The organism is Photobacterium sp. S4TG1 (assembly GCF_036040035.1).
GTDB lineage: Bacteria > Pseudomonadota > Gammaproteobacteria > Enterobacterales > Vibrionaceae > Photobacterium.
On record NZ_JAYXUH010000003.1, the window covers coordinates 173014 to 230684 of the forward strand.

Genomic DNA, 57671 nt, shown 5'->3' on the forward strand with positions numbered 1-57671 from the left:
TTGATATCAATTGATGTTAGTGCTTCTGTTGGGTCAATAACAACTGAGCCACCTGAAGGTAAACGAACTTCACGCTGGAACGCAGAGTCAATTTGGCTTTCAATTTGGTAGTGGCTAAATAGTGGAACTTCACCTTCATAACGCTTAATACGCGATAAGAAATCAGGGCGAATTAATTTAATATGATCACGCGCTCGTTCAAAAATCTGTGGGCTATCGATAAGAATTTCACCGATATCACGACGAAGATAATCACGAATAGCACGAGCAATGACATTACTTTCTTGGTGAATCAAGAATGGAGCAGCTTGAGACTCAGCGGCTTCTTTCACTGCATTCCAGTGATTAAGAAGAACATTTAAATCCCACTCAAGCTCTTCACCTGATTTACCTACACCAGCAGTACGTACAATTAGACCCATACCGTGAGGCAGTTCTAAAGTGCTTAATGCGGCTTTAAGTTGTGTACGCTCTTCACCTTCGATACGACGAGAAATACCGCCAGCTCGAGGGTTATTAGGCATTAATACTAAGTAGCTACCCGCTAGTGAGATAAAGGTTGTAAGTGCAGCACCTTTGTTGCCACGCTCTTCTTTATCAACTTGAACGATAACTTCTTGGCCTTCTTTCAAGACTTCCTTAATGTTAGGACGACCTTGGTAAGAATAGTTTGACGGGAAGTAATCTTTAGCGACTTCTTTTAAAGGGAGGAAGCCATGGCGTTCTGCACCGTAATCAACGAACGCAGCTTCCAGGCTTGGTTCGATACGTGTGATGCGGCCTTTGTAGATATTTGCTTTTTTAGATTCGTGACCTGGGCTTTCGATATCAAGATCAAATAGCTTTTGGCCATCAACTAATGCGACGCGCAACTCTTCCTTCTGAGTTGCGTTAATCAACATTCTTTTCATTATATTGTACTCATTATTGTCGTTGTATTAGCGCCGCTAATTACATCAATTTTTTGATGGTGCCTGACTCCAAGTCTGATGTACGGGTGCAACCTCACGGTTGGAATGCAGGAGTGCTCTATGGCCACACGTATTAGCCAACTGTGTAGAGATGGTTAGATCTGAAACACACAGCTGGTATCACCACATCGAGGTGTGGTTGTATCTGTTACATCAAAAAAATCTGTAATCTGACGCGCTAAAAAAAACTCCGGTAACCATAACGTCTTACGCCACGTGCTGCGTTTATCACCTGAGTTGTATATAAAATAGCCGAAATGGTGAGAGTGTGCTCACCTTGTCAGTAAAATAAGCAAAAAAACTTATTCTAGAATGCAATCATAGCAGGCTCACTTTTTTGCGGCAATCTGCTTTATTTGCATGGTACAATCAAACTTATGACAGAAGATAAACCTAAAGTGCAATTCATCGATATTACTGATGATTTTGCTGGCCAACGGATCGATAACTTTCTCCGTGCTAGGCTTAAAAATGTACCAAAAAGTATGATTTACCGTATTTTGCGTAAAGGCGAGGTGCGAGTAAACAAAAAACGTATTAAACCTGAATATAAATTGCAGGATGGTGATCTCGTACGCGTCCCACCGGTTTTTGTTCCAGAAAAAGATGAACAAGCACCGATCAGTACCAAATTGAATAAAGTGGCTGAACTTGAATCATGCATTATCTATGAAGATGATCATGTATTGATTTTGAATAAGCCATCAGGCACTGCTGTTCATGGCGGCAGTGGCTTAAAGTTTGGCGCGATTGAAGCGTTACGTGCATTACGACCTGATGCTCGATACCTTGAGTTAGTACACCGTATTGACCGAGATACCTCTGGCATTTTGTTGGTAGCGAAGAAACGCTCAGCGTTACGTAAGCTACAAGAGCAATTTAGAGAAAAAACGGTTCAGAAATATTATTTTGCCTTAGTGATGGGGGAATGGAAGGCAAACTGTAAGAGAGTAAATGCACCGTTATTGAAAAATGAAGTTAACAGCATTGTACGTGTTAACCCACAAGGTAAAGCTTCAGATACTCGTTTTAAAGTATTAGAGCGTTTTTCTCAAGCGACACTGGTACAAGCAAGTCCTGTTACAGGGCGTACTCACCAAATTCGTGTACATTGCCAATATGAAGGCCATCCTATTGCTTGGGATGATCGTTATGGTGATCCACGTTTTGATGCTTACACTAAAAAAGCAGGCTTAGGACGATTGTTCTTGCATGCGGCGAACATTAAATTTACCCATCCACATACAGATGAGTTAATGGATATTAGTGCGCCAATGGAACCTGTGTTAGAACGCTGTTTAGCCAAGCTTCGTACATTTTAATGATGTTAAACAAAATAAGGCGAGCACTGTGCTCGCCTTTTTTATGATTTTTTATCTTTGTAATACCGAGTCAATTAATCAAGCTCATTAAATTAGAACTGGCACTTATTGTAATGGGCATAATACCGATTGCTGGTTTATAAAACGGCCAAATGTTCATTGGCAAGCATTTCTCGTAAAGCTATCAGCGGTAATCCAACCAATGTATTGGGATCCCGTCCTTCTAGTCGATCAAATAAGGCAATGCCTAACCCTTCACTTTTAAAACTACCAGCACAATAAAGTGGTTGTTCTTGAGCAACATAATGTGCAATTTCATTATCGGTTAATGTTCTAAAGTGAACATGGAATGGTTCGCAAATAACTTGTGACGATTGTGTACGTGAATTATATAAGCATAAGCCAGTATAGAAGGTGATGACTTTACCACTGGCAGCACGTAGTTGAGCACAAGCATTTGCTTCAGTATGAGGCTTTCCTAAAATTTCCCCATCAATGACACACACTTGGTCTGAACCTATAATAAGGTGACTGGGGTAAGATTCTGCGCAAGCGATAGCTTTTGCTTGTGCTAATCGCATCACTAAAGCTGTAGCTGACTCATTGTCTAGCATGGCTTCATTTACATTTGGATTTGCTGTTGTAAAAGGAAGCTGTAGTTTTTCAAGCAAGCTTTTACGAAATGGTGAAGTGGATGCAAGAACAAGTGACTGGTTCATAAGTTATTTTAGTTATCGAAATCAAGTGATGTCATGAGTGTACTCATCGCTGAGATTCAAAGCCAGTAAGCTTTATTTATTGATTGTTTTGATTTCAGTGCAGACAGACGATGTTATCGTTACAGCACAATGCTATTATAAGGCGCAATTATTGATTTAAATTTTACTAAAGCCAGTATTGGCTAGCATTTAAACAATGATTGAGTGATCTTTCGTCATTTTATCAGCAATCGTCAAGTGATTGAGTGATGAAGAAATAAAAACTTTTTAATGAGGAAGGGGAATGAATGTTGAATGAATTTTCATGGCAGCACGAGAATTGTTCAAAAGCTGTTAATTCCGGCACATTTCCTTTGACTCAACCAGACTATAAGGCTAATATTCGCGCCCTATGCAAAAGGTAAAATTGCCGATAAAGGTAGATCCAGTACGCACTGCACAGAAAAGACTCGACTATGATGGCATCATCAAAGCTGATCTTCTGTCTCGTTTAGCTGGCTCAACCCAGAGCGTAATAAGTGATGCAAACGTCAACTTGTCTTTTGACCTTGACCAACGTCGTATTCCTTTCATGCGCGGAAACGCAAGTGTAGATGTGATGTTGACCTGTCAGAGATGTCAGGAAGAATTTCCACACACAATTAGTGTTGAATTCTGTTATAGTCCGGTTCGTGATGAAGAGGCTATTGATAAGTTACCGGAAGCCTATGAGCCGACAATTGTCGATGAAAATGGCGAGATTAATCTAATTGAAATCATCGAAGATGAATTGATGTTAGAATTACCACAAGTTGCAAGACATGATGATGACGATTGTAAGATCGGCACACATAACTTGTCTTTTGGTGAGATCCCCGTTGCTGATGAGCGTCCGAATCCGTTTGCAGTATTGAAAAATCTTAAAAGTTAAATTTAACAGGAGTAGGGTTAATGGCCGTACAAAAGAGCAAAAAATCACGTGCAGCACGTGGTATGCGTCGTTCACATGATGCGCTAACTACAGCAGCAGTATCTGTAGATTCAGCATCTGGTGAAACTCACCTACGTCACCACGTGACAGCTGACGGTTTCTACCGTGGCCGTAAGGTTATCAACAAGTAAGGTTGAACCTTGATGGGTCTTACCGTTGCACTTGATGCAATGGGCGGGGATTTCGGTCCTCAAGTAACAGTGCCTGCCGCCGTGCAGGCACTGTTGCATTCGCCTGAGCTCAAACTCATTCTATTTGGTGATATAAGTGCTATCACTACCCAGCTAACTCTTCTTAATAAGCTCAATCATCCTCGATTGTCTATCGTTCATTGCGATAACGTTATAGCTAATGAAACACGCCCATCACAAGCATTACGCCATAGTAAAGGCTCTTCGATGCGGATGGCATTAGATGCTGTTGCCGCTGGCGATGCAGATGCCTGTGTGAGTGCTGGCAACACCGGTGCATTAATGGCTTTATCCCGTTATGTGCTTAAACAGCTTCCTGGTGTTGAACGTCCCGCTTTAATTTCAGAAATTCCTAATCGTCACGCTAACCATACTTGGTTATTAGATCTCGGTGCCAATGTTTCCTGCGATGCAGATACTTTGTTCCAATTTGCCGTTATGGGATCTGTCGTTGCTGAACAAACATTAGGTTCACCGCCTCGCGTGGCATTACTTAATATTGGCGAAGAAGCCATTAAAGGGAATGATCTGGTTAAACGCTGTGCTGAAATGTTGAGTCAATCTTCCGATATTAATTACATTGGCTATATTGAAGGTCATCAATTGTATTCCGATAAAGCGGATGTAATTGTGTGTGATGGCTTTGTCGGGAATGTGAGTTTAAAAACCAGTGAAGGGGTAGCAAACCTATTCATTGATTGTATTAAGCGTAATATTGGTCGTAATCCATTTAAGCGATTGATTGCTAAATGGCTATTTCGTGAACTGTTTGATAGCTTACAGCAATTGAACCCCGACCAGTATAATGGCGCAAGTCTGTTAGGATTACGCGGTATTGTCGTTAAAAGCCATGGAAGTGCCGACACCACAGCTTTGGAGAATGCCATAAGCCAAGCGGTTTATGAGATTAAACGCCAAATACCGATGAAAATCAGTGACCGTCTAGAAGAGGTCTTATTAGAGAGGCATTATTAGTCTTCATGTATAGCAAAATTTTAGGAACTGGCAGCTATTTGCCAGAACAAATTCGCACTAATGCGGATTTAGAAAAAACGATAGACACCAGCGATGAATGGATCGTTGCTCGTACTGGTATTCGTGAGCGTCGTATTGCATCGACTGACGAAACAGTGGCAGTGATGGGCTACCATGCTTCTTTAAACGCGATTGAAATGGCAGGCATTGATAAAGAAGACATCGATCTTATTATTGTTGCGACATCTAGTGCGAGTCACTCATTTCCATCAGCGGCTTGCCAAGTCCAAGGCATGTTAGATATTAAAGGCTGTCCTGCTTTTGATTTATCTGCGGCATGTACTGGCTTTGTTTACGCGTTAAGCGTTGCTGATCAGCATATTAAAACAGGCATGGCGAAAAATGTATTAGTGATTGGATCTGATGCACTTTCTCACCACTGTGATCCAGAAGATCGTTCAACTATTATCTTGTTTGGTGATGCAGCTGGTGCGGTTGTTCTTGGCGCAAGTGAAGAGCAAGGTATCATTTCAACGCATTTATATGCTGATGGTCATTTTGGTGGTTTGCTAAGCCTTGCTGTACCAGAACATGATAAAGACTTTGATGCAAATACTTGGCTTTACATGGCAGGTAACGAAGTATTTAAAGTTGCTGTAACGCAACTGTCTAATTTGGTTAAAAATACGCTTATTGCTAATAATATGGATAAATCCGAACTTGATTGGTTAGTACCGCATCAAGCGAATATGCGTATTATTTCAGCAACAGCGAAAAAATTATCAATGTCGATGGATCAAGTGGTAGTTACACTGGATCGACATGGTAATACTTCGGCGGCAACGGTACCGACAGCATTAGATGAAGCGGTACGTGATGGCCGTATTCAACGTGGTCAAACGTTATTACTAGAAGCGTTTGGTGGCGGTTTTACTTGGGGCTCTGCACTAGTGAAATTTTAAACTAAATCAAGAATCGATTTAGTTGTACGCGTTAAAAGAATTTTGCGATAAGGCAGAAGGTTGAATATAGTTAACGCTGTCTTATTAGCCTATTAATTTACTGAACGATCAGTATATAAAGAATAAGGATTCTCAAATGTCTAAGTTCGCGATTGTTTTCCCTGGACAGGGTTCTCAAACTGTTGGCATGCTTGCTGATTTAGCAGAGCAATTTGATGTGGTTAAGCAGACGTTTGCTGAAGCCTCTGATGCGTTAGGTTACGATCTATGGGCATTAGTTCAAGATGGTCCTGTTGAAGATCTTAACCAAACTCAGCGTACACAGCCTGCGTTATTAACCGCGTCTGTGGCAATTTGGCGTGTATGGCAGCAACAAGGTGGTGAGCAACCTGTTGTTTTAGCTGGCCATAGCCTAGGTGAATATTCTGCACTTGTTTGTGCGGGTGTGATTGATTTTCAAGCAGCCGTTAAATTAGTTGAGCTACGCGGTAAACTAATGCAAGAAGCTGTACCTGCTGGTGTGGGCGCTATGTCTGCAATTATCGGTCTAGATAACGACGCTATTGCCGCTGCTTGTGCGCAAGCTGCAGAAGAGCAAGTCTGTTCTCCAGTTAACTTTAACTCGCCAGGCCAAGTGGTTATTGCGGGTAACAAAGAAGCAGTAGAACGTGCCAATGTATTGTGTAAAGAAGCCGGTGCTAAGCGTGCATTACCATTGCCAGTTTCTGTTCCTTCACACTGTGCGTTAATGAAACCAGCTGCTGACAAATTAGCTATCGCATTGGAAGGTATCGCATTTAGTGCCCCTACAATTCCAGTGATTAACAATGCTGATGTGGCGACTGAGACTGATCCTGTTGCGATTAAACTGGCACTTGTTAAGCAACTATATAATCCAGTACGTTGGACAGAGTCTGTTGAACGTATGGCGTCTGAAGGCGTTGAGGAATTGCTAGAAATGGGACCGGGTAAAGTATTAACCGGTCTGACTAAACGTATTGATCGTGCACTTGGCGGCGCAGCAGTAAATGATGTTGCATCATTAACCGCTGCACTAGCGAAGTAATTAAGCTTAAAAGAGGATTTACAATGAGTCTGGAAGGTAAAATTGCACTAGTAACAGGTGCGAGTCGTGGTATTGGCCGTGCTATTGCTGAAATCTTAGTTGAGCGTGGCGCGACAGTGATCGGTACAGCAACGTCTGAGAGCGGTGCTGATGCGATTAGTGCGTATCTTGGCGATCACGGTAAAGGTTTTGCGTTAAACGTAACCTCACCAGAGTCAATTGAAGTAACATTAAAGCAAATTAAAGAACAATATGGCGATATTGACATTTTAGTGAATAATGCCGGTATTACTCGTGATAATCTGCTCATGCGTATGAAAGATGACGAATGGCAAGATATCATGGATACCAACCTAACGTCGGTTTTCCGTCTGTCTAAAGCCGTGCTACGTGCTATGATGAAAAAACGTAATGGCCGTATCATTAGCATTGGTTCTGTTGTTGGCACTATGGGCAACGCAGGTCAGACAAACTACGCAGCTGCTAAAGCAGGTTTGCTAGGTTTTACTAAATCGATGGCACGCGAAGTTGCTTCTCGTGGAATCACCGTTAACGCAGTTGCACCCGGTTTTATTGAAACCGACATGACAAAAGCGTTAAATGATGATCAACGCGCAGCAACGTTAGCAAATGTTCCTGCTGGTCGTTTAGGCGATCCGCGCGAAATAGCAGCGGCTGTTGCTTTTTTAGCCTCTGATGAAGCTGCTTATATAACAGGCGAAACATTGCACGTTAACGGCGGCATGTATATGATTTAAGCAAATTTGTTGTAATACTTCATGATTCAAGTCAAATTGAACTATTTTTCTGGTTAAATCGTGGTTTGACCAGCATTATGAGTGTTGCAACTTTTGCTGTAATGAATAAACTACAACAAATCGCATTAGCGAATTCTTGTTAAAGGAAATATATTAGTATGAGCAACATCGAAGAACGCGTAAGAAAAATCATCGTTGAGCAACTAGGCGTAGACGAAGCAGAAGTTAAAAACGAAGCATCTTTCGTTGACGATCTAGGTGCTGATTCTCTAGATACAGTTGAACTAGTAATGGCTCTTGAAGAAGAATTCGATACAGAAATCCCTGACGAAGAAGCTGAAAAAATTACTACTGTTCAAGCTGCAATCGACTACGTAAACAGCGCACAGTAATATAAAAATGAATATTCACAGGCGGTCTTTATGACCGCCTGTTTTTTTTCACTTCCTGTTTTATCCTCAATTCCCGGAGAAATTAATCGTGTCTAAGCGTCGTGTAGTTGTAACTGGCATGGGTATGCTTACCCCGGTTGGTAATTCTGTTGAATCTTCTTGGAAAGCTTTACAATCTGGCACTAGTGGTATCAGTACCATTCAACATTTTGATGCAAGCGCATTTGCTACTCAATTTGCCGGAATGATCAAAGACTTCAATTGTGAAGATTACATGTCTAAGAAAGATGCACGCAAAATGGATTTATTTATCCAGTATGGCGTTGCAGCTGGCGTACAAGCATTCAAAGATTCTGGTATTGAAGTTACTGAAGAAAACGCACCGCGTATTGGTGTCGCTATTGGTTCTGGTATTGGTGGTCTAGGTTTAATTGAAGCTGGCCATCAAACATTGATCGACAAAGGACCACGTAAAATCAGTCCGTTCTTTGTACCATCAACAATTGTTAATATGATCGCTGGCCACATGTCTATCATGTACGGTCTACGTGGTCCAAATATCGCGATTTCTACTGCGTGTACGACAGGCCTTCATAACATTGGCCATGCTGCACGTATGATTGCATACGGCGATGCTGACGCAATGCTAGCGGGTGGTGCAGAAAAAGCATCAACGGAGCTAGGCATGGGCGGCTTTGCTGCTGCAAAAGCATTATCAACGCGTAACGATGATCCTCAAGCGGCTTCTCGTCCATGGGACAAAGACCGCGATGGTTTCGTATTAGGCGATGGTGCTGGTGTGATCGTGCTTGAAGAGTACGAACATGCTAAAGCACGTGGCGCGAAAATTTATGCAGAGCTTGTTGGCTTTGGCATGAGCGGTGATGCTTACCACATGACTTCACCAAGTTCAGATGGTTCTGGTGGTGCATTAGCTATGGAAGCATGTATTCGCGATGCGGGTATTAATGCTGATAAGATTGGCTACATTAACGCACACGGCACATCAACGCCTGCGGGTGATATCACTGAAACATTGGGCATCAAGCGCGCGCTAGGTGCTGCTGCTGACAATGTGATGGTTTCATCAACTAAGTCGATGACAGGTCACTTATTAGGTGCTGCTGGCTCGGTTGAATCAATCATTACTATTCTAAGTTTGATTGATCAAGTAGTACCACCAACAATTAACTTGGATAACCCAGGTGAAGGTTGTGATCTTGATTATGTTCCCGGTGAAGCTCGTCAAGCTAACCTAGAATACGCGCTATGTAACTCATTCGGTTTTGGCGGCACTAACGGTTCGTTATTGTTCAAGAAAATTTAATTCACTTATTTGCGTGTTGAGCAATAAGTGCCATAACCTGATATGATTAAATAGCCTGATATTTCGATATCAGGCTATTTTTTTATCTGTACAAAGGAATGATCAATGGCCTCTGTGAATGGTTGTGAACAGCAGCAACTCGCTATTACCGATAGAGCAACACAATATGGTGATGGTTGCTTTACAACAATGTTGGTTGAGCAGCAGCAGGTTCAATTGTGGTCATTACATTTAGCACGTTTAAAAGTAAGCCTAGAGAGACTGGCGATTGCTGCGCCTAATTGGCAACAGGTATATAATGATGTAGCAGCGCTGGCATTAAAATACCCACATCAAGGTGGAATCAAAATTTTAATTAGCCGTGGCAGCGGTGGCCGAGGATACAACCCTATCGGCTGCAATGATACTCAAGTGATCATCACCCATTTTGAATGGCCACGGCATTATCAACACTGGCAACAGCAAGGCATTATATTAGGAGTATGTCAGTTACGAATGGGTAATAGCCCCATGCTCGCAGGAATGAAGCACCTAAATCGGCTTGAGCAAGTATTATTAAAACAAGAAATTGAAAAAGCAGGTTGGGTTGATGCCATTGCATTAGACTGCGATAGTCGCGTTATTGAAACAACGGTAGCGAATCTATTTTGGCGTAAAGGCAATACTGTATATACTCCAGCGCTACAGCGTGCCGGTGTCGCCGGGGTTATGCGTCAACACGTATTTGATATGCTTAATGAATTAAATTACGACTATCAAGTGGGTGACTTTGACCTTGCAGCAGTACTTGCCGCTGATGAAGTTTTTATTACTAATGCATTGATGACGTTAGTACCTATAAATCAAATACAAACAACACAATATAGTGAACGTACAATGTTCAAAATACTATGGAAGAGGTTACATTCGTGCTAAAGAAGTTGATTATTGTGATTTTTATATTGCTATTATTAATAGCAAGCGCGGCTGGTTGGGGATATTTTCAAGTAAAATCAACGCTTGATAAACCAGTACTGACGGAACAACAAACATTTATTACCGTTAAAGCGGGAACTTCTTTCCGCGGACTATTAACACAATTAAGTAATGACAAGCTGATAACGATATCACCATGGTTACGCTGGGTTGGATATTTAGAACCTGTACTAACAGACATTAAAGCGGGTACGTATGCTATCAAACCGCAAGTGTCTTTGTATTCCGTCTTAACCATGATCACAGAAGGTAAAGAATACCAATATGCGATCACGCTGGTGGATGGTGAACGTTTTAGTGAATGGCGTGAGTTGTTACAAGCGGATCCTCATTTATCTCATACCACCGATGATATGACTCAAGCACAAATTAGCACTGCGGTTGGTATAGATAATGATAAAATTGAAGGGTATTTTTTGCCAAATACATATCACTTTACTGCGGGCACGAGTGATATCAGTATTTTAAAACGCGCTCATAATGCAATGATGAAAGAGCTTGATCTTGCATGGCAGCAACGCGCGTCAGATTTACCCTTAAAAACGCCATACCAAGCATTGATCATGGCATCCATTATTGAAAAAGAAACAGCTGTAGCCAGTGAGCGTGGTTTAGTGGCGTCTGTCTTTATGAATCGTTTACGGGCCAACATGCCATTACAAACCGATCCAACGGTTATTTATGGTATGGGCGACAAGTATCATGGCAACATTACGAAAAAAGACCTACGGACACCAACGGCTTACAACACCTACACCATGCGTGGCTTACCGCCAACGCCGATAGCAATGCCAAGTAAGGCTTCTATTATGGCTGCGGTTGATCCTGATAATAGTGACTTTTATTATTTTGTCGCTGATGGTAAAGGGGGTCACAAGTTTTCAACTACGTTAGTCGAGCACAACCGCGCGGTTCGTGCCTACCTTAAAATATTAAGAACACAGAAATGATCGGTAAATTTATTGTCATCGAAGGCCTTGAAGGGGCTGGTAAAAGTACAGCCATTGCACAAGTGATAGCAACATTAGCGCAGCATGGTATTACAAATCCACAATCAACGCGTGAACCTGGTGGTACACCGTTGGCAGAGCAAATGCGCGCGTTAGTTAAACAAGGCCACCCAGATGAGCCTTTAACCGATATGGCTGAGTTATTACTGTTGTACGCAGCGCGTATTCAATTGGTTGATAATGTGATTAAACCAGCCCTAGAAGAAGGGCGTTGGGTAGTCGGTGATCGTCACGATATGTCATCACAGGCTTATCAAGGTGGTGGTCGTGGCTTTGATCAAGCATTGATGGAAAACCTGCGTGATACTGTTTTAGGCGATTTTCGTCCTGATCTGACTATCTATATGGATATTGATCCCGTATTAGGCTTGCAGCGTGCACGTGGCCGTGGAGAGCTTGATCGTATTGAACAAATGGATATCAGTTTCTTTGAACGTGCTCGTGAGCGCTTTTTAGCATTATGTCACAATCAGCCCAATGTGATTATTATAGATGCGAGCCAAACTTTAGAACAGGTTACAGCCGATTTAACCCAAGCATTACAGTCTTGGTTGGAGCAACAATAATAATGATTTATCCATGGCAACAAACTTTGTGGCACAACTGGCAGCAGTTGCTTGAGCAACGACGTTTACACCATGCTATTTTGTTATTAGCGGCAAAGGGCAGCGGGCGTGGTGTATTAACTCGACAATTATCTAAAACCGTACTTTGTCAAAACTCACAAACTGAGCCTTGTGGTGTTTGTCATAGCTGCCAATTATTTGATGCTGAAAATCATCCTGACTTTCATGTAATTAAGCCTGAACAAGAAGGTAAGCAAATTGGTGTTGATGCGGTTCGTCAGTGTAATCGCTGGGCTGTTGAGACCTCACATTTAAATGGACAGCGGGTTATTTTAATTGAAGATGCGGATGCACTGGGTGAAGCGGGTGCGAACGCGATATTAAAAACATTAGAAGAACCGCCAGCTGGATGCCAATTTATTTTGACGGCACAAAGTTTAGATCGGCTATTACCGACAGTGGTGAGTCGTTGCAATAAGTGGCGTTTAAATCCACCTGAAGAAGATAATGTTAAACGTTGGGTTGAAAGTCGCTTACAACAATCTATCTTTTTAGAAAGTGTTCGGCTTAACAATGGTGCGCCATTAGCAACGTTAGCCTTCATTGAAAGTGGATTAGATATTCGTTATGGCCATTTAGTTAAAGCGTTTACTGAATTTGTACAACCACCACATATTGGCATTTATGATGTGGCAGCAATGTGTACCGCTGATGGTATTGTGACATTACAATTGCTCAGTTACTTTCTGGTGGATTGTTTAAAATGGCAACAAGGGGTGACGAAATACCTTGTTCATCAAGAATCGTTACCTGCAGTTGAAGCCGTCGCAGCGACAATATCAACGGCATTATTATTAGAGCAAGTGCGGAATATTAACAACTTACATCGTCAATTAGCTAAACATACAGGGCTAAATATTGAGTTGTTAGTGGTTGAGTGGTTAAGCGGATTTATTGATAAGTAACTTTTATCATTTAGCATCACCGTTATGAATGAAGCATAAGAAATAAACAAGAGGAAAGCCTGTGTTAGTCGATTCACATTGTCATCTTGATAAACTTGACTATGACAAATTACATACAGGGATTGATGATGTATTAAATAAGGCCAAGGAACGTGGCGTTGAATATTTTCTATCAGTAGGGGTGACATTAGCGGCTTTTCCTAAAATGATGGAAATGATCGCACCTTACGATAACGTGTTTGCATCCTGTGGTATTCACCCCTTAGATGTAGAATCAGGGTATGATTCTGAGCAATTTAAAGCCTATGCGCGCCATGAAAAAGTGGTTGCGATTGGTGAAACAGGGCTTGATTATCACTACCAGCCTGAGACCGCAGAACTGCAGCAAAAGCTATTCCGTGAACAAGCACGTGTAGCGGTTGAATTGAATAAGCCGCTAATTATTCATACTCGTATGGCACGTGAAGATACTATGCGTATTTTACGTGAAGAAGGCGCAGAAAAGTGTGGTGGTGTATTACATTGTTTTACTGAAGATTTGGATATGGCATTAGCTGCGATTGAGTTAGGCTTTTATATCTCAATCTCTGGCATTGTGACGTTCAATACTGCGAGCGACTTAAAGAATGTGGTAAGTAAGTTACCGTTAGATCGGTTATTAGTTGAAACCGATTCACCTTTCTTAGCGCCAATTCCATACCGTGGTAAGCAAAACCAACCGGCTTACACATGCGAAGTCGCACAATATATTGCGCTATTAAAAGGCGTATCGGTTGAAGAAGTGGAACAAGCCACTACTAAAAACTTCTTTACGTTGTTTTCATTAGCAAAACAGTAAGACACAGTTTTGATCTGACATTAAAGAGAGGCTTCGGCTTCTCTTTTTTTTAGTTTAAATATCTATATGTATGATTAAGTATAAATATATGGGTAAAAATAAAGCTAGATGTTGAGTTACATAGCTCCCTATATTTTTAATAATGTTAATTGTATATAAAAAATAAATATGAAGACGTTCACAAGTATGAGAACTGTTTATTTTTTATATTTTAAATAAGAGTATTTTAAAGCTTCAAAATATTGAAGATAAAAATTATGAGTGAACAATATATTAATAAAGAAGGTACTGCTGTAATTAATGTTGCTCGGTACCTGATGACTACATACGTAAATGAACGATTAAAAACGATTGATTTTTTATCTGAAGAATTTTGTGTTTCGGTTGGTTTTATTCAAAAAGCATTAACAACATTGGAATCTACGGGAGCGGTTAAATTACGTAAACAAGGTCGAAATGGAACGTTTATCGAGTATTTGAATTATAAGCTACTTGTTAAGTATGCAGGTTTTGGTCATGTGGTGTGTGCAATGCCTTTACCTTATACAAAGCATTATGAAGGAATTGCGAGTGGGCTAAAACAGCAGCTGGGACAGTTACCGTTATATTTTTCTCATATGCGAGGGGCTAATTCGAGGGCCGAATGTTTACAAAAGGGAACTTATGATATCGCAATCATGTCAAAATTAGCTGCAATGACATTGGGCTCAGATATGAAAGTTGTCATGGAATTAGGCCGTCAATCTTATTCTTTTGAGCATCGATTGATTTATCGAAGTGGTGAATTTGACAGTATTCGAAAAGTGGGTGTAGATCCATCTTCACCTGATCAAAAAATATTAACAGAAAAAGTCTTTTCTCATCATGATATTGAAATAGTTGAAATTAATTACAACAACTGCCTTATGTATTTGAAATCAGGTCAAATTGATGCGGTTATTTGGCTGCCTGAAGTATTTGATATGAAAGAAAATGGACTCAGTGAGTATTCATTAGATCATTTTCCTGAATGCCATCTAGCATCAGAAGCGGTGATGGTCGTCAATAAAACATCGCCACATATTACTGTCTTATTAGATCGAATGCTGGATAACACTCAGCTATTAAGGCATCAACAACAAGTCATTATTGGTGAAATAACACCAAGTTATTAATGGATCTTTGCAAGGAAGCTTTACTATGAAAGAACGGTTACAACTACTGCAAGAAGCCGCCGTGATTAGTGCTGAATCAGCGAATCGATGTCATAAGATAAGTGAATTGATTGAGACTCGATTGAAGGTCGATACTGAGAATGAACAGTTTCAAATGCTGATCATTCACCTTGCTCGTGCTTTTGATAGGATAAATGACGGAGTCCCTATTGATCATGGTATGGATGATGAGATGTTTGCTGAAATAATGATGGATCCAATTTTCCCTCAAGTTGATATTCTTAATCGTGAAATTATTCGTGTTATGAATGTTGTTGTACCTAAAGCTGAAAATAGTTTCTTTTTATCTAATATTCTGTCGCTTTATTACTCTGTGTCAGAGGAAGCATAATGACTATTGATATTAGAGGTTATACATATTGCCATGAGCATTTACATATTGATTTATCTAAACAAAAAAATGATATTGATTGTCAATTAAATCAATATGCATTAATTAGTGAAGAGCTTATTGCGTTAAAAATCCGTGGTGTTTTCAATATTATTGAAGTAACGAATCGTTTTATGGGTAGAAATCCTCAATTTATTGAAAATTTAATAAAAGATACGGGAATGAACATCTTATTATCGACTGGTCATTATATTGAAGGCTTTTTCCCCAAAAAAATATATAACCAATCAGCCAAAGATATCAGTGTTGATATGGTTCGAGAGTTAAATATAGGCATTGATGATAGTTATCTTAAAGCGTCGTTAATTGGTGAAATAGGTAGTAGTAATAACCATTTTTCAAAGACAGAAAAAAAAGTATTTGAAGCTGCCGCGATGGCACATTATGAAACGGGTAGGCCAATATCAACACATTTATCATTAAGCACTATGGGGCGCGAACAAATTGCGTTATTAAAGAAATTTAACGTTGATTTATCAGCAGTTACCATTGGTCATTGTGATCTTCGCGATAACCTTGACGATATTTTGTGGCTTATAGATCAAGGGTGCTACATCCAGTTTGATACGATAGGAAAGAACAATTACTACCTTGATAAAAAACGTATTGCCATGTTATGTGCACTTGGTAAGCGTCAATTACTTGATCGAGTAATGTTGTCAATGGACATCACGCGTCGCTCACATTTAAAGGCTAATGGAGGTTTAGGATTTTGTTATCTTATTGATGAATTTATTCCTCAACTTAAAGCTAATGGAATCACTGAACAGAATGTTGACCAAATGCTAAGACTTACCCCCTACACGTTATTTAAATAATAAAAGGAATTGTTATGAAAAAGATTGGAATTGCTGGTTTACAGCGTGAGCAAATAAAAGCTGAAATTGAAAAAAGTGCGCCAGGAATATTTGAGTGTTACATCCTCAATGATATGGAAGCATCTATGAAGGTTAAATCTGGTCAACTTGATTATTACATTGGTTGTTGTAATACAGGAGCGGGTGCAGCGTTGTCGATGGCGATTGCTATTATTGGTTTTGGTCAATGCTGTACTATCGCAAAACCTGCGATTCAAGCAAAACCTGATGAAATAGTGAAATTCATAGGGGAGGGGAAAATTGCATTTGGTTTGTCTGTTGAACATGTTGAGCATGCAATTCCTTTATTAATTATTCAATTGGTGAGCCAGTTGCAACCAGTTAATCAATAAGGATTTTGATCATGGATTATATGCAACTTGGATTGGTGACTCTACTCTGTTCAATGACAGCATTGCTTGCCAATATGAGCGCTTCAGTATTTCACGACGGTATTCGGCCAATTTTGCCACAGCTAGTCGAAGGTCATATGACTCGACGTGATGCTGGATCTGTTGCTTTTGGATTATCAATAGGCTTTGTTGCTTCTGTGGGGATTTCTTTTACGTTATCGACGGGATTACTTAACCCTTGGTTACTTTTTTTACCTACAGATATTTTAGGTGTCATGATTGCTCGGCGTTGGCTTGCAGCAGCAGCCGGCGGGTTATGGGGGTTTTTAGTTGTAACGTCACTTTCTGGCGTTAATGCTGTACTTACTGGATTACCTATTGATGCATTAGGTGCATTAGGTGAGCTAGGAACTCCGGTAATTACTGCTTTTGCTTTATTTCCACTTTTAGCTATTTTTTACCAGTTTGGCTGGAAATCAGGGGCTATGGCTTCGGGGGTGATTTTACTCTCTCGCTTATTAACGATGAAGTTTACTGCTATTTATCCTGAATCTATTCAGATTTTTGTTGGTATGATGATGTTAATAGGTATTGCTATTTATCGAGATATTCAAGATAAGAAAAATGGTATTGAACCACTTGATATGTCTTCTATGCACAGTCTATTTGATGAGCGTACTAAACGGATAATGAAGCATCTTCCATTACTTGCAGCTACCGGATCTTTGATTGCTATAGTGGCTAATGCTGGATTTTTTGCTGGCTCTGAGGTCTCTATATATTCCTTAGCTGAAGCATATAAGATCACTGATCCTACGGCACAGGATGTAGCAATTAAACAGGTCGCATTATCTGAATTTATGCGTGGTTTAGGCTTTATTCCATTAATTGCAACTACGGCGTTAGCGACAGGAGTCTACGGTGTCGTTGGGATGACGTTTGTTTTTGTTATTGGTTATCTTTCTCCAAACATTCCTGTCGCGGCAGTACTTGGAGCATTAACTATTTGTCTTGAGGTTATGTTTCTGCGCCGTATAGGTCATTTCCTTGAGCAATTTCCATCAATTCGTAATGCATCAGATAATATTCGTAACTCAATGAATACATTAATGGAGTTCTCATTATTAATTGGTGGTGTTTTAGCTGTAATGAAAATGGGAAGTACAACCGGACTAACTATTTTTACGGTTCTATTTTTCCTTAATGAAATAATGGGACGTCCAGTGTTAAAAATTGCTGCTCCAGCTGTTGCTGCAATTTTAACTGGTATAGCACTTAATCTTCTGTATGTCTTTGGATTGTTTTCGCTTTAGTGGAATGATAATTCTGTCATAACATCCCGTTAAGCCCGTTCTGATCTCTCTTTGTTATTTACATAAGGACTGGTTTAACTTTTTTGCATAGCAAAAGGAGTTTCTATGTTTTTATCAGCCTTACAGCAACAAAACCCAGCATTAATCGCCAGTGCCGTTCAGTTACTCAATGATGGAGTGGTACTACCTGATACTTATGTTATTGATGTTGACCAATTTAAGCTGAATGCAAAATTAATTAAACAACAAGCGGATGTATTTAATATTCGTTTATATGCTATGACGAAACAGTTTGGTCGTAATCCTGTGTTAGCTAAAATGTTGACTCAAGAACTAGGGTACGATGGTATTGTTTGTGTTGATTTTAAAGAGGCTCGATACTTTCAACAACAGGGAATTACAGTTAGTCATGTTGGGCATCTTGTACAACCACCTAGTCAATTTATTAAAGCATTGGTTGAAACCATTAAGCCAGAAGTGGTTACTCTCTATTCATTAGAAAAGGCTCAAGAGTTATCTGTCGCTGCAAGTAAAGTTAATTATAACCAATCAGTGTTAGTGAAGTTCTTTCAAGAAGGTGATTCACTTTATCCTAATCAAGAAGCTGGATTTCCATTATCCACTTTACCTCAAGTTCTGAAGTCGATTAGTGAATTGCCTAATTTGGCGATTGTAGGAATTACACATTTTCCTTGTTTCCTTTACAACAAAGAAGCTAAAACTACTCAATTAACCGCCAACTTATCAACAGCTGTTTTGGCAATTAAGCAAGCTGAAGCATTGGGTTATACAATGAGTCATTGTAATTTCCCGTCTTCAACAAGTTTTGAGACCATTCCATTAATTAACGAATATGGTGGTACTCATGGTGAACCAGGGCATGCGCTGACAGGTACGATTCCTTCAAATCAAGATGGTAGTCAACCTGAAAAAATCGCCATGCTTTATCTCACAGAAATTTCACATCAATTTGCTGATCGTAGTTATTGCTATGGCGGCGGATATTACAATCGTAGTCAAGTGGAGAGTGCTTTAGTTTTTGAACCTCAGTCTTCACAAAATCGACTAGTGCCTCTTTGCCCTAATGATGGAAGTAATATTGATTATTATTTCCAATTAGAGGGGGTAGCAGTTGTTGGTTCTCCTGTCGTCATGGCTTTTCGTACACAACTTTTTGTTACTAGAAGTGATGTTGCTTTAGTCGAGGGTATTTCAACTTCCCAGCCTAGACTACTGGGATTATTTGACACTCAAGGAAAACAAATACAGAGGTGAATGAAATGGCTAGATTTATTGTTGTTGTATTAGATGGATTTGGTATAGGAGAAATGTCAGATGTAGCACATTTTCGTCCTCAAGATATTGGTGCAAATACTGCGAGTCATTTAATTCAACATTTTTCACATCGACGTTTACCAACGTTAGAGATGTTAGGATTATTAAATACTATACCTTCGATAGATTCAGTTATGGTGCCAAATAAGAAAGCCAATTGGGGACGATCTGAATTATTTCATATTGGATGCGATACCTTTATGGGGCATCAAGAAATTATGGGAACAAAACCTATTGATCCTGTTATTACACCATTTAATGCTTCTATTGAAGCGATTGAATCAGCATTACAACATAATAATTATTATGTTGAACGTTTATATTACCAAGATCTTGCACTATTAGAGGTAAATGGTTGTGTGGTAATTGGAGATAATTTAGAAGCTGATCTCGGTCAAGTCTATAATCTGACAGCTAATCTTAATTTGATTAGTTTTGATGAAGTAAAAAAAATAGCTCAAGTTGTCCGTAAAGCAAATTGTGTTAGTCGCAATATTGCTTTTGGTGGTTGTATTGATGGTATGACTCCAATTTATGAAGCAATTGAAGTCCGTAATAATAAAGATGGGACTCCTTGTTTTATTGGTGTAAATGCACCAGCGTCAGGTACCTATGAGAAAGGTTTTCAAGTTGCACATTTAGGTTATGGTGTTGATGCTACAACACAAGTTCCTTTTTGTTTAAATCAGGTAGGTATTACTAGTTACCTATATGGAAAAGTTGCTGATATTGTACAGAATAATCAAGGTGTTTCTTATACATCAATAGTGGATACTGATCGTGTATTCTCTTTACTCATTGATGATTTGAATATTATTGAGGATGGTTTTTTCTGCGCAAATATACAAGAAACGGATCTTTCTGGTCATCAACAAGATCCTGAACGTTATTGGAATACACTTGAATTAGCTGATAATGGATTAGCAAAAATTATATCCACAATGACGTCTAAAGATATATTAGTTGTAATGGCAGATCATGGTAATGATCCTTTTATTGGTCACTCATGCCATACCCGCGAAATGGTGCCTATTCTTGTTTACCACTCTCCTTGGAAATATAAGCAATTTGGTACACTTTCTACTCTTGCTGATGTTGGTGCCAGTGTTACTGATTTTTTTAAGGCTACACGGCCACAATTTGGTCATTCATTTCTAAATTAATAGTGTTTGTTATATTACTCGGCTAAGAAACATAAATATAAATGTTCTTAGTTATTCTATGTGTATAAGGAGTTACGCAATGAAAAAAAGAACATATTTATCATTATTTATTGGATTAACATTATCTGGTCATGTGATGGCTGGAGATGGTGGCGTTCAGGAATTTCTTGATAGTCTTCGTGATTTTGAATCTGGTATTAATCCAGCATTAAGCGATTTCTATTCGGAGAATTTAGATAATCCTGTTTATACCTATGCTCAAGTGACGCGTCCTGGACGATTAGTTCGTGATTGTTCTACTGGTGTCATGATTTCTGAACCAACAACAGTTAATGAGTTTTTCACAAAGCTAGGTATTAATGAAATTTACAATCCAACAACCCCTCATGATTTAAATATGTTTAAAAATATGCAGTATAACTCTCTTAATGCATGGGGATTTGTTGGCTATCAACTTGGTGAAGCAGTTTTGATCGATGCTGGATATTACAGTCCAAAAACAGTCAAAATTGAAGGGAAAGAATATGATAATTTTTACATGTTTGTTCCTGATTCAACTTGGATTGGCTGTAAAACAGAGGTATTAGCTGAAATTCCTGGTTCTGGGGGTAATCAAGTTTATGTTACTGATATTAACCGCTGGGAAGGGACGTTTGTTGGTAAAAATGGAGTGAATAGCTTTAGTGATCTTGTAAAACCAGAAAAGCAAGAGCTAGTAATTCGTGATGCCATGCATTTCAACTATAAGATAATTTCTAAGTTATTGGCTGATGCGAATATGACATGGGAACAAGCATTGGTTAAAAGTTGGCCTGATGTTGATGATAATGGACAGCCAATTACTGTACAAGCAACGATATCTGGCGTTATGGCTGCAGCTCACTTACGTGGAGCATGGGGAACTGCAGATCTATTAATTAAAGATAAAATTACTTGTGATGAGATAGGTACTTGTATCACAAAGTATGTACATAAATTCGGTGGTTACGATACATTATTTGATGTCCCAGGAAATAGTATTACTCATGGTTCTTTGTTTGATGAGGTTATGAGTGCTGGATGGGGAGATGATACAGTTATTCTTGGTGGGGGTCATAATCAACTGCTTATAAATGAATACAATGGTGGCACCACAACAGTTACTGATTTTGTCGTAGGTACCGATTTGATTATTTTACGAGGTTGGAAAACAGTTAATCCATTAGCAACAATGACAGTATCTGACATTAATGGTAGTGCTGAATTACAATTTTCAGGGCAAACTATTCTCTTAAATAATGTTAGCGCAACTGACGTGCTTGAAAATTTATCTCAAGTTATTGTGGAATCAAAGGTATATACACTTGCTTGGAATTCTGGTAAGCAAGTTGTAGATAATTTTAATCCTGCAGTTGACCGTATTGAAGGAACTGCTGGGATTGGATTTAAGCATATGAAAGCTTATGAAACGATTAATTCTGTGGTTATTGGACCTCAAGCTGATGATGGTGGTATTTATGCATCTTACGAATTAGTTGGATTAACGCTAGCAGACTTACATCCTGATATGTTTATTAATGTTACGGGAAGTTTTGATCGTCTGGGTTATATCGTTCCGTTAGATCACCTTAATTGGGGATGGAATATGACATTAACGGTCAAAACCTTTGATACTAATAAAACAGTTTTAACAGTACCAAGTAATCAACCTGTTCCTTTTTCTGCTGTTAAATTAATGCAGAATGGCCCTAATGTAGAGTTATCATTATTAGAGCCTTTTTCTCAAGGGGATAATAAAACTGTCATTATGTTGAACACTGACGTTAATTCATTATCCGCAGCTAATTTTTCAGGATTTAGTGGTTCTTATGAAGATGTTACTATTGATATACCTGTAATGTTTAATATTACAGCATCTGTTATTGGGATCGGTGGAACAATTTCACCTATGCCAGATAGTAATGGAATAATTATTGGTCAAGGTGGTCGTGACTTTATGATTAATTTCATACCTGATACTGGATATAAAGTAAAAGATATTATTGTGAATAATGTGACTTATCCTTCTGCAAATAGTTATATCTTTTCTAATTTGTCGAGTAATCATCAATTACAGGTAAGTTTTGAACAAGGTAGTGCTTGTCCTACAGTATGGGATAGCACAGCTACTTATACCACAGGAGAGCAAGTAACTTATGGCAGCAATACTTATGAAGCAAAATGGTGGAATACTAACAATCAGCCAGATTTAGGTGGACCTTGGCAGTTATTAGGGATTTGTGAATAAGATCTCTAGTTATATAACTTAAAGCTAAGTTATTTGAATTGATCCCGAATAGTTGGACTCCTAATTATTCGGGGTCTTTTCATGTCAAAATCTAGTAGATAGGTAAAATGTATCTTAGTCAAGTAATGCTTGACAGGTGTATTATCGACGTTGCACGCTAAACAATATTCCATTTCATCGCGTAAAATACGTTATTGGGCTCAAGTTTTTACTATCCGCAATATATATTCATTTATCTTTAGGGTTCAATATTTAACGGTAACGCTAAAAGCGTTTAATTTAATGAGGACGAAAGCTGGTCTGTAACGCATACTAGTGCAGTATTAAACCTTTTCCTCTGGATACTGAGACTGAGGTATCAAAGGGCTTTAACCTTAATGATTAGGCTGGCTATCCATGAAGTATCAACCTCAATGTACACCAAAATCAGAGGACACGTGAGGAGTAGAAAGAAGCACTAGCTTACTGATATGCTGACATCTGCTATTGCAAAATTAAAGGAGGGTGAAAAATCTATTATACATAGCGATCAAGGTTAAATTAAAAGTCCTGAGTCCGATTGAATATTGAAATCAGACCTTACAAGCCGCTTAATCGAAATGTCCAACTTTATGGGATCATTTCATTTTAATTTATTCACAAGAATCACCGATAGGAAGAGACCAAGTTGTTCCATCTAGAGCTTTATTAAATTTAAGATAGGCTAATAGTCGTTTTTTAGTATTGGTCGTTATTGATTCCAGCTCTGAAGCGACACGAGCAGGGTATATTGCATTTTCCTTTGTACTATTGAATTTAGAGAATATGCAATTAATAGCTCTAGAGTTAAGCTTGTTTATTTGTTTGACTTTAAGTTTATTATCAATGTCAGCAATTAATGTTTTCTGAAGTCCTCTCGCTAATTGCTCAGCCGCTTTTTTTTGAGTCACATCTGGATAGTTAAGTTGAATGAAATTATCAATATCATCTCTAATTCCATTGTTATCAGAGTCAATACCGATTAAGTCATCTCCTCGATCTTTTAAATTTGGTATTTCAGCTAACTCTGTAATTTGATCTATTTTAGCATTATTTGTAAATCTTGAAGAAAGACCTAATTTAAGCCAAACGTTATCTAAGTTAGATAATGTAGACGTTGTCTCTATATTAAGTGAAAGCATAAAAATATAAAATAATAGTAGTTGTTTCATAGAATAGAATAATCATTAAATGTGGTGATAATTTTATTTTATAAAGCTGTTGCCATATATATATGGCTTTTCTTTTGTGAGTTATTTCTCAAAGTTATAATATAATCTCAATGTTTTGTATTATATTTTGGAGTTGCGTATAAGTTATTGAATTAAATGTTATTAACTGTAAGCATATTAGTTGTGAATATCTATATAACGACATTTTAATTGAAGTGGTATAGTTGATTAAGTTCACTTTCTATATTTTGGCTAATTTGTATTTAGTTAGAGTCCAATACTCAATAATAAGTTAAGTCTGTTAGCACACATAAAATATGTAACCTTAAGGCCATATTTTAGTGGTCTCTTGTTGTTCGTTCATCAATACGCATTACCCTTGATAAGATTGGCAATTTTTGCAGCCTAGGAGGAGACTTTGGCTAAGTGAGGTTTTTGCCGACACTAACTCCTGTTGACACTCCAGTTTCTTTATAAATGGCTTGACGTAGTGTTTTACATGTTGATTGAGATCGATGTTAATACGTTGCAGGAGGTTAATATCAAAAAATACTTCGTCAACGCTATAGCGCATCGAGCGAGCACTCTGAATGTGTTTTTTAAGAGTTGTCATGAAGCGTCTGAATGGTGCGAAAAAGTGTTGAAGTTAGCTTTGTATACATTACTTTTGGCTAATTATTTTTATGCTTGATTAACAAATAGCGAGAGTAGGATTAGTTTTTAGTGTGTCTAGATAGAAACTTATACTTGTTACCTTTCTAAGGCTTTTTTATCGCTATGGCTATTTTATAAGCATTATTGGTTGCTTATATGCGTCATTCTCAATGATTGCTAATTAATAAGATAAAACGGTATTGCATTTAGCTATGTTGAACATGGCATTGCGATTTTTTTGTATTATTTGAGTTACATTACGTTACTTACGTTTCATTTTTGTAATAAAAGTTTTATTAGAATTACGTTTTTTTGGTTTTATTATCAGTAATTTACAGCTCTTAGTGCGATCAGTGTGATCCATGTTTTATATTTCGCATGTTATTTAAGTATATTCTGGAAATATCGGTCAAAAACGAGCAATATCACCATCTGGGTTATGCTTGTTAAGAATGCTTTAATCAATTTATTATTCTAAAGAGCTAAGCTAAATTTATTAAAGTAGATAAATATTGTATATAACCCTTAATTATACCAATAAAATTAATGAGTTATTACGTACATACCAGTGAAAGATACTTGTGTCATTGGTATTGATTTGGATATATAGGGTAAAAATTATGTCGAATGGCAATAAATCCTCAGCAGAGAGAATCCTGGAAGGGGTTGGTGGTGCTGCTAACATTAAGTTTTTGACGTGCTGTGCAACGCGTTTACGTTTTGAATTAAACGATAACTCAATTGTAGATAAAGCCGCATTAGATGCTATTCCTGATGTAATGGGTTGTGTCCCTCAAAGTGGCGAGCGCTACCAAATTGTTGTTGGTGGTGGTGTTGCGACTATGCATAGCGCACTGCAACAGTTAATGGAAAAGCAAGCGAATAGTGGTAATAGCGCAAGCAATAACGAAGCTAAACCTGCTGCTGCATCTAATGATGATGTAAAAGCATCACTACGCTCTAGCGGTGTTCGCGGTAAAGTTGCTTGGGTTGATGGTTTCTTTGAATACCTTTCAGACTCTTTCCGTCCCATTTTAGGTATTTTACTGGGTGCGTCGTTAATTATTGCACTATGTGCGGTATTAGATGCGCTACACATTGTTGATTTTAGAGGTGACAAGTCTGCAGGTTGGGTCTTTGTCGATTCAATGTGGCATACTGTATTCTATTTCTTGCCAATTATGGTTGCTTACAACGCATCTAAAAAACTTAAGGTTGACCCTTGGTTAGGTGCGGCGATCATGGGGGCGTTAATGACGCCTGATTTCCAAAAGCTAACGTCATTAGCATCAACAACGTCTATTAAAGATGCAACTTTAGGCACTGTCTCTCACGTTGCTCACGTGTTTGGTTTACCAATGCAGCTTAATGATTACTCTGGTAACGTATTTGTGCCGTTGATCATGGTTGCAGTATTAGCGCTTGTTTATCGCTTTTTAAAGAAAATCATTCCTGACAACCTGCACATGGTATTTGTACCATTCCTTTCTTTGATCATCATGATTCCGCTAACTGCGTTTTTGATTGGTCCTCTAGGTGTATGGATTGGTACTTACTTAGGTCTTGGTCTAGCTTGGTTAAATACGCACGCCCCATTTGTGTTCGCGATTCTAATTCCATTACTATACCCATTCCTTGTTCCATTGGGTCTACACTGGCCACTAAATGCACTAATGTTAATGAATATTCAAACATTAGGTTATGACTTCATTCAAGGCCCTATGGGTGTGTGGAACTTCGCATGTTTCGGTGCAACTGCGGGTGTATTGTTGATTTCGCTTCGTGAAAAAGATGCCACTATGCGTCAAACGGCTTCTGGTGCGTTAGCTGCAGGTCTATTTGGTGGTATTTCAGAGCCATCACTATACGGTATCCACTTACGCTTTAAGAAAGTTTACCCACGTTTACTTGCAGGTTGTTTAGCTGGTGGTGTAACACTTGCTGTTCTTAGTTCTATGTATGGCAGTGTTAAAACTCAAGCGTTTGCATTTACGTCACTATTAACTATTCCTGTGTTCCACCCAATGTGGATTTACGCAGTATCAATCGCTGTTGCTTTTGTTGTGCCAATGGTACTGATTTTCATCTTTGATTATCGTACAGCGGAAGAAAAAGCAGAGCATAAAGAATAGGGCTAATTGCTATTAGCTACTCTTTGTACTATTAAATGAACAGAGAGGTATATTAGCTCGCCTCTCTATGAAAATCCCGTGATGAAAGTCGCGGGATTTTTTTATTTGTAAAATAGATAAAAATTAACTGTTAGTGATATTTTTGAATATTATTTTTTCTATATCTGTTAACCAGCATGATGGCGAGATAACTTAATTGAATGTGATGTTTATGTCTTTTATGTAATTTATAAATTAGGCACTGAATTTTGTGTGAATTATTATGCGGCAGTTGAAACGTAGGATATATGACAAACTTTTAACAAATATTACTTATTATTCATGTTACATAGGTTACAAAGGTTACTTATTGGAGAAGATATAAATTGTAAGAAAAGGCGGTTTTTGTGTTTTTTTAATCTTTAAAATCATAGAGTTGTAATTATATGGTGGCATTTGAGTACATTTGTTTCATTGTGATCTGTATTATAGTTTGGAATTATACTTTATTGCTTATTAGTAATTTTGATAGTCATCAAGTTATATTATTCGACGCATTTTATACTAATGCCTGAAATAGTACTGAATAAGTATTAGCAAATGACTACGGGGGTATGTCGCTAGTGCTTAGTGTTATTTCAAAATAAATATACTCAGGAGCAAACAATGTTCACTAACGCAATTACCGATGGTAATTGGAGCTGGCCTCTAACTGCGAAAGTGTTCATCACCTGCTTATTTGTTTTTGAAAATGATTTAGAAAAAGAGACGTAATTAAAGTCTTATATTTATTTCATCGACAAGTGTAGAGTCCATCTCGAGGAGACAAGGTAATGAAAGCCTTTTTCAGTAAGTTATCTCAAGCAGTAATGCTACCGATAGCCTTGCTACCAGCCGCTGGTATTATGCTGGGGCTTGGTGGTAGTTTTACTAACCAAAGTATGATTGAAGCGTATCAAATTGGTATTTTGCAAGACGGAACACTTTTAAATAGTTTCCTACAGGTTATGACCGCAGCTGGCGGTATCGTCTTCGCAAACTTACCATTAATGTTCGCACTAGCTATTGCTATCGGTTTTGCGCGTGCAGAAAAAGGTGCTGCGGCACTGGCTGCTACTATTGCATACCTTGTAATGAATGTTGCGATTGCAAAAACATTGACAGTTGCAGGTATGGTTGATACCACCAATAACACAGTGATATTAATGGGCACTCATTATGCTGGCGTACTTGCTGATGTGCTTGGTATTCACAATACACTAAGTATGGGTGTATTTGGTGGTCTTATTGCTGGTGGTATTACTGTTGTGCTTCACAATAAATACCACGCTATTAAGTTACCTGAATTCTTAGGCTTCTTTGGTGGCGCACGTTTCGTTCCGATTATTAGTGCATTTTCTGCATTATTTTACGGTATCGCGTTAGTGTTTGTTTGGCCTTACATCGGTGCTGCATTTGGTTCTATCGGTGCAACATTAGGTGAAATGACCGCTTCTGGCCATGGCTACATTGCATCGTTTATTTTCGGTATTATCGAGCGTGCATTGATTCCTGTTGGTCTACACCATGTGTTCTATCTTCCATTATGGCAGACAGAAATTGGTGGTACTGCTGAAATCGCAGGTCATGTGTTTAAGGGTACGCAAAACATTTTCTTTGGTTCTTTAGCGAATGGTGATTACTCACAGTTCTCTTCAACTAACTTTATGACGGGTAAATTCCCATTCATGATGTTTGGTTTACCAGCAGCAGCTTACGCAATGTACACTGTTGCAGATAAAGAAAATAAAACTGCGGTTGGTGGTCTACTGTTTTCTGTTGCGCTAACAGCGTTCTTGACAGGTATTACAGAGCCAATCGAATTTACATTCCTATTCTTATCTGCACCACTTTACTATTTCATCCACGTGCCACTAGCCGGCCTATCATTTATGATCATGGACTTGCTACAGGTTAAAGTGGGTATGACATTCAGTGGTGGTTTCATTGACTTCGCTTTGTTTGGTATGTTGCCAGGTCTTACTGGTACTGAAAACCATTGGTACTACATTCCACTGCTTGGTCTAATTTATGGTCCTGTTTACTTCTTCTTGTTCCGTTGGTTCATTCTGAAGTTTGATGTGAAAACACCAGGTCGTAAGGGTAGTGCTGTTGCTGTTGTGCGTAAGAAAGATTACCACGCATCAAAAGCGACGACAGGTAATGAATCTCAAGCTGATGAAATGATTAATGCACTTGGCGGTAAAGATAATATCGTTGATGTTGATGCATGTATTACACGTTTACGTATTACTGTTAAAGACGGTGATTTAGTAAAAGACAATCAATATTGGACTGAGCATTTAGGTGCGAAGGGTCTAGTGAAGATTGGTAATACGGGGATTCAAGCTATCTATGGTGCACAAGCTGCTGGCTTTAAAGCACAGATTAACGCGAAACTAGGTAAGTAAGTACGCTAATGAGCTTTAAATTGAAATACCGACGTATTGGTACCTTCATGATTGATATGGCAATTGTGCAGATGTTTGCGATGGTTGGTCGTGATATCTACCTTGGCATTATTGCTTATCTCTCTAATGGCACTGGCGCGACGCTTTCGTTAAATGATAGCATGGCATTGCCTGCATTATTGCTATTGTTTATGGGACTCATGTTGCTATTTATTGGCGTCTTTATGGGCTATCAATGGATCTGCTACCGTTTATTAGGCACGTCATTATCACGTTACTTATTAAGCGTACAAGCGGTAGCAACGGATGAGCAACCGCTAACGAAGCAACGTTACTTAAAGCGTGAGTTTAATAAAATTTACCTTTGTGTCGCAACGGTGGGATTATATCCACTCTATTGTGGAGCTCAATATTTAGCTTTCTCACATTTACCTTGGCATGATCGTACCAACCATACGACAGTCGCATTGCATTAAGTTATCACCATAAATACGCAAGCCACAGCATTATGCTGTGGCTTTTTTTTATGTATTTTTTATCGATGGTTGCAGGTAAATACAAGGTTGTTGGTTTTTTACGCAATTGCAGGTGCTTTATTTAAACAGTGTTTTATATTATTGTGTTTTCTATGAATAGTTTGTTTTGAATAAATATCATACTTAATCTAAGTGTTTTGCTTGAATTTATAGCGAAAAATTCTGGTTATTTATTAAATTTCATCTATTTTTCATTATTGGAAAGATAGCTTTCACCGCTGAGTGCTATCTTTTAAGAGGTTGGGTCATTACTCTTTTGCTGTATATACAAATAATATTCAATAATAATAAAAGAGTTAATAAAGGAAGAAGAAATGGGTTTACTAGATTTTGCGCGTGATATTGGTCATAAATTATTTTCCAATGAAGATGAAGCTCCTGTGAAAATTACGCAGCACATTGAAGAGAATAATCCGGGGATCAGCGATCTACAGATAAGTGTGGAAGATGGCGTTGCTACCTTATCGGGCGCTGCTGATTCAGCTGCGGCACGCGAAAAAGCTATTTTAATGGCAGGTAACACTCAAGGTATTGCAAGTGTTGTTGATAATATTACAGCACCAGAAGAAACCAGTGCTGTGACTTATTACGTTGTTGAAGAGGGTGATAGCTTATGGAAGATCGCTGAAAAAACACTAGGCAACGGCGCTAAGTATGAGCAAATTTTTGAAGAAAACAAAGAAGTTATTCAAAATCCAGATTTGATTTTTGCTGGACAAAAGTTACGTATTACTCAGGCATAATTTAGGCGTAACTTTTAATCACCCCACATTAATAAAGTAAACGAGGATATGTATGGATATTGCAAAAATACTAGAAATTGGCGCACAGTTATTTAGTCAGTCACAAGCAAATACCGGTGGATTAAGCCAAGGTTCTATTGTCTCAGCACTGTCTCGTTTGCTTGGTGGTGATGATAATGGTCAAGGTGTGAATTTAGAACAACTATTGTCATCTATTGATGGAGCAGGCCTTGCGAATGTTTTGCAAAGCTGGCTTGGTAATGGTGAGAATAACGCGATTTCAGCTGATGATATTGGTAATATTTTTTCAGGCTCGCAGTTGTCTGATTTTGCGAATGAATTAAATATTCCCGAGCAAGAAGCTAAAACTGGCTTAAGTGAAGCACTTCCTGCTATGGTTGATAACGCGAGTCCTGCGGGTGAAATTGCAGGTGAACTATTAAATGCCGTTGGTGGCGTTTCTGGCTTATTTAATATGGCAGCAAACTTATTTGGTAAAAAATAAGTCAAATTAGATCAATTGATTGTGATTTATGACGAGTACCTTGATAAAAAACCTCAGCTTAATTGGCTGAGGTTTTTATTTTTATAAAGATAAGAAAAAGAGAATTAAAATAGGTACTAACATACTTAAAATAAAGCCACTAACAATGGCGATAGGTACACAACGGATACCACCACAGTTCTGAATAACAGGTAAGGTAAAGTCCATTGCTGTTGCACCAGCATAACCAATTGCAGTGTTTGGATAACGGTTAATAAGTAGTGGGATCATTATTAACGCTAACATTTCACGCAGAAGCTCATTTAAGAATGCTGCTCCACCATAAATACTGCCTAAACCGTCACCAATTAATATTCCAGCTAATGAGTACCAACCAAAACCTGATGCCATTGCTAAGCCGTTATTAATGGGAATGCCAAGTAACAGCGCGGCAATAATACCGCCTAATAATGATGTTACGAGAATGACCGCAGCAATGATAACGCCTTTTTTATTGAGGATAATTTGTCGTAGTGTCATGCCGCTATTACGAAGTTGAATACCAACAAAAAATAGCAGTAATAATAAAATATGCTCACTAGCTTGTTCTACCCATGACAAATCAAGGTTTAATAACAATCCAACAATTAAACCAAGCGCCACCACGACAACTAATTTACCTGATTCAAGCATCATTTTTGTTAGCGGTAATTTTCGATGTATATGTGATGTGGGTGTGGGCCATAAACGATCTAGCCATGGTAGTGCGAGTAGATTACATACTGAGATAGAGATAAAAAAAGTAAAAGTATATAACAGAATCTGACCTAAATTCTGACTGAGGTTATCGAGTCCGGCTAAACTTAATCCCATTAATGCGAGAATCACCAATACTAAACGGCTTGTTTGTGTATTAATAAATTCAAGAATATTGGCTTTTTTTATAGGGATTAAGTATCCCAATACCAATGGTAAAAAAATGAGTAAGATCCCCGATAACATATTTATCCTTATATGTATAAAACTGCGTTGAAAATGGCACTGTGAATATCTTAATACAATGTTGCTGTAACAACATCATAATAAGTGATTAAAGATTAAGCGTTAACTTTGTGACGAATATAACATAAAAAAACAGAAAGAGTATATCTATCAACAGGAAAGAACTGAGTGAAATTATCTTAAAGTGTATGCATATATGTCAAAACGTATCGCCTAATGGGGAGATTAGACGAACGTAGAGAGAGGTTAAACATTTAGGCTGTTAAATTAAATACCGCAGCTATGGGTGATTTGTTGCAGTTGTTTCTCAAACTCAAGTTCAGACATATTGGTTAATTCATACATCACTTCTGCACCAGTAAGATCTAATTCAATTTCATGTTCATTGATCGCAGCATCATTTGTTTTGAAGAGCAAAAAGTGATGTGCCATGCGTGCAATCGTTAAATAACTGATCTCGCTATCATGGTGCGTTGTTATTGTATTTGTCGCAACTGCAATATAATCCTCATCAAATCCCCATTGTTTGAGCACCACTTTACTGGTTAATGCGCAGTTATCTTGGAAGATATATTTAGCGATATTAAAATCAAGATAATTGCCTTGTTTAATAAATTGTGAGTATTCATTGATGAGCCCAAATAAACCAATGTCAGCTAATAGACCTGTTAATAATGCTTTCTCTGGCTCAAGTTTAAAGGGTTTATTACTATAAAGGTGCATTTTTTGGCAAATTAACGCCATTGTTGCCGCAAATTGACGTGAATGAAAGGCGCTATTTTTAAGTAATAAGTTACATTCAATGTTTTCAATTGAGGTGTTTTTTAAAGAATAAATTATTTGAGCTGTAATAATATCTCTTATTCTAATAATACCTAAACGCGATACTGCTGTGAAAATATCGTTGCAAATAATATTACGGCGGTTAAAAATTGCCGAGTTTGCAGTTCGAATAATATTGGCTGTTAATACGGGATCATCAATTAATAAAGTAGCAACATCATGTACAGTTGTTTCAGGATCTTCACACAGTATATTTAAGGTTAATAGTGTATCTGGAATGGATGGTAAGGTTAACCTGTTATAGCGTGCTGCCTTTTTTATTGAATGGCAAAGATTCGACTGAATAGCGCGAATATGATGTTGGTTATTAGCTTCTAGCCAAAAAAAAGATAAATGTGACATCAAAATATTACAGTGGTAAGAGGTGTTATGAGTGTACGCATTGTTACGTCATGTACAAAGTGTAAGCTGCTATTTTTTTGACGCAGTTAACGCTTGAGTTACTGAATTACGCCATTATTTTAGATTATTAATTAAGTTATGATCTTGCAGCAGCTGTAATAGGAAGTTAATAGTAATATCTGCAGTGGGTTGGTAGATGAGCGCTTGTTTTTGTTTTATTTCGATAGGTAATATTTCTAACCAACGCTGGCAAACCCAAGTTGCATCTTGATAGTTAGGTTGCGGATAACGTTGGCTTATTTCTGGCATTGATAGAAACAATAATTTGAGTTTGTCTGCTAAAATTTGGTTGGTCATATCTATTTCAATACTGGGCCAATTATAATGATGTTCGTAGGTCGCTGTAAGCAAATTATCATACGCCATACTCAGGGCTGAAATTGAAATTTTATCAATGCCTTCAATGGTTATTTCTAATAATCCACTATTTTTGATATTAAAATCTTTAATTGCCACTATCGTTGCTATCGCTGGAATATTGGTCACTATCTCTGGCGGTGTATTTGAGTCTATCATCCCTAAAGCGAATGATGCACTATCTGCAATCGCCTCTGTTACCATTCGAATATCACAGCTTCTTGAAATAACAACTGTTAGTCGTCCTTGCGGCAATAAATGCTCACCGTGAGGTAATAATGCGATGGTATTCATAGTTTATCCTTGTCGTTATTAACTCGCTTACAAGAAACTTTATTAAGGGTAGCACTATATATTTCATTGAGGATAAGTATCAAAAGTGGCTAATTGTTAATTTGTTTCATAAATTTTCGACTAAAAATATGGGAGCAATCTCATATTCGAATGCTCGCTGTATCATCTGTTGTTGCTATGAGCATAAAATAGCTCGTCAAATGATTGACATTACTAATGGTAAATATTTGGTGTGTTTTTAGTTGTTATGGATAATATCTGGAGCATAAGCTATGACGTCAATAAAAGATGATTACTTGAATTATTTATCTAAATTTGGCCAACAAGAAAAAAGATCTATGTTTGGTGGTACAGGAATTTTTATTAATAGTGCCATGTTTGCCATTGTAACGCCGACCTCAATGTATATTCGTGGAGGGAATGAACTTGATGAGAAATTAATTCGTTCTGGTTGCGAAAAGTTTAGACATATAAAAAAAAGTAAGACTGCAACTGTTAACTATTATGAAATCAATAAACTATTTTTAACGGATCAATCTCAATGTGATTTGTTTGTAGAAGAATCAATAGCCTTTTCTTGTCGTGATAAACATTTTAGATCTTCTGAATCAAATCGTCGTTTACGGGATTTACCTAATATGCGATTAACACTTGAGCGTATGGTGAAAAAAGCTGGCGTTCTAGATGTGGATACTTTTATTAATGTTGGTGCCGTAAATGTGTTTAGACGTGTGTGCGAACATAATGGTCAAGAATTAGATCATAAACTGTTATGGATATTTGCAGGGGCTATTCAAGGTGGACATTGGCAGTTATTAAGTGAAGATCATAAGCAACAGTTACTTGATGAATACCGCCAGCAAACACATTAATAGAGTTAGCTAATTGATAATGTAAGTCTATTTAAGATGATGTAGCTGAGAAGATGCGGTTTTTTTGCTATGCTTGCAACAATTATGTTGTCGTGGCTATAGTATGCAATTATCTAAGTTATCAGGTTCTGTTCTTTCTGGATTACATTGTTTTTTGATTGCAGCAGATCAAATGAGTTTTACTCGAGCTGCTGAAATTTTGTGTTTAACGCAAAGTGCAGTTAGCCATAAGATTAAAAATCTTGAAGATATTTTAGATGTTCAATTATTTATTCGACAACATCGAAAATTAGTATTGACCGATGAAGGTCAACGCTTAAAGCAAGTCTTAGCGTCTAATTTTGGTAATATTATTCATGAAATCCGCGATTTGAAAAGTACGGAGCTATGTGGTGATTTAACCGTTTCAGCTCCTCCGACTTTTGCTCAAACATGGCTTGTTCCTCGTTTAACATCTTTTATAGATAAATACCCTAATTTACGTATTCATCTACGTACGAGGAATGACTTAGTTGATTTTCAAATTGAGAGTTATGACTGTGCAATTTATTTCGGTAATGGTATTTATCCTAATCTCGCGGTAGATAAATTACTTGAAGAAACCATGTTTCCTGTGTGTAGCCATGACTACGCATTAAAGAATAAACTTTATAACCAACCTGAAAATTTGATGCATTGTTTGTTGTTGCATGATGCAGCACCATGGGCGAGAGCGGGCAGAAATGATGAGTGGCAATTTTGGGCTCAATATTTCAATGTCGCATTGCCTGATAATAATTGTACTTTTGATCGGGCAGATTTAGCCATTAAAGCAGCGACGACTGGGATGGGAGTAGCTATGGCAAGACAATCGTTTGTGGCCGAACAACTTGCTACATCCCGTTTAGTCTCACCTTTTGATATGACGATGAACTCAGCCCATAGCTACTATGTTGTTTGCCGCAAAGAGATGCAGACATCACCCAAAATAAAAGCATTTAAAGATTGGTTGTTCAGTGAGATTAATAAGCAATAATCTAAGTAGAATTCTAAAAAAGGCGCATGACACGCCTTTTGAGTGAAATGGTAACGGCTATGATAACGATGCTGTTATTTTTTATTTAATAAGCTCATTACCTGATAGTTCACCTTTTTCAAAGCTAGATAGGCTTTCTAATGTTGTTTGCGCAATACTGCCCAGTGCTTCTTCAGTTAAAAAAGCTTGGTGGCCTGTAAATAGCACATTGTGACACGATGATAAACGACGGAAGACATCATCTTGAATAATGTCATTTGATTTATCTTGGAAGAATAAATCTTTTTCGTTTTCGTAAACATCAACACCTAATGAACTAATAATACCGCTTTTAAGTGCTTCGACAGCATCACTAGAATTGAGTAAACCACCGCGACTAGTGTTAATGATCATCATACCGCGACGCATTTTTGCAAATGCTTTACGGTTTAGCATATGATAGTTTTCTTTGCTCATCGGGCAATGAAGGGTAATCACATTTGCTTGCGCGTAAATTTCATCAAGGGTGCAGTAGGTCACGCCAAGTTCTAGGGCAATAGGATTTGGATAAGGGTCATAAGCAAGTATATTCATGCCTAAACCTTTTAAAATACGAATTGTCGCAATACCAATTCTTCCTGTACCTATAACGCCAACAGTACGACCATGAAAATTGTAACCCGTTAATCCTTCTAATGAGAAATTAGCATCGCGAGTACGTTGATAAGCTCGATGAATGCGACGGTTAAGGCTTAACATTAGTCCTAGAGTATGTTCAGCAATAGATTCTGGGGAATAAGCCGGAACAGTAACGACCTGTAAATTTAATGCCTTGGCGGCTTCAAGATCAACACGATCAAAGCCAGCACAGCGCATTGCGATAATTTTTACCCCTTGCTCGGCCAATATTTTGAGAATTGGCTCGCTAAGGTCGTCATTAACAAATGCACAAATAGCATCAAAACCTTCAGCCATTTTTGCAGTGTGGTGATTGAGTTGAAAATCAAAATAAGTGAGCTGCTGATGGAATTGTTTATTAGTATGCGCAAATGATTTTTGGTCATACCCTTTGGTGCTAAACACAGCTATTTTCATAATATCACTCCAAAAACACAGTCTGTTATTCAGTCATTATTAAGTATAAAACCTTAATATCTGACTAACTTACACGGTTATTATGTGATCAAGATAACAACTTTGTTGCAAATAGCAAACTATTTGTATGACAAAATAAGCACAATAAAATAATGGTTATGGTTATGCTGCTGTGATTAAGTGGTTCATGCTATGATTTAGGCTGTTCGTTGCAACTTACTTTATTTTTAGGATTCAATATGTTGAAAAAAATTCTTGCCAGTGCTGGTGCCGTAGCGATTATTGCATGTGGTCCTCTAGCAACGGGTCAAATAGGGCAGAGTATCTATATGGGGGCGGTTGAAAATTACCATAGCCCTTATCTGTCTATTACTAATAAAAGTTTTGAACGCGGTTATTTATCGTCAAATGCAGTGTCTCGTATTGAGCTTAAAAATCAATTAAAAGCGGAGTTTGCCGAACAAGGTTTACCGACTGTATGGTTAGTTAATCATCATATTGATAATGGATTTTTAGGCGTTAAATCGACCAGTGAATTTGTGATTGATAAGCAGTTAGCACCGTTAGTTCATAAAATTTGGGGTGAGAATGTTGCGCCAATGCAAATCGTTACTGATTCTGGTTTTACAGGAACCACGCATTTTGTTATGACCATAAATCCAATGGATTATACGCATGATGATGGTGTAACAGCGATTAGTAAAACATTGATGGTGAAAGGTGAATTTGATCCTGAAAATGGTAAGAGTCAATTTAATTATAATTTACCAGAATTAACCATTGCGACTCCTGATAAAGAAAGCATGATCGTAAAAGGCATTAATGGTGAAGGTAAAGGCCAAATGCAAGGTAACTTTTGGATTGGACATCAAACCTTTAGTTTAGAGCATGCTAAATTTACAGCAGCAGATCAAAAGCAATTTATTGCCATCGATGGTGTGAATGTCGCGATGAATAATGCGTTAAGTCAGCCTAGCGGTGAAAAAACGCCGACTGAAGATACCCAACAAGTTACCAATACGAATACCATCCAAGTCGCGGCTTTAACCACTCTCGATGGTCAACATTATCAAGATATTGCCTTTAAACTAGCGCTAAAAGATTTAAATTATAAAGCCATTAGCCAATTAGCTGCGATGGAGCAATCACCACAAGCAGCGCAAGATCCTGCTCAGATTAAGCAAGCGATGTTGGCGTTAGATTTATTAATTGCTCATGGTGCAACTATTGATTTGTCCCAACTAAGTGTCAAAACGCCAGAAGGAACGGTTAATGCCCAATTGTTACTCAATATTAAATCAGGACTAGAGCATGCATCGACCAATCTGACGGCTGTGACTGATCAATTGAGCGGTAATATTAATATTGTACTTCCTGAAGCATTGGTTGCTAAAGAGGCGTTATTAGCTGCGAAGTTACCAGTATTAGTGAATCAAAAAATTGTCACTAAGCAAGATGGTAATTATCAGTTACAGGTAAAAATTATTGCTGACCAGTTAGAATTTTCTTCTGGTGCAAAACTACCATTAGCAATGATGGCATTATTCCTGCACTAATTGTATTTGGGTGGGTTAGAGATAATAAAACGCTTACCTTTTGAGTAAGCGTTTTTTTTGATATATAAAAACTTTAATTATCATGGGGTTACCATTTTTTTTGATAAATATGTTTAAAATGGAACATTGATATTTAGTAAATCCAGATATTTAGACTTAACTTAAAGTCATAGGTACAGGTTTATTTTAATTAACATATCAAAGGATTAAATCTGATCCACAGCAGGATACACTATGGTGGGGGAAGGTATGGAATCACTAAAAGTAAAAGACTATATGAATATTCGTCCGGTTACATTTACTGAAGGTATGTCGTTATCCGCAGCATTAGATAAATTGCTAACAGCCAAACAAATTGGTGGGCCAGTTGTTAATGAGCATAAGCAAGTCGTCGGTTTTATATCAGAGCAAGATATGATTCATAAATTGCTTAAAGTTGGCTATCACTGCCAAGATAGTCATACTGTGAGTGAGTGTATGCGTGTTGATGTATTAACCGTCTCAGGGGATGACACAATCATTGTATTAGCTGAAACCATGACTGGGCAAAAGCCTAAAATATACCCTGTTGTTGATGATGGCCAGTTGGTGGGCGTTATTACACGCCGCGATGTGTTAACTGCGATAAGTAATCAGATAGGGGCTTGCTTTAAACATCCATTGTGATCACTATAGATTAATATATTTATAGATTAGTTATAAAAAGGCGCTTTTTGCGCCTTTCTTTTTGATTGTTATGAGCCCGTTATAATGCCGAGTTGGAGACATTGTGAACAAAGAAAACGCAGCAGAAAATAGCCAAGCTAAATTTTTAACCGGTTCTATTATGCGCCACATTGTGGTGATGTCAGGAACAGGTGCGATTGGCTTAATGGCACTGTTTTTGGTCGATTTACTCGATATGTTTTTCATTAGCCTGTTAGGACAGGTAGAACTTGCTGCTGCGATTGGTTTTGCTGGTACCTTGGTCTTTTTTTCTACTTCAATGTCTATCGGTACATCCATTGCCGCTGGCGCATTAGTTTCTCGTGCGCTGGGTAAAAATGATCGTCAACAAGCTCGTATGATGGCCAGTAATGTGATGATTTTTGCTGTCATTATTAGCATTACAATTGTGAGCCTGATGTTATGGCAGTTGCCATTGTTACTTGATTTAATTGGCGCGAAAGGGGCTGTGGCTCATGCTGCTACCCAATATTTAGTGATTTTATTGCCTAGTGCGCCATTGATTGCGGTATCTATGTCTGCAGGGGCGGCGTTACGCGGTGTCGGTGATGCTCGACGTTCAATGATTGCGACATTAATTGGGGGAGGTGTTAATGCGGTATTAGATCCCTTATTTATTTTTGGTTTATCGATGGGTATGCAAGGTGCTGCGATTGCATCAGTATTTGCGCGATTAGCAGTAATGTGTTTCTCCTTGTATGCCGTAGTTTATAAACATCAATTAGTTGCTAAACCAGATCTTACTAGCTTTAAATTGGCGTTACCGACGGTGGCAAAAATCGCGTTACCTGCAATATTAACCAATACGGCGACTCCAATTGGTAATGCAGTGGTGACCAGTAATATTGCCCATTTTGGTGAAAGTTTTGTCGCAGGTTATGCAGTTATTGGGCGTATTATGCCGGTTTGTTTTGCGTTGGTTTTCTCATTATCGGGTGCTGTTGGTCCTATTATTGGTCAAAATTTTGGAGCTGAGCGTTGGGATAGAATTAATCAAATATTACGTGATGCGATGTTCTTTACCGCCATTTATTGTGTTGGCGTTTCGTTGTTACTTTGGTTCGGGCAAGATGTATTAATTGCAATGTTTAGCCTTACTGGTGATGCGGCTGAAATTGTTGGTATATTTTGTAGTTTTATTGCCGTGACCTTTATTTTTAATGGTGCATTATTTGTTGCAAATGCGGCATTTAATAATCTTAATCGGCCAACATGGTCAACAGCATTAAATATGGGCAAAGCGACCTTAGGGACAATACCTTTTGTGTTAATCGGCGGCCATTTGGCAGGGGCGGGTGGTGTCTTAATAGGACAAGCTGTCGGTTCGGTCGTGTTTGGTATTATTGGTTTTGGGTTGGTTATCCACCAGGTTAAGAAGATGGGTCAAACGCATGAGCAACAATTACTGGATGATAATGATATTTTAACGCCATCAGTACCTGTTACAGCGTTTTGTTCTTCACGTACTTACATGGGAACGGAAGATGTGTTGGAAGAAGTACTAGCGGCTGATATCGATCATACTCGAGTGACCACTGAACCCAAAAAGTAAGTATTGAGAGAAATATTTGTTGTGTGAAGTGACTCACATTTAACTATGTTTTTGATAGTGATAGGATATTTTTTTATAAAAATGCGATCGTTATTTTATCTAATTAGTGATTATTTCATCACTTTATTGATCTAACTCGATGAAATAAGGTCGATAGCCAGCGACAATAATAATACTAACAATTATTAGCTTGTAGATGCGTATGTATAGCAACAGTTGTCATTTACCATCCACTGTAATGTTAGTTTAGCCATTACACTTCACCTTTAGGTTAAGGAAAATAAAGGTGATGGCGTTTTTATTGTTTAAGGGAATAATGCTCTATGCGTCAGAATCTTCGCTATATCATACCTATTTTAATTCCATTACTTATCTTATTGTTACCAGCATCTGCCTTTCCTCTTGAAGGGTTAACTGTTATTCAACAACGTGTTATTGCTATTTTCTTACTAGCGGCATTGTGTTGGGTGATGGAGCCCATTCCTATTTATGCAACGTCAGTTGTGATCATTGTGTTGGAATTATTGTTACTGTCAGATAAAAGCCTCTATCTATTTAGGCTTGATCAAGGGCAACCTCATTTTGGTAATTTGATGAGTTATAGCGAAATAATGGCGACCTTTGCGAGTCCTATTATTATGTTGTTCTTAGGTGGTTTCTTTTTAGCCATGGCAGCAACCAAATACCGTTTAGATGTCAACCTAGCTCGAGTGTTATTAAAACCCTTTGGGCACCAACCTAAATATGTCATGTTTGGCTTAATGCTGATCACGGCTATCTTCTCTATGTTTATGTCAAACACCGCAACAACAGCGATGATGCTTTCTATTTTAGCACCAGTTATTACGTTGTTTGGTGCTAAAGATCCAGGCAAAATAGCGTTTGCTTTATGTATTCCTGTTGCGGCTAATATTGGGGGAATCGGCACGCCTATTGGAACCCCGCCAAATGCTATCGCGTTGAAATACCTAACAGGAGAAAATCTGATCACTTTTGGTGAATGGATGTTCTTTGGTGTGCCATTTGTAGCGGTGTTATTGGTATTTGCATGGTGGTTGATCAATGCTCTTTATCCTGCCACTCAGCAATCAATTGAACTGACTATTCAAGGTAAGTTTCTTAAAACACCAAAAGCGATCACTGTTTATGTGACGTTTGCTGTCACTATTATTTTATGGTTAATGGGCTCAATGCACGGTATGAACTCTTATACTGTCGCTTTAATTCCTGTGGCGATTTTTTCGCTAACAGGGATCATTAATAAAGAAGATCTTAAGAAAATATCATGGGATGTTCTATGGCTGGTATCGGGTGGTATTGCGCTTGGTTTAGCCTTAGATAAAACTGGGCTGGCTAAATTAGTGGTGCACAGTATTCCATTTGATCTTTTCTCTCCTTATGTGGTCTTGCTAGGGGCGGCACTTTTATGTTTATTAATGGCTAACTTTATGTCTCATACCGCTACGGCAAACTTACTTATGCCAATTATGGCGGCATTAGGAACCTCAATGGTGTCGTTAGCGCCTTTAGGTGGTGAAGTGACATTGATTTTAGTGGTTACTTTTGCTGCATCGCTTGGTATGTCATTGCCTATAAGTACACCGCCGAATGCGTTAGCGCATGCAACAGGGCATGTTGAAAGTAACCAGATGGCTCGCGTTGGTGTCATTATTGGTGTAGTTGGTGTGTTGTTGAGTTTTGTGATGATTTGGGGACTACAGCTCATCGATCATATTTAAGGATAATGCGATGTAATTCAAGGATGTTGGCATGAATCAACCCAAAGCTCTACGAAGAATAATTGATACCTATTTTCAAGATCCAACCATGACTATGGCCGTTGTCGCGGGCACTGAGGTTTTACGCCAAGATGGGTATAACGATCGCTTATATTGGGTAAAGCAAGGCGAGCTATCGGGGTATTTAAAAAGTGAAGAAAATGATTTAAGTGCTCAAGTGTTTGTTGTGAAAGAAGGGATGTTTTTTGGTGTCCACAGTTTTTTTGCACAAACACTTGTTGCTTCAACGACTGTTGTAGCTGAAAAAGACAGTGAAATTGCTTGGATTGATCTATCTACTCAAGCGATTGAACCTGAGCATTATGGTCCATTGGCAGAACAATTTATGCCTGTGATGGTACATGAATTGGCAATGCGACAAATGCTAACGGGAATTGCGGCGTTAGAAAAAGAAAAAGCACTTCAAAAACTGTATGCCACGGAACAAATGACGACTTTAGGTCAATTAGCCGCAGGTATTGCCCATGAACTCAATAATGCGATTGGTGTTATCAGCAGTAAAACTGAGAATATTCAAACCGCGATCAGTCAGTTTGTTGGCGACAATCAGCCTCAAATGATGCCATTTTTACAATATGGTATCGATCACGGTCAAAGTATAAGCTCGGCAGAAGTTCGTGAGCGTACCAAGGTCTTACAGCTGCAATATCATTTGAGCCGAGAACAAGCACGTACCCTTGCTCGAGCATTACCGAGTGGGGATGTACCAGCTAACTGGCTTGATGATATTAATGCTGCACTTGAGTGTTGGGACAGTGGACGCGATTTGCGTGATATTCGACTGGCAGCGCGCCATGCTGCCAGCATTGTACGCTCGGTAAAGCAACTGGGTGGTGGTGATCACGCTCGTATTCCTGATGTTGATATCAATGATACATTACATAAGTCATTGGCGTTATTACAGAGTAATTTGCGCGCAGTTGATGTGGTACTTCGACCTGCAATTTTACCGCCAGTCACGGCTAGCGTTACTGAGTTGGTGCAGATTTGGGTTAATTTAATCAAGAATGCGTGCGATGCAATGGAACATACTGAAAATCCACAAATTGAAATCGCAACGCGAAGTGTAAAGAATAAGGTGTTAGTTACGATCACAAACAATGGGCCAATTATTGATGAAGCTACACGACGTAAAATATTTAATCCGAATTTTAGTACCAAAAAAGGCGGTTTATCGTTTGGATTAGGATTGGGATTGGCCATTGTTCAACGTATTGTTAATAGCTATGGCGGCACAATAGTTGTTAAAAGTGATCACCAACATACAACATTTAGAATTAAGCTACCGATAACGTAAGGGACGGTTATTATGGAAAAAATCACTATTATTTGCGTTGATGATCAACGTGAAGTACTAAGTGCAGTATTAAAAGATCTCGCTGAATTTGAGCCCTCTTTTTTATTGGAAGATTGTGAATCAGCTGATGAAGCATTAGCGTTAATGGATGAGTTGGATGCTGATGGTCAGTTTATTGGTGTGATTATTTCTGATCATGTTATGCCAGGAAGAAGTGGTGTTGAATTATTGACTGCTGTGGCAAACGATAGTCGCTTTATTCATACTAAAAAAGTGCTATTAACAGGTCAAGCAACTCACCAAGATACCATCGCTGCGATTAATAAAGCACGTATTGAAAGCTATTTTGAAAAGCCATGGGATACTGAGGTACTGATTAACTGTGTACGAACTTTAGTGACTGAATATATTTTTGATATGGGATTAGATTACACACTTTGGGGTGATGTACTTGATAATAATATAGTTTTAAGACGTTTACGTTAGTTTTACTCTAAGGGTGCTACGGTATTTTTACTTATTTATGATAATTATTATCACTTAACTGTGATGAGTTGCTTGACCTTGGTCTTAACTCAAAGGTTTATAATCATTAATAGTAAAACCGAATAGCACCCAAGGAGAACGAAGATGTGTGCTCAATGTCATAATAAAAAAGATCATATTCATACTGTAAAATCAACTGTTGCGAATAAAGCGACCGTTACAATGGTTGCTGCAACAGCGGATTGTTGTTCAAGTTCAAGTGTCAGTACTGATTGTTGCTCTACGAATAAAGATTCTGATGGGTATGGTGATAATGATACTGAAGGTCCCGCGGCTGGTGGTTGTTGTTCAACACCAACACGTGATGCGATCCATTCTGTAGCCAATAAAAGCAGCTTTACCATTATCGGTACGCATATTGCTGGTTGTGATCAGCCTGCGCAAAACAATAACCATTTTGATCACGACGAAGATGGCGTTAGTGCACATCAACACCATGATCATGACCATAGTAAACATGCTAATACTAAGCAATGTTGCTCAACACCTGCAATGAGTAAAGAACAAGAATTAGCGTTAGAAGCGTCTCTAACTAATGATACTCATGGCACCACTTTTAGCTGGAAAGTATTGGGCATGGATTGCCCTAGCTGTGCAGCTAAACTTGAAAAAGCAGTAATGTCATTAGCTTCAGTTGATACAGCTAAAGTGATGTTTGCGACTGAAAAGTTGATTGTTAATATTCACGCTGATCAACAACTTAATATTGAAAGTCTTAAATCTGAGATCGAAAACAAATCACAACAGACAGGTTTTACTCTAGTTTCTACTGCCACAAAAACGGCAGATTTACCGACTCAATCTTTTTTACGCCAACATCTCGCTGTAATAGTTATTGCATTGATGATGGTGGTTGCCTTTATTTTAAATAAAACGGTTTCAGCAGAAGCTGGGTTATTAGCGTTCACATTGACGACTATTGTCGGTTTATTTCCTATTTTAAAAAAAGCGGTTATTTTAACCAAATCAGGTACCCCGTTTTCTATTGAAACATTAATGTCAGTGGCGGCGATTGGTGCGTTATACCTCGGTGAAACTGCAGAAGCGGCAATGGTTATCTTTTTGTTCCTTATCGGCGAACAACTTGAAGGTTATGCCGCTTCTCGTGCGCGCAGTGGTGTGAAGGCATTAATGGATTTAGTGCCAGAAGAAGCAACGGTCATTTTAGCGGACGGTACAAAAACCAAACTTGCAGCCGCTGAGTTAAAACCTGGGGATGTGATTGAAGTTGTACCAGGTGAACGTTTACCTGCTGATGGTCAAGTGTTAGATGTTATCGCCAGTTTTGATGAGAGTGCATTAACCGGGGAGTCTGTACCTGTTGAACGTACACCTGGCGAAAAAGTCATGGCGGGTAGTATGGCATCCGATAAAGTGGTGCGATTAACAATCATTTCAGCGCAAGGTGACAATGCTATCGATCGTATTTTACATATGATTGAAGATGCCGAATCACGCAAAGCACCCTTAGAACGTTTTCTTGATAAATTCAGCCGTTGGTATACACCAAGTATGATTTTATTAGCCGCATTGGTTGTGGTCATTCCGCCATTGGTGTTTGGCCAGTCTTGGGATGAATGGATTTATAAAGGCTTAGCGTTACTATTGATTGCTTGTCCTTGTGCGCTGGTTATTTCAACACCCGCAGCTATTACGTCGGGTTTGGCTGCTGCTGCGCGTCGTGGTGCATTAATTAAAGGTGGTGCTGCGCTAGAACAGTTGGGTCATATCGAAGTGGTTGCGTTTGATAAAACAGGTACCTTAACCGAAGGAAAACCTGTTGTGACGAATATGATTTGTTGGGATAACGATGAAGATAAATTATTACGTCAAGCAGCAGCGATTGAAGCTGGTTCATTGCATCCATTAGCCAAAGCTGTGGTTAATCGAGCGCAACAACAGCAGGTCACTGTTGTTGAAGCAACTGAACGTGAAACTTTGGTTGGTCGTGGTATTCAAGGCATCACTGAAGGCGATAAGTTCTTATTATGTGCAGCTGATCGTTTACCACAAGATATTGTGCTCACTGAAATACAACAACAGCAAGCAACAGCATTAGAAAATGAAGGTAAAACGTTAGTGGTTGCTGTTCGTAATTCATACCCTGTTGGCTTGGTAGCATGGCGAGATAACTTACGTGAAGATGCATTAGTTGCAGTTGAAAAACTTAAACAGCTTGGTATTCAATCGGTCATGTTAACTGGCGATAATACTCGCGCTGCTGCTGCAATTGCGAAAGAGATCAATATTGATTTTCGTGCCAGCTTATTACCAGCAGATAAAGTCACTGAAATTCGTAAACTGAATGACGAACACAGTGTAGCCATGATTGGTGATGGTATTAATGACGCGCCGGCAATGAAAACTGCAACTATCGGCATCGCGATGGGCGGCGGTACTGATGTGGCACTGGAAACTGCTGATGCAGCGATTACGCATAATCGTTTGGCTGAATTGCCTGTAATGATTGAGCTATCACGAGCAACGTTAAACAATATTCGTCAGAACATTGGTCTTGCTCTGGGGCTTAAAGGTATTTTCCTTATTACCACTATTTTAGGTGTAACAGGATTATGGGTCGCGGTATTAGCCGATAGTGGTGCAACAGCATTAGTGACTTTAAATGCATTACGCTTATTACGTTTTAAACCTAAGCAATAATTGGATAAATAAATAATATTATTCGCTGAATAACGAAGAGCAGAATGGCTTTAATACCATTCTGCTTTTTTATTTATGGTTATTATTGAATATTAATAAAAGCGGTAAACGTTATGCTGAAGTTACGATTTTTTTGTGATGGGCTCGATAGGAAAACGTTTTGTTGTGATCTTGATTCAATTATTTTGTAACTAAAAATTATATTGCTTTTGTTTAATGTGATTTAACTCACTAAAAACAGTCTCAGCTTCCGTTATCTTTACATTAGATTTTGACAGACGTTGTTGTTATGTTGCGTATTACGTTTGCTGTCAAAAAACACAATAATTAACGATAATTATCCATCTCTGTTCCTACAATCAGAGCGATTAAATTTAAAGGGTATCATTATGTCTGACAATAAAGTGTTCCACCTAGGTGTTAATAAAGCGGATCTTAACGGTGCTGAATTAGCAATTATTCCAGGTGATCCTGCTCGTGTAGAAAAAATTGCCAACCTAATGGAAAACCCTGAATTCCTAGCAAGTGCACGTGAATACACAGTATACCGCGCGCAGTTAGATGGTAAGCCAGTTGTTGTTTGTTCTACTGGTATTGGTGGTCCATCAACATCTATCGCTGTTGAAGAGTTAGCACAATTGGGTGTTAATACTTTCCTTCGTGTAGGTACAACTGGTGCTATTCAACCAAACATTAATCCTGGTGATATGATTGTAACTACGGGTTCTGTACGTCTTGATGGTGCAAGCCTTCACTTTGCACCAATGGAATTCCCAGCGGTTGCTGATTTCACTGTTGCAACAGCGATGAAGCAAGCATGTGATGATGCTGGTGCGACAGTGCATACTGGTGTTACTGCTTCTAGTGATACTTTCTACCCAGGCCAAGAGCGTTACGACACATTCTCAGGTCGTGTAGTACGTCGTTTCCAAGGATCTATGAAAGAATGGCAGGAAATGGGTGTGCTTAACTTTGAAATGGAATCTGCAACACTATTAACTATGTGTGCAAGTTCTGGTTTACGTGCAGGTTGTGTTGCGGGTGTTATTATTAACCGTACTCAAAAAGAAATTCCTGATCACGCAACATTAAAAGAAACTGAAGCGCGCTCAATTAAGATTGTGGTTGAAGTTGCACGTCAGATGCTAACTAAATAATCCGTTTTCAATAACGCGAGTTATTTAATATGTATGTTAGAAAGCCGATAGATTACTGTCGGCTTTTTTGTGTTAAAAGTATGCTGATATAATACAGACAATACGATGACGTAGTGAGGGAATTTAACCATTAGGTTATTTCTGTTGTAGAATAGTATTTCGTAGAGCTTAGTGAAGTTATAAACATGATTGATTATAAAATTATATTTCCAAATGGACGTCAAGATACCATAGCATTACCAATCTCTCCTGTATTACAGATGAAGATTGTTTATTTAGATGATGTGTTTGTTGTAAGAGATATTATTGCAACAGTAGGGGAAAGCATGACCACAGTAACACTGATTTTAGATGATGGTCAGCACCACACACAGAAGCCACAAGCCGCAGGGATTGTTTTTAATCGTCTTGGGTAAGTTATTCCAAACAGCATTAAGCGATTTTCAAAATTTGATTAAATAAAAAGGCCTTAAGAAGGCCTTTTTTGATCGTTACTCTTTTTTATTCATGATACACAGCTTAGGCTGGGTTATGTGCCTGACCACCTGCACCTTTAAGCCAATCATGTAGGTGAGTGTATAACTCTCCTAGTTGATCTGGACCAATGATCGCTAATCCTAAATCTTGCGCTCGAACGAGATCATGGTGACGCAAAGGACGGAAGCTCACTAGCATTGCACGTGCTTGTAGACCACCTAGTAAGTCACGTAAAGATTCTAGCTTGTACAAGGTATCATCGCCATCATCACGCATACCTTTGGTCTTACATTCAATGATGTGCAGTTTATTGTTAACGATAGTTGCTACATCAAGCTCATTACGTACTTCACGCTCACCAATTTTACGGTAAACCTGCACTCCTAAAGAGTGATCTTGAATCGTTGGTAATTCATTTTGAATTGCACGAACAGTACTGTGCACAAGGCTCTCTAACCATTCGCCATTAGCAAAGCGACGCGCTTCTTCATGTTTAAATGTCAAAATACCATCATGGTATGTTGCAAGACCTGTTTCTTCTAGATCGGTGAGTAGTGTCCCGAGTTCTTTATAGCCCTGCTGCTTTTCACTTAGAGCAACGGTAAGTACTTGCTCTTTACGGCACGTGGTCGCGAGATAGTTTAGCGTTGCTAAGCCTGGACCTAATTCTAATGCAGAACTCGCCCAACGCTGGCCTAATTCCCATAATTGATCGTTAAGAGATTCTGGCATTGGATTATCAGATAGCTCACAACGCGCACCAAAAATAGTTAAATAATCAGAAATTTGAATACGATCTTGTACTTGTTGTTGTTCGCGATCATTAGGGAATAACCAGCACATCTCATCACTGAATGGTTCAATGACATAGATTGGCCAATGAAAAGAACGGAAAACTTCATAAGCAGATAATAGACGGTGACGTAAACCACAGCTTGCATTAAACCAAACATCACGGCTGTCTTGCTTCAACTGATCGGCTAGTTGGTTCAAGCGTTGTCTAATTTGAGTGACATTAATGATGTCGGGAATAATGAAAAATTCAACAATAATATTACGTGAAGTTAAGATAGAAGCGAGTCGCTCATATTGTTCTTGTTGTTTTTCTGTACCAATAAAAACCATTTTATCGGCCGGTACAGCTTCGTCTAATAATGGAGTAATCAGGCGGACGGGATCCTGATCAATAATGCCAACGTGAGTAATCATAATAATCCTTAATGCGCCCAACATACTGGGCGTAATATTGTGATGCGCATTAAATAAAAGAAATGCAAAAGTAAGCGTGCGCACACATCTATAAGGTAAGTATATGAGGTTTTTTAGTGTGAAATTCAAGTCAAAATTTATAGACTAATAATTCACATATAAATCGAGAATATTACTTATTCAGTTATTCTATCTAATAGTCTATTTTTAATCGTTTTTTTTATCTAAATATCGAAATTTTCTAAAACGCCATCATTATTAATGGCGCTTTTTTTGTTGAAAACATAGTTACCAATAATAAATTACATGCTTGGTGGGGTTGGTAATTGTGAGGCTAATAGCCAAATAGCAAGAATGAAGAAGATTAATCCCATAAATTTATGCTGGTTATTACGGAATTTTTCATTTTTGAGTAGTGACTGACCGAATACGCCAATGGTCGTAACGAGGAATAAATTAAATAATAATCCTAGAACATTAAGTAATAATCCAAGGACTAACATTTGTTCACCTGATGATGTGGCAACATGAGTTGAAACAAATTGTGGTAAAAATAAAACGAAGAAAATGAGTGCTTTAGGATTTAATAAATTGGTAAATACAGCTCGACGGTAAAGTGTCGATGCCATTTTATTGGAATGCTCTAATTCTTGAGGTGCATCATCAGGATGGGTGCGCATGCAATCCCAGCCCATTTTTAATAAATATGCGCCGCCAACTAAGCGTAAAACGTGTAAAGCTATCGGGTTCATCGCAATAAGTGCTGAAACACCCAGAGCCGCTAAAATAGTTAATAAAATACCAGAGGTTGCATTACCTAAACTTGCATAAATACCGACTTTGCGACCGTAAGTTAAGCTTGAACTGGCAATAAGTAGCATGTCAGGTCCTGGAATGAGGAGTAGAGCAATCACAGCGGTGAGGTAAAGAGGTAATACATTTAAATCAATCATGGTAAAAACAACGTTATAGTGTAGAAGTCTATATTTTACACAATAAATAGTTCCATTCCATGAGTTACAAGCAATAGGGAGTGTTTTTTACTACTTTGGCTTGATGGTTTATGTTAATCGTCTGTTTTACGTTACTGGTTTGTTAATGGTGATGAGGTTATTTGAACATTCAGCTGAGAGTAAGACTGATCACTCACAATAGAAATACCGTTGATGTGATCAGTAAATCATGGTTTTTGTTGGTCTATTTTGACTAACTATTATTATGCTTTATTGCTGTGGAAATGAAATCGTTCATGAAAGTAAGCTTTTAAATGTTCTTCCATATCGTGAACTTTATTATCAATCGCATCGCACAATACCGCATCGTTATTCATTGCATTTACGCGGTTGATAACCATTTCTTCGATGGCTGATTTTTGTGTTTCTGTTAGTTGTGACTGTTGAGTTGTCATTATTTTTATCCTTAGAGAAGATATGAGCTCATAAAATATAGCGCGCTATGCATAATATCGATAATTATTTAAATAAGGAACATATGTAAAAATTGTTTGCGGATAAAATAGTTATATCTGTGCGCTATAAGCTGTGATTTATCTTCCAAAATTGGACTTAATCGCTCTCGTGAGTAGAATAGCCGTTCACAAAATTGATACGTTTTTTGAAAGGCACGGTTATAAATGGGTAATAACGCGATGAGAAGTAATTTTGAGTTGTTAGCTCCAGGTGGTGATATAGAGTCGATTAAAGCGGCCATCGTTGCTGGCGCGAATGCTATTTATTGTGGATTAGATAATTTTAATGCCCGTAATCGTGCAACGAATATTACTTTTGAAGATTTAAATGGCATTGTCCGTGTTGCACACCAACGTGATTGTAAGATTTTTCTTACGCTAAATATCATGATCTTAGAAAGCGAAATTCCCGCGGTTATTCGATTATTAAATAAATTAGTTAACACTAAAATTGATGGTGTGATCTTACAAGACTTAGGGTTATTTCATCTTATTAAACAGCATTTTCCAACCCTTGATGTGCATGCTTCAACGCAAGTAAATAGTCACAATGAAGGCCAAATATTATTTATGGGGCAGCTTAATGCAAGCCGCGTAAACTTATCTCGTGAACTAAATATCAAAGAAATAAAACACTTAGCACAATTTGGACATCAGCATAATGTGTTAATGGAAGTGTTTGTGCATGGCTCATATTGCATTGGTTTTTCTGGTTTGTGTTATATCAGTTCGGCTAAAAATGGTAATTCAGGTAATCGTGGCCGTTGTAGTCAGCCTTGTCGAGATCAATACCAAACTACCGCCGCTGGTAAAGATTACCCGCTTAATATGAAAGATAATTCTGCTTTTTCAAATTTAGAAGCCTTGGCTGATGCTGGAGTGTATTCCTTAAAAGTAGAAGGGCGTATCAAAAAATCACATTATGTTTATACCGTAGTGGATAATTGGAGTCGTCAATTAGACAATTTTTGTAACCAAAAGCCATTATTGGCAGATACGCGTGAGTTATATACTGTCTTTAATCGTGATTTCTCTAACTCATATTTAATGGGGGATATTAATAAAGCGATGTTTATTGATAACCCTCGAGATAACTCTGTTGATCATTTTGCACAATTGTCTAATGCGACATCAGAAACGGCGATACAAGCGGTTAAACAAAAATTATATGATGATAAAACGAATATAATTCAAACTGTTGAAGAGCGAATTGCTGATTTAGATATTAGTTTATTAGCCTTAGAATTGACTATTATTGGCCAGGTTGGACTGCCACTTATTATTCAAGTAACGACACCGTTACAACAGTTTGAAGTCGCATCAACTTCGTTATTACGTCAGTCTGATAATACAGTGCTTGATAGTGATTGTTTTGAAAAACGCTTCCGTAGCTTAAATAATGGTGAATACCTGTTGTCACCAATGGATTTAACGCAATTAGCAGCGGATGTGGTGGTGCCGTTTAAAGAATTAACGCAAATGCGAGATCAGATTGCATGTGTATTAAATGGTGATCAGCCGCTGGTGGAGCCGTTTGAGTTACCAAAAGTTGTGCGAGCGCCACAACCAACACTAACACCGTCGCTATCTGTATTGATTGCTAACCCTGCCGATATTGACGCGGTTAGTCAGCCAAAAACTGTAGTGTATTATCAGTTGCCTGAAGCGATGGCGATGGAGGGGTTAAAATTAGTTAGCCTGTTTCAAGAACATCCACAGCTTATTCCTTGGTTCCCAGCTATATTGATTGGTGATAACTACCAAGCCGCTGTTACATTCCTTGAGCAAGTTAAACCATCACGTGTTGTGACTAACAATAGTGGTGTCGGTTATGCTGCCCACCAATTAGGCTTAGCGTGGATAGCTGGCCCTCAAATGAACATCAGTAATAGTTTGAGCCTTGAGTGTTTACAGCAAGAATTTGGTTGTGTAGGTGCGTTTATTTCAAATGAGATTAAACGGTCGCAAATTAAACCCATTGCTGCGCCTGCTGGGTTTGAATTGTATTACAGTATTTATCATCCAATGATGCTATTAATGAGCCGTCAGTGTTTATTCCATCAAACAGTCGGCTGTAAGAAAAAGCGTTTTGACGATAAATGCTTACGTAAATGTGATAAGTCAGCATCGATCATTAATCTGACGGAAGCGTCATTTGTGGTTGATAAACAGCGTGGCGATCATAATGCGTTATATAACCCAAATAACTTCTTAAACCTTGATATTGTAGATGAGATTAAGAATAAGTTTTCAGGATTTATGATTGATCTACGCAATATTAAAACCGACACTCAAGTGACAGTAACCAAAGCAGAATTAACGACGTTATTTAGCCAGTATCTTATGGGTGATAGTGCTATTCGTGATGAGATTGAAGCAGTTATTATTGGTAATACTTGTAACCAATACACCAAAGGCTTATAACGGCGAGCAGTAAATAAAATCGACATATTACTATGAATAAAGCCCCGCAGGAGATTAACCTGCGGGGCTTTTTGTTATATAAATAATAATGGACTATTAATTATTTTTTCGCATTTTCTTGTAGGAAATCAAGTACAAGTTTACGGTCTGTTGCATTTAGACCTGCACGTGGGAACATACTGTTAGTAATACCTTTCCACTGTTTGTAAGTGAAGTCACTTGGGTGTGGTGCTGCGTGACAAAGGGTACAGCTACCGTAGAATAATTTCTCACCAGGAGATTGCTCTGGGCCTTGCTCTGCTGCAACGGCTTTTAAGCGTTTACCTAATTGTAATGACCAGATATCAACTTGATAGTCAGTCTTAACAATTTTTGGTGGAGTGTAAGCCTGGTTTGGTGTTTCTACGTCAGTACATTTCTTAAAGTAAGCTAAACAAGTGTTTGCACTGGTTGCTTGTGCTAAACCACTGGTTGGTTGGCTACTTGTCAGCATGTTGATTGAACCTGAGTTACAACGGCCTTTGCTATCAAGTTGTAGCCATGCGCCTTCGTGGATGTAAATAACACCCGGCATTGCTTCATCAGTGATACGAGCACCAGCTAGTAGTACACCACGGTCATTGTAAACTTCAACCACATCGCCATCTTTTACGCCACGTTCTTCAGCGTCTTTCTTATTGATCAGTACGATTTGGCGACCATCAACAGACTCATAGCTATTTACATCCGCATTTGCCATTTGTGAGTGCAAACGCATCCATGGGTGTGGGCTTAATACGTGTACTTGGCCTTTCTTAGCATTACCTAGCCATTCAAATGGTGGAATCCATTGTGGCATTGGTGGACAACTATTGGCTTTAAATCCAGCAATAGTTGAGCTATATAATTCGATTTTACCACTTGGTGTATGCAAGGGGTTCTTAATCGGATCAGCGTAGAAATCACCATGACGTACAAAGCTATTTGCAGCTGCTGGCGTTGATACGTGAGTGATACCATTTTGCCAGAATGTTTTGAAATCATCTGTTGCATCTGATGCTTCATAAGAGGCTTTAACATGTTGGTACATTGTTTTACCTTCGGTAAATTCTTTATGTACGTTAAACATGAAAGCAAGGCGTGAGAAGATTTCGTAATCATCAAGACTTTCACCTACTGGCTCAATAACCTGACGCATTGCGTAGATTTTATTGTTGCTGTAAGTACCGCCAGATGAAATATCATCACGCTCAAGTGTGGTAGTTGTTGGCAGAACGATATCGGAATATTTCGCTGTTGCACACCACCAAGGTTCGTGACAGATAATGGTATCGATATTATCGTTAAGCGCTTTAATTAATTCGTTAGTGTCTTGTTGGTGAGACAGTAAGTTATTACCTGCGTTATAGATAAGTTTTGCTTTTGGTAGGGTTAGGTTTGAGCCATCACGAGTGTATGCTTTACCTGGGTTTTTCAGCATATCTGAAACCATTACCACAGGACATGTCTTAGTGATAGGGTTACGACCTTGTGATAAACCGATAGGCATACGCTTACCAGATGCTGGCATACCACCATTACCATAGTGCCAACTAAAGCCTGCACCTTCACCTGGCTTACCAATTTTACCCGCAATCGCTGCAAAGTTGATAATAGCCCAGTGGATCATCTCACCGTGGTCAGCACGTTGTAGTGCCCAACCTGCAGCAATTTGGGTACGTTTAGTCACACAAAGTTCAGCAAGCTCTTTAATTTTAGCGGCAGGTAAACCTGTGATTTCTTCAGCCCACTCAGGTGTTTTAACTACACCATCTTCGTCACCGATTAAGTAAGCTAGGTATTTATCAAAGCCAACGGTGTATTTATCGATGTAAGCTTTATCGTGTTGACCTGTTTTGTATAAATGATAAGACATTGCAGTAAATAGAGCAGTATCCGTATTAGGACGGATATTGATCATTTCACTACCAACGGCTTTATCTGTTTGGGTTTGTTGAGGGTTTATAGAGACAAACTTAATCCCTTTTTCCTTAAACGCTTCCCAGTGTTTTTGCATAGAGTGATCAGCAACACGGAATTCTACACGGTTGGTTTTCCATGGATCACAACCGATAAAAAGAACAACCTCAGTATTTTTTTCAACAATTTCCCATGCAGTTTGTGGTGAATATACTTCCATATCACCGATAACATGTGGAAGAATAACTTCAGAGGCGCCAGCAGAGTAGTCACCCGCACAAATACTTTGGCCACCAATAAGGTTAAAGAAGCGACCTTGCAATGTTTGAGGACGGTTAACACCACAGTGTGACCAACCACCGTATGACGAGCTAAATACAGCTTCGTTACCGTGTTTTTCAACAGTACGCGCGATGCAGAATGCGGTTAACGCGATAGCTGTGTCCCAGTCAACGCGAACAAAAGGTTCTTTACCACGAAGGTGTGGGTTGTGATCACCTAATGGATCTTCTAGTAGTGATTTACGTACCATTGGATATTTAATACGTGTATCACTATAAGTACGACTTAACACACCTTTGGTTAACATTTCTGTCGGGAAAGGGTCGACGTCATTAATAGGCTGAACACCAATTAATGTACCGCTTTTAACCACTGCTTTAAACGGACCATAGTGAGTAGCTGATGGAATGGTAATTGTATCTGATGCAAATACTTTTCCAGCAGGAAAAAGGGTGAGTCCGTTAGCAGCGATGGCCGTTGCTACTGAACCTTTTAAAAAGTTACGACGTGATAGGGTCATGTTTATATTCCGAAGACAAACCGAATAAGTAAGCATTAAAATGATATAAAAATCATTTTAATATTTATCGGTATAGTGATCTATTATTTGACTTATTTCTTGATAGGCTACACGGAAATATAAAATATATTAGGCTGCTAAATGGAAAATAAGTTACCACAAAAAAGCACTACAATAAGTAATGTTTAATGCTCTATATAAATGGAAAAATACTTAGCACTGCAACTAAAAAGTGATTGATAACTATTCTCGATAGTAATAATGTAAAACCCTATTTACCGTATAGTTGTCGGTATTTAAAATGTCTAATATATTGATTTTATTTGATTTATTCAATATGGGTTTTATAAAGTAGAGCTTGTTGTATTTGCAGAAAAACATTATTTACAGATTAAATATAATTAGAACGCTAATTAAATAATAAGTATTACAAATTGTAACATAAATATATTTTCAATTGTGTTTAGAATATTTATTTATATGAATCAATGGCGTTGCCCTGTTAATATTCAAATGTTAGTTTGTGCGCAACTCTTTTTTTAACGTTGTTTTGACGTTTAATTCATTTTGGACCATCCATGAAGAAACTATGGCGTTTTTTAGTAAAGCCAAGTAGTCGTTATTCAGTATTAGCGATTGCAGTTGTCTGTGTGATCATAACATTGGCAGGCGTGTTTACCTTTCACGAATCAATAAAGTTTAGTTCGACTACTGAGTTTTGTACTTCATGTCACTCAATGAAAGAAAACTACAACGAATATAAAACTAGTATCCACTACAAAAACGCATACGGTGTCCGTGCTGAATGTCGTGATTGCCATATTCCAGAAAATGATCCGATTGCTTTCATGAAAGCAAAACTAGGCGGTGTTGGCGATATCTACAGCGAATTTATTAGCAAAGATATTGATACTCCAGCTAAGTTTGAAGCAAACCGTTTACGTATGGCTCAAAACGTGTGGCGTATGATGGCTGAAACAAATTCAGCGACATGTAAGAGCTGTCACTCATACACTGCAATGGATCATGCGAAGCAATCTCCTGCAGCGGCAGCAGCAATGACCACTGCGGCAGCAAAAAATATGAACTGTATTGAATGTCATAAAGGTATTGCGCACCAGTTACCGCATATC

51 protein-coding genes (2 of these 51 only partly in view) are annotated in these 57671 nt (G+C 38.4%); 40 read left to right on the top strand and 11 right to left on the bottom strand.

Annotated elements, in window-relative coordinates:
- On the bottom strand, window positions 1-911 hold the 5' portion of the coding sequence (gene rne, locus VXS03_RS06390; RefSeq protein ID WP_327762671.1) for a ribonuclease E. 2368 nt of this gene lie to the left of the window's left edge; only the first 911 of its 3279 coding nucleotides appear in the window; its start codon is at window positions 909-911; its stop codon lies beyond the left edge, outside the window.
- Between the two features lie 437 nt (window positions 912-1348).
- On the opposite strand from rne, the gene rluC reads away from it, so the two are divergent.
- Entirely contained in the window at window positions 1349-2293 is a 945-nt protein-coding gene (rluC, locus tag VXS03_RS06395; RefSeq protein WP_327762672.1) for a 23S rRNA pseudouridine(955/2504/2580) synthase RluC, read from the top strand.
- 137 nt (window positions 2294-2430) lie between these two features.
- On the opposite strand, the gene VXS03_RS06400 is transcribed toward rluC, so the two are convergent.
- On the bottom strand, window positions 2431-3012 hold the full coding sequence (locus tag VXS03_RS06400) for a Maf family protein (protein ID WP_327762673.1): 582 nt from the start codon (window positions 3010-3012) through the stop codon (window positions 2431-2433).
- A gap of 391 nt (window positions 3013-3403) precedes the next feature.
- Between VXS03_RS06400 and yceD the strand changes: the two genes are divergently transcribed.
- The 21 genes from yceD (at window position 3404) to VXS03_RS06505 (ending at window position 22899) form a co-directional block, all read left to right on the top strand.
- Window positions 3404-3922 carry a 23S rRNA accumulation protein YceD gene (yceD, locus tag VXS03_RS06405; RefSeq protein ID WP_327762674.1) on the top strand — a complete coding sequence of 173 codons (519 nt, stop codon included), beginning with the start codon at window positions 3404-3406 and terminating at the stop codon, window positions 3920-3922.
- Between the two features lie 20 nt (window positions 3923-3942).
- Entirely contained in the window at window positions 3943-4113 is a 171-nt protein-coding gene (rpmF, locus tag VXS03_RS06410) for a 50S ribosomal protein L32 (protein WP_006231206.1), read from the top strand.
- 9 nt (window positions 4114-4122) lie between these two features.
- Window positions 4123-5148 (top strand): phosphate acyltransferase PlsX, encoded by a 1026-nt coding sequence (plsX, locus tag VXS03_RS06415; protein ID WP_162494756.1) that lies wholly within the window; start codon window positions 4123-4125, stop codon window positions 5146-5148.
- A gap of 5 nt (window positions 5149-5153) precedes the next feature.
- Window positions 5154-6110 carry a beta-ketoacyl-ACP synthase III gene (locus tag VXS03_RS06420; RefSeq protein ID WP_327762676.1) on the top strand — a complete coding sequence of 319 codons (957 nt, stop codon included), beginning with the start codon at window positions 5154-5156 and terminating at the stop codon, window positions 6108-6110.
- 136 nt (window positions 6111-6246) lie between these two features.
- A complete protein-coding gene (fabD, locus tag VXS03_RS06425) occupies window positions 6247-7176 on the top strand; it encodes an ACP S-malonyltransferase (RefSeq protein ID WP_327762677.1) in 930 nt (309 codons plus the stop codon).
- A 23-nt stretch (window positions 7177-7199) separates the two neighbouring features.
- Entirely contained in the window at window positions 7200-7934 is a 735-nt protein-coding gene (gene fabG / locus VXS03_RS06430) for a 3-oxoacyl-ACP reductase FabG (RefSeq protein ID WP_080157865.1), read from the top strand.
- Window positions 7935-8092: 158 nt separating this feature from the next.
- Window positions 8093-8326: an acyl carrier protein gene (gene acpP / locus VXS03_RS06435; RefSeq protein ID WP_027697107.1), complete on the top strand. Its 234-nt coding sequence runs from the start codon at window positions 8093-8095 to the stop codon at window positions 8324-8326.
- Between the two features lie 88 nt (window positions 8327-8414).
- Window positions 8415-9653 carry a beta-ketoacyl-ACP synthase II gene (gene fabF, locus VXS03_RS06440; RefSeq protein WP_327762681.1) on the top strand — a complete coding sequence of 413 codons (1239 nt, stop codon included), beginning with the start codon at window positions 8415-8417 and terminating at the stop codon, window positions 9651-9653.
- Window positions 9654-9758: 105 nt separating this feature from the next.
- On the top strand, window positions 9759-10568 hold the full coding sequence (pabC, locus tag VXS03_RS06445) for an aminodeoxychorismate lyase (protein WP_327762682.1): 810 nt from the start codon (window positions 9759-9761) through the stop codon (window positions 10566-10568).
- Entirely contained in the window at window positions 10562-11578 is a 1017-nt protein-coding gene (gene mltG, locus VXS03_RS06450; protein ID WP_327762683.1) for an endolytic transglycosylase MltG, read from the top strand. Before pabC ends, mltG begins: the two co-directional genes overlap by 7 nt.
- A complete protein-coding gene (gene tmk, locus VXS03_RS06455) occupies window positions 11575-12204 on the top strand; it encodes a dTMP kinase (RefSeq protein WP_327762684.1) in 630 nt (209 codons plus the stop codon). Before mltG ends, tmk begins: the two co-directional genes overlap by 4 nt.
- Window positions 12205-12206: 2 nt before the next feature.
- Complete coding sequence (gene holB, locus VXS03_RS06460) at window positions 12207-13169, top strand: DNA polymerase III subunit delta' (protein ID WP_327762686.1); 963 nt, start codon at window positions 12207-12209, stop codon at window positions 13167-13169.
- A gap of 61 nt (window positions 13170-13230) precedes the next feature.
- Entirely contained in the window at window positions 13231-14007 is a 777-nt protein-coding gene (locus VXS03_RS06465) for a TatD family hydrolase (protein WP_327762688.1), read from the top strand.
- 257 nt (window positions 14008-14264) lie between these two features.
- Window positions 14265-15161: a GntR family transcriptional regulator YhfZ gene (gene yhfZ, locus VXS03_RS06470; RefSeq protein WP_327762690.1), complete on the top strand. Its 897-nt coding sequence runs from the start codon at window positions 14265-14267 to the stop codon at window positions 15159-15161.
- Window positions 15162-15186: 25 nt separating this feature from the next.
- Window positions 15187-15552 carry a PRD domain-containing protein gene (locus VXS03_RS06475; protein ID WP_327762692.1) on the top strand — a complete coding sequence of 122 codons (366 nt, stop codon included), beginning with the start codon at window positions 15187-15189 and terminating at the stop codon, window positions 15550-15552.
- Window positions 15552-16430 carry a phosphotriesterase-related protein gene (locus tag VXS03_RS06480; protein WP_327762693.1) on the top strand — a complete coding sequence of 293 codons (879 nt, stop codon included), beginning with the start codon at window positions 15552-15554 and terminating at the stop codon, window positions 16428-16430. Before VXS03_RS06475 ends, VXS03_RS06480 begins: the two co-directional genes overlap by 1 nt.
- 14 nt (window positions 16431-16444) lie before the next feature.
- Window positions 16445-16822 (top strand): DUF2620 domain-containing protein, encoded by a 378-nt coding sequence (locus VXS03_RS06485; RefSeq protein WP_327762695.1) that lies wholly within the window; start codon window positions 16445-16447, stop codon window positions 16820-16822.
- A gap of 11 nt (window positions 16823-16833) precedes the next feature.
- Window positions 16834-18135, top strand: a complete 1302-nt coding sequence (locus VXS03_RS06490) for a YhfT family protein (protein WP_232610946.1) — start codon at window positions 16834-16836, stop codon at window positions 18133-18135.
- A gap of 105 nt (window positions 18136-18240) precedes the next feature.
- Window positions 18241-19410, top strand: coding sequence for a YhfX family PLP-dependent enzyme (locus VXS03_RS06495; RefSeq protein ID WP_327762700.1), 1170 nt, complete (start codon window positions 18241-18243; stop codon window positions 19408-19410).
- 5 nt (window positions 19411-19415) lie between these two features.
- Complete coding sequence (locus VXS03_RS06500) at window positions 19416-20633, top strand: phosphopentomutase (protein ID WP_327762702.1); 1218 nt, start codon at window positions 19416-19418, stop codon at window positions 20631-20633.
- Window positions 20634-20712: 79 nt separating this feature from the next.
- The gene (locus VXS03_RS06505; RefSeq protein WP_327762704.1) at window positions 20713-22899 is read left to right on the top strand and encodes a carbohydrate-binding protein; all 2187 of its coding nucleotides are present in this window, start codon (window positions 20713-20715) and stop codon (window positions 22897-22899) included.
- A gap of 632 nt (window positions 22900-23531) precedes the next feature.
- Here VXS03_RS06505 and VXS03_RS06510 read toward each other — a convergent pair.
- Window positions 23532-24089: a hypothetical protein gene (locus tag VXS03_RS06510; protein WP_327762706.1), complete on the bottom strand. Its 558-nt coding sequence runs from the start codon at window positions 24087-24089 to the stop codon at window positions 23532-23534.
- Window positions 24090-25363: 1274 nt separating this feature from the next.
- Here VXS03_RS06510 and VXS03_RS06515 point away from each other — a divergent pair.
- From VXS03_RS06515 to VXS03_RS06535, 5 genes are all read left to right on the top strand, one after another.
- Window positions 25364-26875 carry a PTS transporter subunit EIIC gene (locus VXS03_RS06515; RefSeq protein WP_327762707.1) on the top strand — a complete coding sequence of 504 codons (1512 nt, stop codon included), beginning with the start codon at window positions 25364-25366 and terminating at the stop codon, window positions 26873-26875.
- Window positions 26876-27687: 812 nt separating this feature from the next.
- Window positions 27688-29304: a PTS transporter subunit EIIC gene (locus VXS03_RS06520; RefSeq protein WP_327762708.1), complete on the top strand. Its 1617-nt coding sequence runs from the start codon at window positions 27688-27690 to the stop codon at window positions 29302-29304.
- 20 nt (window positions 29305-29324) lie between these two features.
- Window positions 29325-29780, top strand: coding sequence for an RDD family protein (locus tag VXS03_RS06525; protein ID WP_327762709.1), 456 nt, complete (start codon window positions 29325-29327; stop codon window positions 29778-29780).
- Between the two features lie 374 nt (window positions 29781-30154).
- The gene (gene lysM, locus VXS03_RS06530) at window positions 30155-30583 is read left to right on the top strand and encodes a peptidoglycan-binding protein LysM (RefSeq protein ID WP_327762710.1); all 429 of its coding nucleotides are present in this window, start codon (window positions 30155-30157) and stop codon (window positions 30581-30583) included.
- A 52-nt stretch (window positions 30584-30635) separates the two neighbouring features.
- Window positions 30636-31088 (top strand): YidB family protein, encoded by a 453-nt coding sequence (locus VXS03_RS06535; RefSeq protein ID WP_327762712.1) that lies wholly within the window; start codon window positions 30636-30638, stop codon window positions 31086-31088.
- Between the two features lie 81 nt (window positions 31089-31169).
- On the opposite strand, the gene VXS03_RS06540 is transcribed toward VXS03_RS06535, so the two are convergent.
- The 3 genes from VXS03_RS06540 to VXS03_RS06550 form a co-directional block, all read right to left on the bottom strand.
- A complete protein-coding gene (locus tag VXS03_RS06540) occupies window positions 31170-32069 on the bottom strand; it encodes a lysine exporter LysO family protein (protein WP_080157848.1) in 900 nt (299 codons plus the stop codon).
- A gap of 267 nt (window positions 32070-32336) precedes the next feature.
- Window positions 32337-33254: an HDOD domain-containing protein gene (locus VXS03_RS06545; RefSeq protein WP_327762714.1), complete on the bottom strand. Its 918-nt coding sequence runs from the start codon at window positions 33252-33254 to the stop codon at window positions 32337-32339.
- A gap of 114 nt (window positions 33255-33368) precedes the next feature.
- Window positions 33369-33965, bottom strand: a complete 597-nt coding sequence (locus VXS03_RS06550; RefSeq protein ID WP_327762716.1) for an LON peptidase substrate-binding domain-containing protein — start codon at window positions 33963-33965, stop codon at window positions 33369-33371.
- Between the two features lie 272 nt (window positions 33966-34237).
- Here VXS03_RS06550 and VXS03_RS06555 point away from each other — a divergent pair, with 272 nt between their 5' ends.
- Window positions 34238-34837, top strand: coding sequence for a TfoX/Sxy family DNA transformation protein (locus VXS03_RS06555; protein ID WP_327762717.1), 600 nt, complete (start codon window positions 34238-34240; stop codon window positions 34835-34837).
- A gap of 103 nt (window positions 34838-34940) precedes the next feature.
- Window positions 34941-35852 (top strand): DNA-binding transcriptional regulator DsdC, encoded by a 912-nt coding sequence (gene dsdC, locus VXS03_RS06560; protein WP_327762719.1) that lies wholly within the window; start codon window positions 34941-34943, stop codon window positions 35850-35852.
- 81 nt (window positions 35853-35933) lie between these two features.
- Here dsdC and VXS03_RS06565 read toward each other — a convergent pair whose 3' ends face one another.
- Window positions 35934-36926 carry a 2-hydroxyacid dehydrogenase gene (locus VXS03_RS06565; protein ID WP_327762720.1) on the bottom strand — a complete coding sequence of 331 codons (993 nt, stop codon included), beginning with the start codon at window positions 36924-36926 and terminating at the stop codon, window positions 35934-35936.
- A 239-nt stretch (window positions 36927-37165) separates the two neighbouring features.
- Between VXS03_RS06565 and VXS03_RS06570 the strand changes: the two genes are divergently transcribed.
- The 9 genes from VXS03_RS06570 to VXS03_RS06610 all read left to right on the top strand — a co-directional run bounded on the left by VXS03_RS06570 (window position 37166) and on the right by VXS03_RS06610 (window position 48636).
- Window positions 37166-38482 (top strand): DUF945 family protein, encoded by a 1317-nt coding sequence (locus VXS03_RS06570; RefSeq protein ID WP_327762721.1) that lies wholly within the window; start codon window positions 37166-37168, stop codon window positions 38480-38482.
- 249 nt (window positions 38483-38731) lie between these two features.
- A complete protein-coding gene (locus tag VXS03_RS06575) occupies window positions 38732-39148 on the top strand; it encodes a CBS domain-containing protein (RefSeq protein WP_327762722.1) in 417 nt (138 codons plus the stop codon).
- Between the two features lie 160 nt (window positions 39149-39308).
- A complete protein-coding gene (locus VXS03_RS06580) occupies window positions 39309-40760 on the top strand; it encodes an MATE family efflux transporter (protein ID WP_327762805.1) in 1452 nt (483 codons plus the stop codon).
- A gap of 323 nt (window positions 40761-41083) precedes the next feature.
- Entirely contained in the window at window positions 41084-42499 is a 1416-nt protein-coding gene (locus tag VXS03_RS06585; RefSeq protein ID WP_327762723.1) for an SLC13 family permease, read from the top strand.
- Window positions 42500-42530: 31 nt separating this feature from the next.
- A complete protein-coding gene (locus tag VXS03_RS06590) occupies window positions 42531-43856 on the top strand; it encodes an ATP-binding protein (protein WP_327762725.1) in 1326 nt (441 codons plus the stop codon).
- A gap of 12 nt (window positions 43857-43868) precedes the next feature.
- Window positions 43869-44342 carry a response regulator gene (locus VXS03_RS06595; protein WP_327762727.1) on the top strand — a complete coding sequence of 158 codons (474 nt, stop codon included), beginning with the start codon at window positions 43869-43871 and terminating at the stop codon, window positions 44340-44342.
- Between the two features lie 144 nt (window positions 44343-44486).
- Entirely contained in the window at window positions 44487-47063 is a 2577-nt protein-coding gene (locus VXS03_RS06600; protein ID WP_327762729.1) for a zinc/cadmium/mercury/lead-transporting ATPase, read from the top strand.
- A 389-nt stretch (window positions 47064-47452) separates the two neighbouring features.
- Entirely contained in the window at window positions 47453-48220 is a 768-nt protein-coding gene (gene udp, locus VXS03_RS06605; RefSeq protein WP_327762731.1) for a uridine phosphorylase, read from the top strand.
- A gap of 185 nt (window positions 48221-48405) precedes the next feature.
- Complete coding sequence (locus VXS03_RS06610) at window positions 48406-48636, top strand: hypothetical protein (protein ID WP_327762732.1); 231 nt, start codon at window positions 48406-48408, stop codon at window positions 48634-48636.
- 103 nt (window positions 48637-48739) lie between these two features.
- Here the strand turns inward: VXS03_RS06610 and VXS03_RS06615 are convergent, their stop codons facing one another.
- The 3 genes from VXS03_RS06615 to VXS03_RS06625 all read right to left on the bottom strand — a co-directional run bounded on the left by VXS03_RS06615 (window position 48740) and on the right by VXS03_RS06625 (window position 51314).
- On the bottom strand, window positions 48740-49906 hold the full coding sequence (locus tag VXS03_RS06615; protein WP_327762733.1) for a Card1-like endonuclease domain-containing protein: 1167 nt from the start codon (window positions 49904-49906) through the stop codon (window positions 48740-48742).
- Between the two features lie 302 nt (window positions 49907-50208).
- Window positions 50209-50859: a LysE family translocator gene (locus VXS03_RS06620; protein WP_107275746.1), complete on the bottom strand. Its 651-nt coding sequence runs from the start codon at window positions 50857-50859 to the stop codon at window positions 50209-50211.
- Window positions 50860-51122: 263 nt separating this feature from the next.
- Window positions 51123-51314 (bottom strand): hypothetical protein, encoded by a 192-nt coding sequence (locus VXS03_RS06625; RefSeq protein ID WP_327762736.1) that lies wholly within the window; start codon window positions 51312-51314, stop codon window positions 51123-51125.
- A gap of 225 nt (window positions 51315-51539) precedes the next feature.
- Between VXS03_RS06625 and VXS03_RS06630 the strand changes: the two genes are divergently transcribed.
- Entirely contained in the window at window positions 51540-53798 is a 2259-nt protein-coding gene (locus VXS03_RS06630; protein ID WP_327762737.1) for a peptidase U32 family protein, read from the top strand.
- A gap of 100 nt (window positions 53799-53898) precedes the next feature.
- Here the strand turns inward: VXS03_RS06630 and VXS03_RS06635 are convergent, their stop codons facing one another.
- The gene (locus tag VXS03_RS06635; RefSeq protein ID WP_327762739.1) at window positions 53899-56538 is read right to left on the bottom strand and encodes a molybdopterin-dependent oxidoreductase; all 2640 of its coding nucleotides are present in this window, start codon (window positions 56536-56538) and stop codon (window positions 53899-53901) included.
- Window positions 56539-57116: 578 nt separating this feature from the next.
- Here VXS03_RS06635 and torC point away from each other — a divergent pair.
- Window positions 57117-57671, top strand: partial view of a pentaheme c-type cytochrome TorC gene (gene torC / locus VXS03_RS06640; RefSeq protein ID WP_327762741.1) — the start only. It continues 618 nt past the right edge of the window; 555 of the gene's 1173 nt are visible here — the first part of the coding sequence; it begins with the start codon at window positions 57117-57119; its stop codon lies off the right edge, out of view.

Coding starts and splice junctions, on each gene's coding strand:
- rluC (WP_327762672.1), top strand. CDS start 1,349: ATGACAGAAGATAAACCTAAAGTGCAATTCATCGATATTACTGATGAT.
- VXS03_RS06400 (WP_327762673.1), bottom strand. CDS start 3,012: ATGAACCAGTCACTTGTTCTTGCATCCACTTCACCATTTCGTAAAAGC.
- yceD (WP_327762674.1), top strand. CDS start 3,404: ATGCAAAAGGTAAAATTGCCGATAAAGGTAGATCCAGTACGCACTGCA.
- rpmF (WP_006231206.1), top strand. CDS start 3,943: ATGGCCGTACAAAAGAGCAAAAAATCACGTGCAGCACGTGGTATGCGT.
- VXS03_RS06420 (WP_327762676.1), top strand. CDS start 5,154: ATGTATAGCAAAATTTTAGGAACTGGCAGCTATTTGCCAGAACAAATT.
- fabD (WP_327762677.1), top strand. CDS start 6,247: ATGTCTAAGTTCGCGATTGTTTTCCCTGGACAGGGTTCTCAAACTGTT.
- fabG (WP_080157865.1), top strand. CDS start 7,200: ATGAGTCTGGAAGGTAAAATTGCACTAGTAACAGGTGCGAGTCGTGGT.
- acpP (WP_027697107.1), top strand. CDS start 8,093: ATGAGCAACATCGAAGAACGCGTAAGAAAAATCATCGTTGAGCAACTA.
- pabC (WP_327762682.1), top strand. CDS start 9,759: ATGGCCTCTGTGAATGGTTGTGAACAGCAGCAACTCGCTATTACCGAT.
- tmk (WP_327762684.1), top strand. CDS start 11,575: ATGATCGGTAAATTTATTGTCATCGAAGGCCTTGAAGGGGCTGGTAAA.
- holB (WP_327762686.1), top strand. CDS start 12,207: ATGATTTATCCATGGCAACAAACTTTGTGGCACAACTGGCAGCAGTTG.
- yhfZ (WP_327762690.1), top strand. CDS start 14,265: ATGAGTGAACAATATATTAATAAAGAAGGTACTGCTGTAATTAATGTT.
- VXS03_RS06475 (WP_327762692.1), top strand. CDS start 15,187: ATGAAAGAACGGTTACAACTACTGCAAGAAGCCGCCGTGATTAGTGCT.
- VXS03_RS06480 (WP_327762693.1), top strand. CDS start 15,552: ATGACTATTGATATTAGAGGTTATACATATTGCCATGAGCATTTACAT.
- VXS03_RS06485 (WP_327762695.1), top strand. CDS start 16,445: ATGAAAAAGATTGGAATTGCTGGTTTACAGCGTGAGCAAATAAAAGCT.
- VXS03_RS06490 (WP_232610946.1), top strand. CDS start 16,834: ATGGATTATATGCAACTTGGATTGGTGACTCTACTCTGTTCAATGACA.
- VXS03_RS06495 (WP_327762700.1), top strand. CDS start 18,241: ATGTTTTTATCAGCCTTACAGCAACAAAACCCAGCATTAATCGCCAGT.
- VXS03_RS06500 (WP_327762702.1), top strand. CDS start 19,416: ATGGCTAGATTTATTGTTGTTGTATTAGATGGATTTGGTATAGGAGAA.
- VXS03_RS06505 (WP_327762704.1), top strand. CDS start 20,713: ATGAAAAAAAGAACATATTTATCATTATTTATTGGATTAACATTATCT.
- VXS03_RS06510 (WP_327762706.1), bottom strand. CDS start 24,089: ATGAAACAACTACTATTATTTTATATTTTTATGCTTTCACTTAATATA.
- VXS03_RS06515 (WP_327762707.1), top strand. CDS start 25,364: ATGTCGAATGGCAATAAATCCTCAGCAGAGAGAATCCTGGAAGGGGTT.
- VXS03_RS06520 (WP_327762708.1), top strand. CDS start 27,688: ATGAAAGCCTTTTTCAGTAAGTTATCTCAAGCAGTAATGCTACCGATA.
- lysM (WP_327762710.1), top strand. CDS start 30,155: ATGGGTTTACTAGATTTTGCGCGTGATATTGGTCATAAATTATTTTCC.
- VXS03_RS06535 (WP_327762712.1), top strand. CDS start 30,636: ATGGATATTGCAAAAATACTAGAAATTGGCGCACAGTTATTTAGTCAG.
- VXS03_RS06540 (WP_080157848.1), bottom strand. CDS start 32,069: ATGTTATCGGGGATCTTACTCATTTTTTTACCATTGGTATTGGGATAC.
- VXS03_RS06545 (WP_327762714.1), bottom strand. CDS start 33,254: ATGTCACATTTATCTTTTTTTTGGCTAGAAGCTAATAACCAACATCAT.
- VXS03_RS06550 (WP_327762716.1), bottom strand. CDS start 33,965: ATGAATACCATCGCATTATTACCTCACGGTGAGCATTTATTGCCGCAA.
- VXS03_RS06555 (WP_327762717.1), top strand. CDS start 34,238: ATGACGTCAATAAAAGATGATTACTTGAATTATTTATCTAAATTTGGC.
- dsdC (WP_327762719.1), top strand. CDS start 34,941: ATGCAATTATCTAAGTTATCAGGTTCTGTTCTTTCTGGATTACATTGT.
- VXS03_RS06565 (WP_327762720.1), bottom strand. CDS start 36,926: ATGAAAATAGCTGTGTTTAGCACCAAAGGGTATGACCAAAAATCATTT.
- VXS03_RS06570 (WP_327762721.1), top strand. CDS start 37,166: ATGTTGAAAAAAATTCTTGCCAGTGCTGGTGCCGTAGCGATTATTGCA.
- VXS03_RS06575 (WP_327762722.1), top strand. CDS start 38,732: ATGGAATCACTAAAAGTAAAAGACTATATGAATATTCGTCCGGTTACA.
- VXS03_RS06580 (WP_327762805.1), top strand. CDS start 39,309: ATGCGCCACATTGTGGTGATGTCAGGAACAGGTGCGATTGGCTTAATG.
- VXS03_RS06585 (WP_327762723.1), top strand. CDS start 41,084: ATGCGTCAGAATCTTCGCTATATCATACCTATTTTAATTCCATTACTT.
- VXS03_RS06590 (WP_327762725.1), top strand. CDS start 42,531: ATGAATCAACCCAAAGCTCTACGAAGAATAATTGATACCTATTTTCAA.
- VXS03_RS06595 (WP_327762727.1), top strand. CDS start 43,869: ATGGAAAAAATCACTATTATTTGCGTTGATGATCAACGTGAAGTACTA.
- VXS03_RS06600 (WP_327762729.1), top strand. CDS start 44,487: ATGTGTGCTCAATGTCATAATAAAAAAGATCATATTCATACTGTAAAA.
- udp (WP_327762731.1), top strand. CDS start 47,453: ATGTCTGACAATAAAGTGTTCCACCTAGGTGTTAATAAAGCGGATCTT.
- VXS03_RS06610 (WP_327762732.1), top strand. CDS start 48,406: ATGATTGATTATAAAATTATATTTCCAAATGGACGTCAAGATACCATA.
- VXS03_RS06615 (WP_327762733.1), bottom strand. CDS start 49,906: ATGATTACTCACGTTGGCATTATTGATCAGGATCCCGTCCGCCTGATT.
- VXS03_RS06620 (WP_107275746.1), bottom strand. CDS start 50,859: ATGATTGATTTAAATGTATTACCTCTTTACCTCACCGCTGTGATTGCT.
- VXS03_RS06625 (WP_327762736.1), bottom strand. CDS start 51,314: ATGACAACTCAACAGTCACAACTAACAGAAACACAAAAATCAGCCATC.
- VXS03_RS06630 (WP_327762737.1), top strand. CDS start 51,540: ATGGGTAATAACGCGATGAGAAGTAATTTTGAGTTGTTAGCTCCAGGT.
- VXS03_RS06635 (WP_327762739.1), bottom strand. CDS start 56,538: ATGACCCTATCACGTCGTAACTTTTTAAAAGGTTCAGTAGCAACGGCC.